Origin of the sequence: Bacillus sp. AK25 (assembly GCF_048270685.1) — a bacterium.
GTDB classification, from domain to species: Bacteria; Bacillota; Bacilli; order Bacillales; family Bacillaceae; genus Bacillus; species Bacillus altitudinis.
Window position 1 is genome coordinate 2,326,725 of record NZ_JBLUWC010000001.1, and the last position, 57,671, is coordinate 2,384,395.

Here is a 57,671-nt window from a genome sequence, read left to right on the forward strand (position 1 = left end):
TTCAGGATTACCGCCATTTGGACCTAATAAAGCAATGGCTTTTGCCGTATCCATTGGGCTGCCTCCGCCAATCGCAATAACCGCTGATGCTTGTACTTTTCTAAAGAGCTCTGCACCCGTTAGACATTCATGATCTCTTGGGTTTGGAGATACTTGATCAAAGACGACAACGGAATAACCAGCTTCTTGCAAATATGCTTCAATAGGCGTCACCAATCCTGCGCTTTTTACACCAGGGTCAGTCACAATCATAATTGTAGCACTAGGCAATACAATGTCCTCTACAATAGAGGCAATATCTTTAGATTTCCCCGCCCCCATGATCATTTTCGTATGACAATCATATTCAAAATTTATCATTGATTTTCTACCCCTTCATTTGTTGATTTAATCGCTTGTTTTTCTGCTCCCCACCATTCTATTCCTTTTAAACCAGGAATGGTAGAAGCGTAAAAAACAGGGTTCTTTCCTACCTTTCTTTGTCCCATGTAATCATTAAGAGCCGCAAAAGCAAATTTGCCTAAAATCGCAATGGCAACCAAGTTAACAATAGCCATAATCGCCATCGACAAGTCCGCTAATGTCCAAACGATTTGTAAGTTGGCGAGAGCACCAAACATAATCATCATTAAAACAGTGATTCGATACACGAATAGCGCGGTTACACTGTTATGAATAAAACCGATATTGGCTTCACCGTAATAGTAGCCACCTACAATGGAGCTAAATGCAAAAGTAAAGATCGCAAATGCTAAGAAAATACTAGCCCAAGAACCGAAATGCTGCGCCATTGCAGCTTGAGTAATTTCAATACCTGACAAATCACCTGCTGTTTCTACTGTTGATAGCATAATAATAAATGCTGTACAACTACAAACAACTAATGTATCAAAAAATACGCCTAATAATTGAACAAACCCTTGTTTTACTGGGTGTGAAACATGCGCAGCAGCAGCTGCATTTGGCGCACTTCCCATTCCTGCTTCATTGGAAAATAAACCGCGTTTGACACCGTTCATTATTGCAGCGCCGATTCCGCCTCCAACCATTTGCTCTAATCCAAACGCACTTTTCATAATACTTGCTAATGCTGCGGGTACATCAGCGATATTTGTGACAATCACATAAAGTGCTAAGATAATATAAAACGAGGACATGATTGGCACAATGATTTGGGTAAAGCGGGCAATTCTCTTTACACCACCAAAAATGATGAGAGCCGTAAGAATGGTTACGAATCCCCCCATACCAATTGGACTGATACCAAATGAATATCGAAAGGCATTTGTGATGGTGTTCGTTTGTACTGCATTAAAAATTAAGCCAAAACTAAGAATAACAGAAAAGGCAAAGATCCTACTTGGCCATTTCAGTCCAAATTGCTTTTGTATATAATAGCCTGGCCCACCTTTAAAACCATCACTTGTTCTCACTTTATATATTTGAGCGAGTGTGCTTTCGACAAATGCAGAAGCTCCCCCTAAAACTGCTGCAAACCACATCCAGAAAATAGCTCCAGGACCACCAACTGTGATGGCAATAGCAACACCTGCCATATTTCCAGTTCCAATCCTCGTCGCTGCTCCGATAAAGAAAGCTTGCATTGAAGAAATGTCTTGACTCCCTTTTATTTTTGGAGTTTTTTCAAATATAGAACGGAAGATCTCTTTTAGTAAAACAATTTGCATAAACTTCATTCTCATCGTAAAGTAGATTCCAATCCCTATTAACATAACGACTAAAATATATGTCCATAAAAAGTCATTTATTGAATTGACAATCGTTTCAAACAAAGCCATCCCCCCTATAAAATCTGAACATTCTAAATAATGAAAGCGCCTACTTTTATCATAGTAAAAATGTTATGATCTATCTATAGAAGTTTTCTGATTGCATCAATCGGCTCATCCGATTTAGGAGGGATTGACGTTGGAAATAAAGCAACTGATGATGTTCCAAACAGCATCAAAAGTATTAAACTTTACAAAAACAGCACAAATACTTGGCTATGCTCAATCTAGTATCACGACAAATATCGCTGCATTAGAAGAAGAGTTAGGAACCCCTCTTTTTGAAAGGCTTGGAAAAAGGGTCATTTTAACTGAAGCTGGCATGAAGTTTCAAGATTATACGGATAAGATTTTAGGTTTAACAGGAGAAGCATTAGAGGCTGTTGGCGGGATGAGTGAGCCAAGCGGCATTTTAAGAATATGTGCATCTGAAACACAATGTACCTATCGACTTCCTCATATTTTAACGGACTTTCAAACAACGTATCCTAAAGTAGAACTGATTTTCCGTCCCGGAATAGCTGAAAAGGATGTTTTAAATCTATTACTGGAAGGACAAATTGATGTCGCCCTATTATCGATGAATCCTGTCGTATCCTCACATTTAATTGTAAAAGAATTAAAAGATGAACCGATGGCCATTGTATGCTGTCCAACAAATCCATTGAGCAAAAAACAAAAAGTATATCCTATCGATTTAGACGAGCAAAGATTGTTGTTAACTGAAGACTGCGATTATCGTTATGCCTTTGAACACTCTTTGACACAGGCAGGAGCAAAACCGAGAAGTAAACTAGAACTAGCAGATGTAGAAGCCATAAAAAAATGTGTAATGGCTGGTTTAGGAATTGCTGTACTTCCCGAAATTTCTATAAAAAGAGAAATAACAGAAGGTCATATGATTAAAATCAATTGGATGGGACCCTGTCTCACAACGAAAATCCAACTATTCTGGCATAAAAATAAATGGATGTCTCCTGCTTTGAAGGCGTTTGTTGATTTAACAGAGGATTATATCCTTCTCAATGGGTAATGTGAAATATTTACTTGGGCAGCCTTCAATTTCTTTCACCATTAAATATTAACGAGTTATCCAATCATTTAAAGTAAATCACGTGTATACAAAAAGCCCTCTACATAGCTATAGAGGGCTTTTTAGAAGAACAAAGGATTAATAGGATCTGATACTCTTCAAACCAATGATCATAAAGACCACCGTAAAAGCAATTAAAACCGTCGCATCTAATAATAAGATAGAAAGATTAACATTGCCGCTCATAATCTCACCAAAACCAGACATCATCCATGTTTGCGGTATAGTCAAAGAAATCTTCTTCATAATGTCTGGAACGATATCTAGAGGCCAATAAATACCACCCAGCATGCACGATCCTACAATGACAATTGCACTAAAGATTTCAGCTTGTTTTTTTGTTTGAGATAAAGTAGCTATCATAAATCCTAAACTTACGACAAGGCCTATAACAAATGATCCGAACAATAAAATAAGAAACAGGTTGCCTAAGTAGACATTAAAGAAAATAGATAAGATGGTCAAAAGAACACCCAATTGTATCCATCCAAGAAGGAAATATGCTATTAAATAGCCCAGAAGTACATATATTTTATGGATGGGACTCGAAAGCAATCTTTGCCATGTATAATTTTTATACTCCAAATGTATAGATGACAAAGAGCTTGAAATCGCAAACATCATAAACATAATGGTAAAGCCAAGCGGTATTAAATTTGGTTGCTGGCTTGCTTGACCATTTTGATTTTTTTCGGTCAATGAAATCGTGCCAGATTCATTTAACTTGTTCAATGCATTGGTGAGAGAAACACTTTTCTGCTCTTTCACACCCTGATTGATTTGATAAATGATGGCAGCTGTCTCTTTTAAATAGGGAGATAAGACTGCATATTCTTCAGTTTTTTTATAAACTGTCACATCAAAAATCTCTTTATTTTCTTTTAAATGGGACTTTAATTGGTTTACGACTTTCACAGACGCAACTACCTTTTCTTCAGATACTAAATCTTTTGCGTCGCTTTCAGTTGCCTTTACCCAGAGAAATTTGGTGTTTTTTTCGAGAATTTGAAAAATTTCTTGATCTAGTTTACCTTGACTGGGCTCTAGAATAAAAGCAACTGTCGGTTTCTTTGTATCAGATGCGGTACTACCAAAGATAAAACTGAATACAATTGGCATCACAAATAAAAAAATGAGGGTCAATGGGGACTTTAATGTTTCTTTTAACTTTAACGTGATAATGGCTAATATTTTATGCATAACGATGCTTCCTTTCAAAAGACATTCTTAATAAAGCAATGATGAAGAAAGCCATTCCCATCCCACAGCTAAGTAATAATCCGTTTTGAATTTCACTAAAATCAGCACCTGCCATACTTTTCAAAAACATTTGAAGTGCAAGAGAATTAGGTAAAAAATAGTTGGTATCAATCACCCATTGTGGGAATAAGTATAAGGGCACCATACTCCCGCCTAAAGCAGCTAACACTTGAGTGCCTAAAATCCCCACACTATTAAACGTTTTTTCTCTTTTGATAAAAGAACCAATCAGCACCCCGAAACCCGCAGCATTTAATATAAAACTACATCCGATCATAACAACAGTAAAAGGCTCTCCCCAGTTCACCTTAAAGACAAAGCTAGTAAATAAAATAATGACCGCAAGTTGAATCATACTCATTAAAATAATGCCCAATAACTTTCCAATGATATAACTAGTATTGCTTAATTTTGATACTAGTAGTCTTTTATAAACTTCTTCTTCTTTTTCCTCTATCATACTGCCAACCAAGAAAACAACAGTCATTAATAAAAAAAGCACACCCATCCCGCCTGCGTAGTATTGGAAGGATGTAATCGGCTGGCTGTTGATATGAATATTCCTTTCGTTCACTAGTTCTTTTTTCAGTTGATCAGACACGACCTCCACTTCTTTACCTTGATTCAACGGCACCAGAATACGATTCATATGATAATTTTGAAAGAATTGCAAAACCACATTTTCTAGGACCATTTCCTGTAAGCTTGAATTAGGTCCTTTCAAAATATTCAATTGCACATGATCGTGATTTAATATGCTTTTTTCAAAATTCGGCTTGATGATTATACCCATTGTAATGTCTCTACTATTTAAATCTTTCTCTAATTGATTTTTCGAGGTGACCTTCACCTCAAATATGTCACTGATTTCACTCTTAGACAAAGTTGAAAGAAACATTTTACTTGTAGCGGACTTATCCTGATCTGTTATTCCTATTCGAAATGAATTGATCTTGACTTCACTATCTTTCTTCATGTTATCTCCAAATGCTGCACCTAAAATAGCAATTAATATGATAGGCATAAAAAAAAGTGTAAAAAAGCTTTTCTTATCCCTAAAAAACAATAATAGATCTTTCAGTACAACCCAAATACTCATATACTTACCTCTATTCGGTCTAGTCTCGTAATTTCTTACCTGTTAAATACAAGAATACATTTTCTAAATTTGGTTCTACAACTTCTGCTGAAATTAATTGAACATTTAATGCGGTTACACCTTGAATAAGTTGACTTAGTAAATGCTGAGGGTTGTCATCAAATAATTTGATTTGATTTTCCTGCACCATAAAGTCATTCAATGGGTGGTATTCATTTATATATTGGCACACTCGCTCCATATCCTTTTGTCCTTGTTCACATTTAATCGTAAAAATGATTTCTCTTTTTTCTCCAACAAGCTCAGCCAATTCACTTAAATCACCTACCTTAATGAAAGAACCTTGATCCATAATAGCTATTTTTTCACATAGATATTCGACTTCCTCCATGTAATGACTCGTATAAATAATCGTCATTCCTTCACTATTTAACGTTTTAACTGTTTCTAATATATGATTTCTGGATTGCGGGTCTATACCCACTGTAGGCTCATCCATTATTAATAGTTTTGGCCGATGCAAAATCGCACATCCGATATTCACTCTTCTTTTCATCCCTCCTGAGAATACTTTCACCTTATCATTCGCTCTATTACCCAGACCAATTAATTCAAGGATTTCTTGTACTCTGCTTTTTAATTCTTCTCCTTTAAGTCCATACATTTTCCCCCAAAACGTTAAATTTTCTTTTGCTGACATATCTAAATATAAAGCGATCTCTTGTGGAACAATACCAATCAATTGCTGTGCATGCTTTGTTTCTTTATGTAGATCAATGCCTCCAATCGTAACAGTCCCGCTCGTTGCATGTATAAGTCCTGTCATGATACCGATTAAGGTTGATTTCCCTGCACCATTAGGGCCCAAAAGCCCAAATGATTCACCAGGTTTCAAGTGGAAGCTAACCCCTTTTAATACTTGTTTACCCTCATAATTTTTGATGATGTTCTGTACTTTTAGCAATTGTAATCTCTCCTCTATTCTTCCTATCTATCATAATCCTGTCCAATCATTGCCAACTGTTTTATGGTATGTCTTTCAACTAAAGATCATTTTTTCCAATTTACTCATTTTACCACGTTATGAAATGTAGAAGAACAGTATAGGTCTTTTTATATTTATAAACAAAAAAACTTACAGGAAAAATCCTGTAAGTTTTTTTCGATGGATCATTATTTAGAAATCATGCCATGCGGGTCAATCACAAATTTCTTCGCCACACCCGAATCAAAATCGCTATACCCTTTAGGGGCTTGATCAAGAGAAATAACAGTTGCATTAACGGCTTTGGCGATTTGTGCTCTTCCGCTTAAAATAGATTTCATCAAGCTGCGGTGATATTGCATGACAGGGGTTTGGCCTGTCACAAAAGTATGGGCTTTGGCCCAGCCAAGTCCAATTCGCACTTTCAGAGATCCAACTTTTGCATCTTCATCCACAGCACCTGGATCTTCTGTGACGTAAAGTCCTGGAATTCCAAGTTTACCGCCAACTTTGGTAATATCCATAATTGTATTTAAAACGGTGGCTGGTGCTTCTCCTTGATCTCCATGACCTGAAGCTTCAAAACCGACACAATCGACCGCACAGTCGACTTCTGGCTCTCCAAGGATGTTTGTCATTTGTTCACCGATTCGATCATGTTTTCGTAAATTAATCGTTTCGCAGCCAAAGCTTCTCGCCTGCTCGAGCCTTTGTTCATTGAGATCGCCGACGATGACAGCAGAAGCGCCAAGGAGCTGAGCGGAATGCGCTGCTGCAAGACCTACTGGCCCTGCACCAGCAATATAGACGGTAGAGCCCGGCTTTACGCCAGCCGTATAAGCACCATGAAAACCTGTCGGGAATATATCAGAAAGCATCGTCAAATCAAGTATTTTTTCCATCGCCTGATCTTTGTCCGGAAATTTGAGTAGCTGGAAATCAGCATATGGCACCATGACGTACTCCGATTGGCCGCCAACCCATCCGCCCATATCTACATATCCATAAGCTGAGCCAGGTCGATCGGGGTTCACATTTAAACACACATGGGTTTTTTGTTCTTTACACATGACGCAGCGACCACAGGCAATATTAAATGGAACTGATACGAGATCACCCTTTTGGATAAACTCTACATCTCGTCCAACTTCAACGACTTCACCAGTAATTTCATGACCAAGGACAAGTCCTTCAGGCGCAGTTGTACGCCCTCTTACCATGTGCTGGTCGCTCCCGCAAATGTTTGTTGTCACCACTTTTAAAATGACGCCATGCTCACACTTACGTCCAACATTGGCTTTAGGTACACCAGGGCCATCCCTTAAAACCAAATCAGGGTATCCAATATCCTCAACTGCTACATTTCCTGCTCCTTTGTAAACGACACCTTTGTTTCCCGACATGTTTTCATTCCTCCCTTTTTGTTTAAAAATGAAGTCTCTCCAAAATTCTCTCTTTCTCGGGCTTTTTCCTTCTTTTAACCGCACATTGACTCAAAAAATAAGTGACAAATGTCTATCTAGGAGAGAAAAATGTATTTTCCAGTAAAATAAAAAAGAAAATATTGAAAAAAAAGCTAAACATTTGAAGAACATTGTCGATATAAGGAATAAGCCAGACAGGTATCCTTAATCGACAAACAAATTCCTTATATATACTATCATTCCTTACACACCTGGCTGGCCCCTACATATGAAATGAATGTAAAAGACTCTTCTTGTGAAGAGTCTTTTTTACTGACGAATGGTCCATTTCATCGCATGCAAAAAGGCTCCTCTGACGAAGAGCCTTTTTTAATTGCTTGTTCATTACCTGGGAAATATTTTCATCATCATTTTAAGGCTTTGATACAGATGTATGTATCATAATGGTAAACAGAGACGTCTCTAAAGTGATACGCTGAAAAAAGACAGCTGATGTCTTCTTCACTGTACGTTGAAAGAGACTGTGAGCGTTTTTGTTCCTTCATCAGTTCCTGCTTTTGAAAAGATAAGAATACTTCTCCATCCACTTGAAGAACACGATATACCTCTTTCATAACTTGTTCGATATCTGGCAAGTAATAGATGGTCTGCACTGTGAACAATTTATTGAATGATCTGTCTTCAAAAGGTAATTGCTCAGCTTTTCCAAGTGTGATAACGGCTTTTTCCTGCTCGACAAGCCTCTTATGTTTTCTTTTCGCGTATTTTACCATATGACGCGAAGCATCGATTCCATATACTTTTCCTCGATCAAGTTTTTCCGCTACTTTAGATAATGTCATACCTCTTCCAGTACCAATTTCTAAAATCCGGTCATTTTCTTGTATATTTAAGAGTTGAATCGTCCATTGATTGATATTATGATGATTTTTTTCCATATAGCGGGCAACCCATTTTGAGAACAAGCCTTTTGGTTCCCTCATTTGTTTTCCAATCCAGCTTTGAATCAATGTCAACACCTGCTTTGCACCAGTAAATAAAACTATTTACGAATTTTCTTACTTTTCATATCGGCTCTCGCCTAACAAAAGTTAAGACCTAGTCCTAATTTCTTTGTCTTTTATTAGACGGCACCTTTTCTGAAAATGTTTCGCACGTAATGAAAAATATTTAAACAAATAGGCATTTTCATTAATTGTGCTCAGATTGATTTCGTTTTCCGCATGAGCTGCATATTTTATGAATGTATCTTGATTAGATAAAGGTGGTGCTAGATTATGGGCTTTGGCGGTTATTCTGGAGGCTACTGCGGTGGCTACGGTGGCGGTTTTGCAGGCGGATTCGCATTGCTTGTTGTACTGTTCATTTTGTTAATCATCATCGGTGCAAGCTGGATTTGCTAATGTAAAAGGAGCAGGAAACGATAACGTTTCCTGCTCCTTTTCTTTAATACCAATAGGTTGGATAATTGTACATATAGCGTCTGAGCATTTCTTCTTGCTCTCTTTGCATTCTGTATGGATTGCCGTACCCGTGCTTTAAAGAATGCGGAATAGACGCATACCCGTGCCCCACTGACGGAAACCTCATATATGGTGACATCGACATTCATTGATCACCTCACAATCTCCTTTTACGGTTATCATATGTGCAGGTGATCAATGTGGAGCGTGTCTAAACCTGGTCCTTCTCCCTTGTATAACAATCAAGCATTGCAAGCATCATAAACATGTCAATCTCCTCCTTTTCATGTTTTTATTGTCCTTTTTAGTTCATGTACTTTAGTTGTTTCTGCTTCATTTCTTCATAAAACGTTTCGACTTGTTGTTCATAAAGAACGGTTTCAATGTCTTTGTATTTACGTTGGATCGTCAAAGTAATAAAAAATAAATGGATTGTCATATACGCTCACCTCCCTTCAGTTCGCAGCACGCGAAATAGCCCGCAGATCTTCTTTATCAGTTGACCTGCGGGCACACAAAAATGCAGATCAAAAGACAGTGTCTTCTAACCTGCGATGGATGATACGTGAAATCCTCGTTTACTTAAACAGTTTTGTAGCGTGAACCGTAAAAGGTAAAGGAAGGACACGAGCTCTTCCACAGGCTGATGACATGATGAAATTGGTTGTTGAATTGATCACAAGTAGATACGAATAACATATTCTTCAGCCTCCTTTACGTTTTTTATTACTTTGTAAGTATATCCAGCAAGCACCATTTTGTAAACCTGTTTTTAGTAAATTAGATGATTTTTGTGTGTTTGACTAAATTTCTACAGTAATTCTTGTCCGATTATCCAGTGTAATCAAAAAAGTCTCCTCATCATATGAGGAGACTTTTTGCTTAATCTTCATCTAGTTCTTGTAGCTTTTTTTGAAAAAAGATCGCACGTTTCACGCAAAGGAAAGCAGCCAATAGGAAAACACAATCAACTGCCAGCATCAGCATTTTTGGTGATGCTTCTATGTGCTGATTTGGTAAAATCGTACCAATATATAAAAAGGTGCTGACAGCAAGCAAAATAAAAGCGTATTGCTTGTAATCTGTCACTAAACCATCCCACTTTTTCTTCACTTGTTTCACCTTCCCGCTATCAATGTCTATTGATAGTTTACCATAGTGAGAGAAAGCGAGGGACATGTAAATCTATCCATTCGTTACTGCGTCGAGCCCTTGTTCAATATCATGTAATAAGTCATCAATATCCTCAATACCGACAGAAATACGGATTAAACCATCTGTGATGCCAAGCTCTTCTCTACGCTCTTTTGGAATAGATGCATGGGTCATGCGAGCAGGAACAGAGATTAAACTTTCAACCGCCCCTAGGCTTTCTGCGATTGTAAACAATTTTAATTGGCTTAAAAACACGTCGACATTTTCTTCTTTTCCAATATCAAAAGAAATCATACCGCCAAAGCCTGTTGCTTGAGTTTTTGCAAGCTCATGCCCTGGGTGAGCGCTTAAACCTGGGTAATAGACACGTGTAATCGCAGGATGCTGTTCTAAAAACTCAGCGATTTTCTGCGCGTTTTGTTGATGTGCTTCCATTCTTAGTCCGAGCGTTTTCATCCCTCGCATTAGAAGCCACGCATCTTGCGGTCCAAGAATACCGCCTGTAGAGTTTTGAACAAAGTGCAGTTCTTCACCAAGCTCTTCAGTAGCTGTCACGACAAGTCCGCCCACCACATCACTATGGCCGCCTAAATATTTTGTGGCACTGTGCAAGACAATGTCAGCCCCATATGAAATCGGCTTTTGAAAATATGGGGTAAAAAACGTATTATCGACAATCATCCAGATGCCAGCTTCTTTTGTGATCCGGCTTATGGCTTGTAGATCGGTCATTTTCAGCAATGGATTGGTTGGTGATTCAATATAGACGGCTTTTGTTTCTGGTAAAATTGCTTTTTTCACCGCTTCAGGATCACTTGTGTCTACAAATGTGGCTTTAATGCCAATCCGGTTGAGCACCTTTGTCATCACACGATAGGTTCCGCCGTACACGTCGTCAGTCAGTACGATATGATCTCCGCTGTTAAACAGCATCATCACAGCTGTAATTGCAGCCATCCCTGAACCGAATGCATAGCCGTTTGCCCCGCCTTCAAGATCACGAATGATTGTTTCCAGTGCTGTTCTTGTTGGATTCGCAGTTCTGGAATATTCATATCCAGTGTGCTCGCCTGCTTTAGGCTGCTTATAGGTGCTGACTTGGTAAATAGGAACAGACACGGCTCCTGTTTTTTCATCACCAGTGATTCCACTATGAATCATCATTGTTTTTGGCTTCATTTTATTTTCCTCCCTCATAAATACCTTTACTTAGATAACGCTCACTGCTATCAGGAAAAATAGTGACGATCACCGTCCCAGGTGATGCCTTTTTCGCTTCCTCTAAAGCGGCAAATAGAGCGGCTCCAGACGAGCTTCCGATCAGAACACCTTCCTTTTCAGCTGCTTCTTTCACCATTCGGAAAGCATCATCGTCACTGACGGTATAAATTTCGTCAAATAAAGTCGATTCCATATAATCTGGAATAAATTCAAGGCCAATTCCTTCCGTTCTATGCGGTCCCGGCTTTCCGCCATTTAAAATAGATCCTTCTGGTTCCACGATCACTGTTTTTATCGCTTCTTTTTGCTCTTTTAAATAGGCAGCACAGCCTTGAAACGTTCCGCCAGAGCCCGCTCCTGCTACAAACACGTCTATGTTCCCCTGGAGGTCAGACCATATTTCTGGCCCGAGCGTTTTATAGTAAGTCAATGGATTTACTTGGTTTTTAAATTGTAAGACGCAATAAGCATTGTCAAGGCTTGCCTCTAGTTCAAGGGCTCGATCAATCGCACCCTTCATCCCATCTTTTCTTGGTGTATGAATAATTTCTGCACCAAGCGCCTTCATGAGCTGTTGTTTCTCTTGACTAAAATGTTCTGGTACACAGAAGATCGGATGCAATTGATGTTTTCTTGCACTTAGCGCAAGCCCGATGCCTGTGTTTCCTGCAGTTGCTTCAATAATGGTTCCGCCTGGGCGCAGTTTGCCCGATGCCAGCGCTTCTTTAATCAGCATATCACCTAAGCGATCCTTAATACTTCCGCCTGGGTTCATCATTTCAAGTTTTGCATAAACATCAACACCTGGCGGCACACCCATCCCTGACAGTTTTAAAAGCGGTGTGTGGCCAATTAATTCCGTAATATCATGTATGACAGCCATATAAATCCCTTCCTTTGTATGGAAAAGAAGGGGGAAACCCCTTCTTTTATTGTGTTTGCTTTATCATACGCAGGACAAGGTCTGTTGAGTGAATCGCTGCTTGCTCTAGAAATTGATCAAAAGAGATATTGGATTCTTTCCCAGCAATATCTGACAACGCTCGAACGACCACAAATGGCGTTTCAAATAGATGGCAAACTTGCGCAACTGCTGCTGCCTCCATTTCCACTGCATACAGCTCTGGGAATTTCTCTCTCACAAACGCAACACGACCAGGATCATCCATAAATGAATCTCCTGTTGCAATCGTTCCTTTTGCCACTTGAATATGATCGATTTCTGAAGCAGATTCCTCTGCCAGCTTCACAAGCTGATCATCTGCGATGAAAGCAGCTGGTAATCCTGGCACTTGTCCATATTCGTAATTAAAGATCGTCACGTCCACATCATGATGTCTAACATCAGTAGAGATGACAATATCACCTACATTTAATGAGTGATGGAAACCGCCAGCTGATCCTGTATTGATTACATAATCTGGCTGAAAGCGGTCAAGCAGAAGTGTTGTGCTGACCGCTGCATTCACTTTTCCAATCCCTGATTTTAATAAAATCACTTCTTTATCTTCATAAACACCTGTTGTAAATTCACACCCAGCGATGTTTTCTTGTGTGGCATTCTTTAGTTGGTCTCTTAAAATCGTCACTTCTTCTTCCATTGCACCTATCACTGCGATTTTCAAATCAAAAACATCCTTTCATTCCCTTTTCTTCGCTTCTACGATCCACACAAAATCATTCATTTGATGAAAAGATGTGCTAAAACCTTCTTCTTCAAAGATTTGCTTTAACACACCTATGGATGGATAGTATTCCGTTTCTAAATCCTCTGCAAGCTGATCGAATCCAGCGGCTTTCGCTTTGTTCGTTGCAGCTTGATGTGCTGCTTGATTTTGAAACATTGTATCAGCAAAGACTATTTTACCACCTGAGGGAAGGATGTTGCCATAGGTGTGGATGGCTTGTTTTTTTTCTTCGTCCGTTAAATGATGGAAAGCATATGAACTGACGATCGTATCAGGCTCAAAAGGTGGAGCTGGAAACGATAAAAAATCTCCGTCATGAAATACATTTGGTATTCCTTTTTGAAGAGCCGCTTTCTTCATGGCCTCTGAAGGTTCAACGCCAAACACTTTCTTATCTGCTTGAAGCAGTGCCGCCGTTAGGTTTCCTGTGCCGCTTCCAAACTCAATGACATGTTGACCTGCACGGCGAGTAATCTCTTTTAGAATGGCCGGATACCGGCGAAATACTTCTTTATACTGCTCGTCATGACCACTTACAGTGTCATCATAAGATTCAGCCCAATGATCAAATAAAGAAAGAAACTCACGTCCCATTTTTCTTTCCCTCCACTTTATCTATTTATTCCTATCCGTATAGTATGTTTTATTCCGTCGAACAGTTCCTATCCTACCACATCTTCTGATTCTTTCCTACTAAAAAATACTGGGCGGGGTAGAAAAATATTTGCCCTTTTGAATGGGAGAGATTATGATGAATCTAGAGCATGGAGGGATGAATGAAATGGATTTTCAACTGGATTTTTTAAAGGACAAAATTGAATTTTTTGAAGCAGCGTCTTTAAAAGAACTTGAACAAAAGATCCAAAAACAAATTGAACATAATCAGGCGATCTTGCTGACTGTTCATTCTGTGAGTCATCAAACGACTGTCATTGATGATAAGATTTTGTATACAGCAGTTGTTCATTTTAAAGCGAATGTCTCATAAAAAAGATCAGCGTGTAGGCAGTCAGGTCTGTGCGCCCGGTGCTAGTCCTTCCTAGACTGCAAAGGTTTTCTATCACGCTGAAAAGAAGAAAAAGGCTAAAATGAAGTTCATTTTAGCCTTTTTGCATGCATCTTTTTTATTTTATTTTAATTTTTCAACCTTCACAGGTTTCCAGCCTTTTTCATCCACCCACGTAATTTCTACGCGGTAGCGTTCACCTGTTGATTTATCACGGATGGTTCCTTTTGCATCTTGAGGTCCTCCGTTATTTCCTAACCAAATAACAGTCATTTGGTCTTCTGAGATTCCTGTCGCATAGGACATAGCTTTGATCATTTCTTTCCAGTCTTTTGAGTTAGCATCATAGGTTGCTGTATGTGATCCCGATTGCTCTGTTCCTACAGGCTCCCAGTTATCGTTTTCATATGTTTTGTCTACGTCACTTGTTTTACCGCCATCTGTTTCTGTGGCATCTTTTAACGCATCTTTGTTTGGCTCTTCTTCATCATCTGTTTTCTTTGTATCGTCTTTTTTGTCAGATGAATCGTCTTTTTTTGCATCCGAATCATCGGATGTATCTTTCTTTTGATCTTTCACATCTTCTTCTGAGTTTTGTTTATTTTCACTCGATGCAGGTGCTGTTTTGGATGGTTCGTCTGCTACATTTGTATCTTTCGGTTTATTAAAAATTAACAAACTCGATGCGACAACCAAAATAAGCACCACAACGATACCAATTAATATGTTAAGCACCATATTCGCCTTTCTGCGCTTATCACGATGTTCAAATCGAGAATTTCTACTCAAAATCTCTGCACTCCTTTGCCTCTGTTCCCTAAGTCGTTACTATTCTAACATGACATGAAGGGATGTTCTATGTCTGTTTCTTTTCAATTTCATTGACCTTTTTTACAATATCATAAAACGCTTCATTTGTCTTAGCCCGGCCACTTGCCTCGTCAAGGTGAACAACAACCAGAGCGTATTTTGGTTTTTCTGCCGGAAAGTATCCGGCAAACCACTTGTGATAAAGTGGATTCCCCTGTTTATCTTTGCTGCCGGTTTGGGCAGTGCCTGATTTCCCTGCTATATGGAACGGCAGGTCTTGAAATCTTCTTCCTGTTCCTTTGTCAGAGGTCACCACCTGCCTTAAGTACTTTTGCAAGGTTTGAGCTGTATAGCGGTCAATACTGTCACCATCAGGTCGTTTGTTTTGAAAGGATAGCATCGTTGTTCCGTTTTGATACATCACTTTATCTGCAATCCTCACTTCTTTTCGTTCTCCGCCCCTTGCAATCGTTGCCATCATATTGGCAATTTGTAAGGGGGTTGTTTTGACATTTTTTTGACCAATTGCCGTTTGCGCAATGGCTTTTTTGACATGCTTGTCTCTTTTATCTCCCCACACACTGCCTGTTTCTTCACGATCAAACTGTTTGAATTGTTGCTTATGGTATACATCCCCTTCCCAGCCGGCTCGATCCACAAGCCCAAGCTTTGAAGCTGTCTTTTCAAGGCTTTGATCATCTGTTTGGATGAGCTGCTCAGCGAGTGTCGCAAATGTATAATTACAGCTTTGCGCAAAGCTTTCAGACAGATTCAGTACTTCCTGCTTTCCTTCTGGCTCTCCATATAAATTCTTTCGACAATCATACATCGTTTGTGGCTGGTTCAAGTTTTTTTCAATCGCTGCGGCAAGTACGACCGTTTTAAATACAGAACCGGGAGCCATTGCGGTCAGCATGTAATTTCTTGCCTCATGCCGGTTTTTGCTGGTCACATTTGGAACACTCGCCATCGCCAGCACACTGCTATTCTGAATGTCGAGCAGAACCGCTCCGCCTTTTTCAACACCTTGCGCTTTGAGAACATTCTCCATTTCCCTCTGCATGTCTTCGTCCATAGTTGTCTGCACTTGCAGCGGATAAAACGAATGAGCTTCTGCTGTATATTTGACGTCCATCCCAAACAAAGGGTTTCCCCTTCCGTCCACATGATATAACAATTTTGTGTCTTGCTCTGGTAATAGAAATTCGTCAAATGTACTTTCCAAACCAAATGTACCGATCTCAGTGCGAATCGAAAGCTCTTTTTTGTCCGGATAACGTTTTCTCAAGAGTTCTGGATTCTCACTTGTGAAGCCTAATGTGTGGAGGGCAAGTCTTTTTTTGTCCTTCTCTTTCATATATACGCCGTAAACACCTGAATATTTCATATCATTGATGTCTTTCAGCTTTTTTTTCGTGATATCATCTTTTAAAATGAGTGGTTTCTTCGTTTCTGTCAGCTGGCTCTTCAATTCATCTTCTTCCATCTCAAGTATAGAAGCGGTTTGTTTTAAGTGAGGGAGGTCATATTGCAGGAAAGGAAATATGATGACCGCAGGCTCTTCTTTTGTGAGAAGTGCCTCGCCGTTTCGATCTAAAAATTCGCCGCGTCCGTCTGAAATGACTACTTCTTCTGTCCGCTGCCTGACACTTTCTTGGATCAAATTAATATCAAGCTTTGAAAAAGATTCTGTGAAAAATAACTGAATTTCCGCTAGTCTAAATAGGAGACCGAGCAATAAGATAAAAATAATGACACCTGTCCATTGGATTCTTCTTGTTTTCAGCATAAAAACACCTCGTCCCTATTGTGGACGAGGTGTTTATCGTATAAACGTAATTATGAAATTTTTACAATTTGGACGAACATTTCTCCGCCAGGTGTTTGAACCGTGACTTTGTCGTCTACTTGTTTGCCTAAAAGGCTTTTTGCAATTGGTGAATCGTTTGAAATTTTGCCTTCAAACGGATCAGCTTCTGCACTTCCTACAATCGTATAAGACTCTTCTTCACCGTCCGGTAATTCAACGAATGTCACCGTTTTACCGAGTGAAACAATATTTGAGTTACCTTCATCTTCAATAATTTTGGCATTACGAATCATATTATCAAGCGTTGTAATACGACCTTCTACAAACGCTTGCTCTTCTTTAGCAGAATCATATTCCGAGTTTTCAGAGAGGTCTCCAAAACTTCTAGCGATTTTAATACGCTCTACAACCTCTTTACGTTTAACCGTTTTCAAATATTCAAGCTCTTCTTCTAATTTGCGCTTTCCTTCTTCTGTCATTGGAAATACTTTCTCTTGTGCCATGAATCATTCACTCCTTCTATTAATCCTCATCATACAAGCTTTCTGCATGTGAGTGACGACTGAAATATACAAGAATGAGGACATATTCCGGCCCTCATTCCTTCTGTCCCATATTCGTAAAAGTCCATCTTACATGGCGTCCCTTTTAGATGCAACTATTATGCCTTTTTATTAGGCAGGAACAGCAGCGGTCTCATGATGATGTATTATCTTCATCGCACAAACTGTGGAAAGGCACAGGAAGCTCCTGTACCTCGTTCGGCCATTTCGATCATATGTAGAAGAATAGCTTATCCATTCTCCATCTTCCAATACATAATATGGTCAGTGTACGATATGTCTATGCTATATTATTACAAAATTGCATTTTGATCAAGAATTGTTTGAAAATTTGTGATGATTTGTTTGTCGTTTTTTTAATATACTTTTACAAAGCAGGAATAACTGAAACTTTCAGCATCCCATCGTGATTTACCTGTCTTCATTTCGCAGCATTGTTTTCCTATCATATCAAATCTTTTATTCAGGGGGCTGCTTCTTACATTGCTCACCAATGATTTCGGACTAGCCATTACTAAAGTATTGACTACAAGAGCATGATGTTGAAAAGACCTTTACGTCGTAAAGGTCTCAGATTGTTGACAAAGGGCTAAAATGAACTTTATTTTAGCCCTTTGTCTTCTTTTTTCAGCGTGATAGAAAACCTTTGCAGTCTAGGAAGGACGAGTACTGGCGCGGAGCGAATTTGTCATTCGTGAGCACCAGCACGCAGGACTGACAAAGAATGCGAGGGTTTGTCTACACGCTGAGACCTTTACATCGTAAAGGTCTTTGTTCTTCTCCACCATTTACTCTCCGCGGTTTTGAAGAATCGTTTGAATTTTTGTCACCATGAGGTCAATGGCCACATGATTTTGACCGCCTTCTGGGATGATGATATCGGCGTATCGTTTTGACGGTTCAATGAATTGATTGTGCATCGGTCTGACGACAGATACATATTGTTCAATCACGGAATCAATCGATCTGCCTCTTTCTTTCGTATCACGTAAAATACGGCGAATGATCCGAAGATCTGCATCAGTATCCACATACAGTTTAATATCCATTAAGTTTCTTAGACGTTCGTTTTCAAGAGCAAAGATTCCTTCAACGATGATGACATCTTTGGGTTCAACATGTACCGTCTCTTCTGAACGTGTGTTTAGTTTAAAATCATAAATCGGTTTTTCAATGGACTCGTACTTTAGCAGCGCTTCTACATGCTCAATCATCAGGTCATTGTCAAATGCAAGCGGATGATCATAATTGGTCAGCAGGCGCTCTTCAAATGGCATATGACTTTGATTTTTATAATATAAATCTTGCTGAAGCATGAGGATTGAATGTCCTTTAAATTTTTCGTAAATGGAATTGGTGACGCTCGTTTTACCTGAACCCGAGCCGCCAGCGATTCCAATCACCACTGGTTTTTTCCCCATGTGCCGGTTATTTCCCCTTTCTCATCATGTTGCTAGGGTATACTTTTTGATCAAGCTTAAATTTCACAATTTGCAGTGGATGACGAGCGGCATCGAGTTCGTTCCCTTTTTCGTCCCAAATCGTCTCAATCTTGCATGTGAAATTTTCGATTTCTGGACCGAAAAATTCAACTTCGTCGCCAGCTTTAAAGAAATTACGCTGCTGTAATGTGACAATTTGTTCTTGTTCATCATAATGAAGTACAAGACCGACGAAATCAAAGGTCGTTTTCTTTCCGTGAATGCCAAACATTTGTTCATCCGTCCCTGGTACACCTTCAAAAAAGGCAGGAGCCGTGTCACGGTTGGCACATTTGTCTAATTCATCGAGCCATTCTTGTTGAATGACGAAATTGTCTGGGTCCGCACAGTAAGCATCAATGACTTTACGATAGACACTGACAACTGTTGCTACATAATGAATGGACTTCATTCGTCCTTCGATCTTTAAGCTATCAATTCCCATTTCGATCATTTGCGGTATGGATTCGATGAGTTTTAAATCTTTTGGACTCATCGCAAATGGTGCGTCTTCTTCACCGAATAAAGGCGCTTCCTCAGAGCCTTCTAGTTTATAAAGATCATAATCCCAGCGGCAAGATTGGCAGCAGCCCCCGCGGTTTGAATCTCTCGCTGTCATATGGTTACTGAGCACGCAGCGGCCAGAATAAGCAATACACATCGCCCCGTGAATGAACGTTTCGATTTCAATATCCACTTTTTCTTTCATTTCTTTAATCTCTAGAGCGCTTGTTTCACGGGCAAGGACCACACGCTCAAGCCCTTCTTCCTTCCAAAACTGCACAGCTTTCCAATTTGAAAGAGATTGCTGTGTGCTCAAGTGAACTTCAAGTTTTGGAGCTACTCGTTTGCATGTTTCGATGATGAGTGGATCAGCGACAATAATTCCCGCTACACCCGCTCCTTCAATCCCTTGAAGATATTCTTCCAGCCCGTCCATGTTTTCGTTGTGGGCGAAAATATTCGTTGTCACATAAATGCGAGCACCGTATTTGTTCGCAAATGCGACACCTTCTGCCATTTCTTCGATTGAAAAGTTATCTGCATTTGAACGAAGTCCAAATTCTTTTCCACCAATAAAAACAGCGTCTGCTCCATAATGCACAGCAATTTTTAGCTTTTCTAAGTTTCCTGCTGGCGCTAGCAGTTCTGGTTTTTTTGTAATGACACGTTTTCCATCGATCACTTCAGAAATTCCATCTTTTAAAAGTGCCATTTCCTCTGCCTCCTTTTATCTTAATAAACCGTTTCTTTAAAGAAGAATCCTGTATCGATTGAGCGGTTGACAGGCTGGATCTCTTCAATACGCTCCACCCATTCATCTTTCTGATCTTCATAGGCTTCCTTATCAGTCACTAGTAAATCAATGGCTTTTCGATAGAGGGATGTCACCTCTGTCATATAAGAAAGTGACTTTAAAATTCCGTCAATTTTAAATGAGTCAATGCCTGCATCGACAAATTCTTCTAATTCATCAATCATACATACATCATTTGGACTCATAATGTGTGTGCCATTTTCATCCTCAAAAATAGGATATTTGTTTTGACGCTCCTGGTCGTGAAGGAATAGACCTTCTTCCATATTTCTGCCTTCCACGTCCATTTGTTTGCCTTGATATTCAAAATAGTTGCCAACAAGTGTCCGTTTGGATTGGAACATACAGGTCATGCCGTGGACTTGAATTTCAATCTCCACTTCAGCGTTTTCTTTGATATCAATCACGCTATCCATATTAAGTTCTTTAGCAAGAACGGCACGTGTTGCGCCTTTTCTGCCCCAGTAGTTACAAGTGTAATAGTTTGTCCCAGTTGTTTCTGTACTCCAGTGCAGATTCAAGTTGACACCTGTTTCTTTTGCGGCCATGATCACTGCCGGATCTCCAAAAACGACACCATCCACGTTTAATCCATCGAGAAAGGTTAAATAATCTCCAAGCAGTGCCACACGGTCATTATGAAAAATCGCATTCATGGCGACATATACTTTTTTGTGATGTGCATGTGCGAGTCGAACCGTTTGTTTCACATCTTCTCTTGAAAACTCACCTGCAAGACGGATTCCATATGTTTGTTCACCTATTAAAAATGCGTCAGCACCCGCTTCAATGAGCGGCAGTACATCCGACACCTTGCTTGGCGTCACAAGCAATTCTGGTTTTTTCATGATTGGTCACCTCTTTTTGTACTAATAGCGATCCCATCTCCAACCGGAATGATACACGTTTGGTAGTCAGGATTTGACATCAGCCATTGATTGTATCGATCAATTTTTCCTATTAATTGTTTTTTTCGTTTATCTTCAATTTCTTCTTCATAATTTGTCGCAACTAAGCCTTTAAATAATACGTTGTCTGTAATAATCATTCCGTCATCGGACAGCATCGGTTCAAACAGCTCAAAAAAGCGTTGATACTGACCTTTTGCCGCATCAATGAAGATCACATCATAGGGCGCCATCGTCTGAACCGTTTTAGCTGATTCCATCGCATCGCCAAAAAACACGTGAATTCTATCTTTGAAATGTAATTCTTCAATATTCCGTGTCGCTTCCTCATAACGTTTTGCATTTCGCTCAATCGTATAGATTTCAGCATCTGGCAGAGCTTCTGCCATTCGAATCGCTGAATAGCCAATCGCTGTCCCAACCTCAAGAATCTTCTTTGGTTTTTTCAAAGAAAGCAGCTGCAATAACAGTTCAATGCTCACCTTTTCCATGATTGGCACATGATGCTCTTTGGCATACTCCTCTAATTGAGCGATGGCATCAGGACTCGTTTCAATTAAACCTTCAATATAATCATTTATTTGATCATCTTCGATTGTCATTATATGTCTAGCTCCTTCATGACCTGAAAAAGAAGAGTCCTGCCTGCTGCAGCTCTCTTTCTCGTCAATCTTTCGTTCATCTAAGTAAAAACAACCCGATATATTTTACCACAAACATGTGGTAATTGCGAACCTATAAAATAGATATAACAACGAAAAAAACTGCAGGCAATTTCACCATTGTCTACAGTCTTTTTCCTTTCACATGAGCGCTAGTTGCTGCCTGTGATGTATTTCGCTTTCGCTTTGTTGTGCTCATTTAACGTTTTCGTAAAGACGACTTCCCCATTTTTCTTTGCTAGGAAGTAAACAAAATCTGTTTTCTCTGGATGGAGTGCTGCTTTCCAAGAAGATTCTCCAGCATTGGCAATAGGTCCAGGCGGCAGCCCTTTGTTTGTATACGTATTATAAGGTGATTTCACTTTTAAATCTTTGTAATAAACACGGGACTTATGCTCGCCAAGCGCATAAAGAACGGTTGGATCTGTTTGTAGCGGCATGTCCTTTTTCAACCGGTTATAAAACACACTTGAGATTTTTGACCGGTCTGTTTTTTCAGTTGCTTCCATTTCTATCAGGGATGCCATCGTTAGGACATCATGGATGGACATCTTTCTCTTTTTCATGTCCTTTTCATACGTTTTTACATATTGATCTGTTTGTTTAATCATCGTGTCAATGATGGTTTCAAGTGATTCATCCTCACGATAAAAAGGATACGTCGCCGGGAATAAATATCCCTCTAACGGATGCTTGACCTGTTTCCCGTTCACTTGTGATGTCACCGTTTTCGGGTATTTTTTCATCAATTTTTTAATAAAGGCTGGATCATCCAGCTTCGCTTCAACTTCTTTCGCTGAAAAATTCGTCTGGTTTGCGATAATAGACGCAATATCAGACAACTGTTTCCCTTCAGGTATCACAAGCTGAAATGCGTAGTCTGTCCCGCCAGATGTCAGCTTTTGAATTAGCTGATCCGCATCCATTGTTTGTTTGAGATGAAAATAGCCCGCTTTAAAGCCTGACGCTTTTTTGTACTTTGCATAGTAAGTGAAAATCGTGTCATTTGAAATCAGCTCATTTTCTTTTAAAATGCTCGCAATTCCACTGACAGATGTCCCATTTGGAATATGAATATTAATGGTTTGTTTGCTTTTTTGATCGACCGGCCCGAGTGCTGATTTTACATATAAAAAACCTGATAATGCTGCAATGATGATCACAGCAAGTACAGATAACAGGACGATCCCCATTTTTCGTTTAAAAAATGGTCGTTTCTTTTGTTCTGAAAACATGCATGGCCCTCCTCACATCTAGCTTTTATAGTACATGATTCGACGGAGTTCGGCAATTACTTGCTCATGCATGTCATGACAGAACTTGCCATAGTGTGGCTAAACCGACACCGCCTCCACTTCCAATTGCAGCCATGACATAGCTTCCATTCGGTAAGGCACGGGCTTCGTAAAACAATCTCACCATCATAGCAGCCCCCGAGGCGCTATATGGATGCCCAAGGCAAAGCGCACCGCCTCTTTTATTGATACGGTCATAAGGAATACCTAGTGTCCGGGCAATGAGTACTACTTTGAGCGCAAACGCTTCATTGATTTCAAAAAGTGCAACATCTTCTATCTTCACCTGTTCCTTATGTAAAAGTTTCTTGATTGCATCAATTGGTGAAGCAGCAGGATAATGCGGGTCCATAGCGGTCACGGCACTCCCGATATACCGCAGCATAGGGCTGAAGCCTTTTGCCTCCGCTTCCGCTCTTTCCATCACAACGACGGCAGCTGCACCATCTGCTTCTTTACAGCTATTGGTCACAGTCACAGTACCTTTTCCTGGTAAAAAGACAGGTTTTGCCCGCTTTATCAAGCTTGCAATCGGTCTTATTTTAGCTGCCGCTTCATCTGTACTCATCCCGCTAATCGGAACAATTTCTTCTGAATACGTTCCTTGCTTGAATGCGGTTATACTTCGTTCCCAGCTTAAAAGTGCATAGTCATCTTGCTCTTGTCTCGCAACTGAAAATCTCGACGCCGTCAGCTCTGCCGCTTCCCCCATATGAGGGTCCCCTATCCACTCTGGAGAAAAGCGGGCCCTTTCTTTCATTGGTGACCGAGAAATGCTTTCCATTCCACCAGCGATATACATTGATCCCTCCCCCGACTGAATCATGATGCACGCCGTTCTAATGGCTTCAAGACCGGAAGCACACTGCCTATCAATGGTCATACCCGGAATATGTAATGAAAGCCCTGCTTCTAACGAAGACAGACGGGCAATGTTGCCACCACCCCCGACGACATTGCCTAAAATGATGTCATCTGGCTTGGTCACGTTTGAAAAATGCTGGATCAAGGGCGCAGCTAGATGCTCTGGCCGGTAATCCTTCAACATTCCATTTTTCTCACCGAAGGGCGTCCGCTTCGCTTGTACGATCACGGCTTGCATGATCATTGTTCCTCCGCCCACTTTTTCATACTGGCACGAGCGATTTTCCCTCCTGATGTTTCGATCATTTTGTCCGTGACGAGCCATTTTTTTGGTACTTTGTATGCCGCTAATGTTGCTTTTACAGCTTGCCGAATGGTTTTTGTCTGCTGTACATTCTCAATAATGGCAACAGGGATTTCGCCCCAATATGGATCAGGAAGTCCAATCACGATTGACCGATTCACCTCTGGCTGTTCATTCAGCACACGCTCAATCTCCTCTGGAAAAATATTCAGTCCCCCATAGACAATCATGCCATTCTCGCGGCCGCTCATATACAAGTAACCATCCGCGTCGAGCCATCCCATGTCATATACGGTCAGCCACTCTTCGGGCGGCTTTTCATCTTGTAAATAGCCTGAAAAAGACATTGGGCTTTTCACATAAATTCTCCCGATTTCATTTGGCTTGCAAACGGTTTGATCGGCCCTCCTGACTTCAACCTGAATAGAAGGAAAAGGCTTTCCGACAGAAGTAGGCTTTTGCAAAAAATCATCTGAAGATAAATAGGAGACAAAACTCAATTCTGATGTTCCATAAAAATCAAAAAATGTGATGTGGGGATTGCGGTTGACGAGCTGTTTTTTTGAAGAGTTTCCCCAATCTGCACCAGACGACAGGACAAGAAGCGGATTCTTTCCGAAAGCATCCATTTGCAGTAACGCTTCTGTCATAGTCGGAACCGTATAAATAGCCGTGATGTCTCCTCTTTCTAAGGTTTTCTTTGCTTTCTCTGGCACAAATTTTTCTAACAATGTCACGGTGCCCCCGAAATAAAGTGTGCTGATCGCACCGTATAAAAAATGAGAGGATAAAAGTGTGCCCAAAATCAGTACATGATCTTGATGTGTGATCCCAAAGACGGAAGCTGTCATTTGAAAGCTCTCGATCCATGACTGCTGGCGTCTTATAAAGGCTTTGGGCGATCCCGTTGATCCTGAAGTAAATCCCATATAAAAAGCAGGATCTTCCTCCGGTTCACCTTTGTTCGATTGAACATTTATGCTGAGGCTGATTCTTTCTTTCCATTCAGATAAAGAGAGCACTGGCATATCCAGCTTGTACTTTTCAATCCTTTTGATATATCGATCTTCCACAATGACAAGGTCCGCGTAGCTTAATAAGAGCTTTTCTGCGCATTCCTTGTCACTCCACCGCGGATCAAGAGGCACCGCTGTCCATCCTGCAGAAGCTGCGCCAGCAAATAGTTGGAGAAACGGAACACCATTTGATACTAAAAAAGCGACTCTTTTTTGCTGATGAGGCGTTTCTTTTAACCATTGTGCAGATGACTGCACACGCTCATGCCAATCTTCATAAGTGATCTTCTCTTTTTCATCTATGATCGCCATCTGACCTGGCTTCACTTTTGCATGAGCTGCATAGCTTTCCGTCATTCTCATCAAACTGCTCGCCTCCCTCTATGTAAGTCCCTTTTTCGATATGACATCGCTTGAATGATTTTCACCGTGAAGACGGCACATATCCCTGCTTTGATCAGATCACCCGGTAAATAAATGACGCTGAACAGAGCTGCTTGCGTGATCTTTATATGCATCATCATAGCTTGAAAGGGAATTCCGCTTATATATAATATCCCGATACTGCATACCGCATAGATCAAAAATAGTCGTAAGGCCGTCACTTTCTTCAGCCGGTTCAGCCACAGGCTGATCATAAAGGCAGCCACTGGATAAGCAAGTAAAAAACCACCGCTTGGCCCAAAAAAGACCCCTATTCCGCCTCTCCCTCCAGATAAAAGAGGTGCGCCTGCTGCCACTATTAGAAGAAACAGAAGTAAACTAATCAGCGCTTGCTTTGGTTTTAACAGCCCTCCAGCAAGCAAAAGACCTGCGGTTTGTAAGGTGATTGGTACAGGTGTAAACGCAAGAAAAATAGGCGGAATCAATCCTAACATCCCAATAACTGCTGTCATGAATGCCATTTGCATCATATCGTGAATTTTCAATTTTCATACCCCTCACTCGATTCATTGTTAAAAATAGAGTAAAAGGTACAGTTCATTATGTCAACTTAAAATAATTTAAAGTTGACATAATGAATGTAAAAAAGAATTAACTTAATATAAAACTTTAATTCCTCTAGGCTTGAAATTGAATGTCGGCATTAACATCATGTCTTTAAATTAAACTTAAATTAACTGTAGATCTATTTATTTCCTGATTAACTAAATGCTATTATTTTCTTGATAAGGATATATTTCATTAATACCTATATCTTAGTGAAAGTACATACTGGAGGAAACACATTTTGCGTAAAATCTTTTATATTTTAATGATACTAATTGGTTCAGTAACTCTTTTATATCTAGGCGGATGTAGTCAAAAAAAGACCGTTTCAGAAGATCATAAAATAGAGTTTAAAATTGAGGACAAAGAATTTGGTCATACAACTATGCTCAACTATCTTGTGACAAACTCTGTTTCAGCCATTGGAGATCGTTTATTTTTAAGTGTAGATGACCATAGTCCTTCAAAGATGGCAAATAAAGTAGTTGAATTTAATAGAAAGACACAGAAAAGCAACATACTATTTACAACCACTTTCGAGCGTTCTTCCATTCAAGGTTTAAAAGCTAATAAAGACTGGGTCGTTTGGATTGACAGTGATGAATTAGGCGGACAGATGAATTATTACGTCATGAATTTGAGCACACAAGAGATAGAGTCGATCAAAAAGAATAACACTTCGGAGACATTAAGTGACACTCTTGAATTAACAGGTCATCGTGCAGTGTGGATATCTCATGATGAAGAAAAGGATGCTACTCATATTTATATGAAAGATCTCAAAAAAAAGCAGACAAAAAAGCTCTTTAAACTAGACTCAATGAATAACGCCCATCTCTCTGTTCACAATGATAAGCTTCTCTTTTTTAATAAAGACAATGGAAAGCAGCAAGCATACATTTACAATCTGACTACTGAGTCGCTTAAAAAAATCCCATTAAATCAAAGTTTAATCAATAATAGTCAACTCATTAACGACCATCAATTTGTTTACGAGAAGGCTTTTACTGACTCGGAAGGAACAATCAATAAAAGCCAATTAATCTTTTATGACATAAACACAAAACAATCTAAACTAATTAAGAACACTGACTCGGGTATCGGATCGATCGTGATTGATGATCATAATCGATTTTTCGTCGAAACAGATGAACATAAAAAGAGTGGTTACACGATACTTAAAAAGAAGAACGATTCCATCAAAAAAATTGGTTCCCTAAAGAAAGAAAATCATTTTCATTTAACATTTGATCATGGTCTTTATTTACTTAACTTTCAAAATGCACAACGAAATAATCAAAAGTTAACCATCACTTCAAAGCTTCCATAAATAAAAAGGCCTGTGATCATGCAGATAACTCTCATCTGCTTCACAGGCCTTTTATTCGTTCTATTCTTCTTCGTCTTCTTGATCTAAGAACGTATTTAACGTTTCTTCAATCATGTCCCACTCTTCATCCGTTTCAATTGGCTCTAATTCGCCATCTTCACCGTCTTCGTTTGGCGTGAAGCTTGATGCATGAATTTCAATTTCTTCGTTATCTTGTTCAGAAATTGGGTAGTAAAGAACATATGATTTGTTAAAATGGTCGCTTTCAAAAGTAAATAGTACTTCGCAAAGCTGCTCATTTCCATTATCATCAACGATTGTAATTTGCTTTTCTCCGTGTTCCATTTGATTCACCTCATTTTAATTTAAGCTGTCTAAGTACCCTTGAAGGATCATAACAGCCGCCATTTTATCAATGACTTTTTTACGCTTTTGTCTGCTCACATCTGCAGAGATGAGCATTTTTTCTGCTGCCATCGTTGACAGACGCTCGTCCCAAAGCACAACAGGAACATTGTACGTGTTTTCTAACACTTTCGCAAATGATTGGCTGGCCTCGCCTCTTGGACCGACCGTACCGTTCATATTTTTTGGAAAACCAAGGACAATTTTATCCGTTCCATATTGCGAGACGATCTCAGACAGGCGGCTGAGACCAAAATCTCCGCCTGCTTCATCAATTTTAATGGTTTCAATCCCTTGAGCTGTCCATCCCATTTCATCACTGATTGCCACACCAAGGGTTTTCGTGCCTAAATCTAAGCCTAAAATTCTCATGTTTTACGCCTCTTTATGTGTCTCTAAGTACGATTTAACCAATTCCTCAATTAATTCGTCTCGTTCTAGTTTACGAATTAGGTTGCGTGCATCCTGATGTCTTGGAATATAAGCAGGGTCGCCTGACAGCAAGTATCCGACAATTTGATTGATCGGGTTGTATCCTTTTTCTTGGAGTGCGTCATAAACTGTTATGAGCACTTCATTCACATTGGTTTCAGCTGAATCATCAGAGAAGTTAAACTTCATTGTCTTATCAAATGAACTCACTGCTTCTTGCACCTCTCTTCCAACATTCTACTAGCAAGCTTTTTTCTAACCGCTCATCTAATACCATTATTCTACACTACATTGACTGATTATAAAACGGATTTGACAGATTCTTCGACAGTTGCCAGTGCTTCTTCAAGCTTTTCTGGCTGTTTCCCGCCTGCTTGAGCCATATCTGGGCGTCCGCCTCCGCCTCCGCCGCAAATTTCAGCTGCCTGCTTCACAAGTTTTCCTGCATGAAGACCTTTTTCAATGACGTCTTTCGTCACACCGGCTGAAATGTTGACTTTTCCATTTTGAACGGCACCAAGTACGATGACAGCTGAACCTAATTTCGCTTTTAAGTCATCAACCATCGTTCTTAAATGGTTCATGTCTTTGGCGTTTACTTTTTCAGTTAACACGTTCACTCCGCCAACTTCGATGACTTTTTCTAAAATAGAGCCAGCTTCTGCTTGACTTAATTTCGCAAGAAGTGATTCGTTTTCTCTTTGAACTTCTTTTAAATCAGCCTGCAAGGAAGCGATGCGTTTTGGTACATCTTTTGTATTTGATTTCAGTTCATTAGCTGCCTTTTCTAAAATCGCAAGCTGATCATTTAATTCTTCATAAGCACCTTTACCTGTTACAGCCTCAATACGGCGTGTTCCAGCACCAATACCCGATTCAGATGCAATTTTAAACAATCCGATCTCTGCAGTGTTTTGAACGTGACAGCCTCCGCATAACTCGATGCTGTAATCACCCACTTGTACCACACGGACAATATCGCCATACTTCTCGCCAAACAGCGCCATTGCGCCCATTTCTTTTGCTTCAGCAATTGGTTTCAGGTCAATGGCAACCGAAATGCCTTCCCAAATCTTTTCGTTGACGATTTTTTCAATTTGTGACAATTCTTCTTTTGTTACTTGTCCAAAGTGAGAAAAGTCAAAGCGAAGTCTGTTTTCATTCACAAGTGAACCCGCTTGGTTAACGTGGCTGCCCAATACATCTTTTAGCGCTTGGTGCAAAAGATGTGTCGCTGTGTGATTTTTCACAATGCCTTTTCGAAGCGCTGATTCGACTTCTGCAGTGACTTCAATGCCTTTTTGAACCGTACCACTTACGACGACTCCTTCGTGGACATGCTGGCCGTTTGGCGCCTTTTTCACATCTTTGATATCAATGATCGCTTCGGCACTTTTTAACGTTCCTTTATCCGCCACTTGTCCGCCGCTTTCCGCATAGAAAGGTGTTTCATCTAATAAAATTTGCACCGTTTCCCCTTCGTGAGCTTCTGTGACAATTTCACCGTTTTGAAGCAATTCGATAATACGAGCATCTGCAGTTAAATTTTCGTAGCCAATAAACGTACTTTCTGCTTTAATATCGCCTAAAGCCCCGCCTTGAACCTGCATACTACCTACATCTTGTCTGGCATTTCTTGCACGTTCACGCTGCTTCTCCATTTCTAGCTGGAAGCCTTCTCGATCGACTGTCATGTTCTCATCTTCTGCATATTCTTCTGTAAGTTCGACCGGGAATCCATATGTGTCATAAAGCTTAAATACATCTTTACCGGAAATTTGTGAGCTGCCATTGTCTCGTTCTTTTTTGATCACTTCTGATAAAATGGCTAACCCTTCATTCAGTGTCTCATGGAAACGCTCTTCTTCATTTTTGATCACTTTTGCAATAAATTCTTCTTTTGCTTGAACATCTGGATAGAAATCCTTCATGATCTCCGCAACAACTGGAACTAGATCATACATAAATGGACGGTGGATATGGATCGTTTTTGCATAACGCACAGCACGGCGCAGCAAACGTCTTAACACATAACCTCGGCCTTCATTAGAAGGAAGCGCTCCGTCACTGACGGCAAAGGCAACAGTACGAATATGGTCAGCAATGACTTTAAATGCTGTGTCTTTTTCTTTTGACTCCCCATAGCTTTCTCCAGAAATCGTTTCTACTGCACGAATAATCGGCATGAACAGGTCTGTATCAAAGTTCGTCGGTACGTTTTGAATAACAGAGACCATACGCTCAAGACCCATTCCTGTATCAATGTTTTTCTTCGGAAGCGGTGTGTATGTACCATCTGGATTATGGTTAAATTCAGAAAAAACAAGATTCCATACTTCTAGATAACGTTCATTTTCTCCGCCTGGATATAATTCAGGGTCGTTCATGTCGTTGCCATATGCTTCGCCGCGATCATAGAAAATTTCTGTATTCGGACCACTTGGCCCCTCGCCAATATCCCAGAAGTTGCCCTCTAGACGAATAATTCGTTCCTCAGGGACACCCATTTTATCTCTCCAAAGAACATACGCTTCTTCATCCTCTGGATGTACCGTGACAGATAACAGATTCGGATCAAAGCCAATCCACTCGTCACTTGTGAGGAATTCCCAAGCCCATTCGATTGCCTCTTCTTTGAAATAGTCTCCAATAGAGAAGTTGCCCAGCATTTCAAAAAACGTATGATGGCGTGCTGTTTTCCCTACATTTTCAATGTCATTTGTACGAATTGATTTTTGTGCGTTGCAAATACGCGGATTCTCAGGCACGACGCGGCCATCGAAGTATTTCTTTAATGTTGCCACCCCGCTGTTAATCCATAAAAGTGTTGGATCGTCATGCGGTACGAGGGACGCACTCGGTTCGACAGCATGTCCTTTTTCTTTAAAAAAATCTAAAAACATTTGACGTACTTGAGCTGAAGTTAAAGTTTTCATCATAAATCCTCCCTTTTTTATTCTCAATCTTCACACAAACGAAAAAACATCCCGCCCTATGCAAGCAAAAAACTACTTACACAGGGACGAGATGCTCTCGCGGTACCACCCTGATTATAGACATATGCGTCTATCACCTTCACATCCGATAACGCCGGAAGAGAGCGGCAGTGTTTATCTGCACTCGGGACTAGCTTCTGTTAAAGGTCTGATAAGGCTTTTCTCAGCAAACAAAGCCTCTCTCTGCAACAGCTTTTTAACGTACTCGGGTCCGTCATTGAATTCAATATGTATGAATCGAAATTATTATAGACAACTCGGCTCGTCTTGTCAATGAACGCTTCGTCTCATGTGAATATATTGCACAATAATGACCCTCATAATGGCTGCGGACGGCACGGCTAAAATCATCCCAATCAAGCCAAACAGCTCACCTCCAGCGAGTAACACCAGCATGATTACGACAGGATGCATATGCAGGCTTCTCCCGACAATGATCGGACTCAGTACATTGCTTTCTAAAAATTGAAGCACGGCTACTGTAATTAGCACAATGATCACTGACTTCACTGAGATGGTAAAAGCGATGAAGACAGCTGGAATCGCTCCAATAATCGGGCCAAAATACGGAATAACATTCGTTGCGCCGATTAACATACCTAGTACAAGCGGATATGGAATATGGAACAGCCAAAGAACAATGGCAGCAGCTCCCCCAATTAAAGAACAGACAAGCAATTGCCCTCTAATATAATCCCCAAGTGAGTCATCCACTGCTTTCACAAAGGCATGTCCCCTTTTTCGGAAGCTTGGCGGGGTTAAATACCATGCTGCCCGCTTCATCGTGTTCATATCTTTCACCATATAAAAAACAAGAAACGGAATAAGTGCAGCAACTAAGGCGTAATCAAGCAGTACTTTACAGCTTAGAATCATCCGCTCTGCCCCATTTGCGGCATACGTCTCAGATTGGACAATAAAACGATCCAGCCGTTCATGTAGTCCATCAGGCCAGTGGCTTGTATGACGATGAACATGTGATAAAGCACCATTATACGTTTCGGCAAGCATGGGAATTTGCTCCGACAATTCATTTAACTGAGCGATTAAAACCGGTGCCCCTTTATACACAGCCAAACCAATGCCGCCAAAAAACAGCACATATATCAATAAGAGACTGACCGTCCTTGGCAAACCCCGCTTATGTAGTCTTTCAACAATTGGATAAAGAAGATAAGAAATAAAAATAGCGATAAGAAGCGGGATCAAAACCGCTTTAAGCAATAAAAAAATAGGCATCCATAACTCGTCGAGCTGAACCAAAATGAGTAAAGACGCAAGGACAAGCAGTACACCTGCAGCATATATTAGAAACTCGATCGGACGTTTCTTCACCTTTTTCACCTCTCTTCTTATTGTTTGACCAACTTCTGCAATTATCCATGTAAATAAAATTTGTCCTAACTTTGTTAAAAATGAATACACATGAAACATACGGCTCCATCCAAAGTCACTGTTTACTGTAAAATCTCGTTAGAAAACATTCCATTATTTTCTTATTTTTGCCTCATTTATGCTAGAATCCGCTTTAGCTCAATCATTAGAAGAGGAGGTTCTTCATGATCACATTCGAAGAAGTCAACAAGCATTACGGCCAGTTCCATGTACTTAAGGACATTAACCTACATATTCAAAAAGGTGAGGTTGTTGTGATCATCGGTCCTTCAGGGTCTGGAAAAAGCACGATGCTCAGATGTATCAATCGTCTTGAAAGCATTGATGAAGGAAAAGTCCTTGTCAATCAAGTGTCTGTTCAGCATCCGAAAACCAACATCAATCTCATCAGGCAAAATATCGGGATGGTGTTTCAGCACTTCCATCTTTATCCGCATAAGACGGTGCTTGAAAACATTATGCTTGCGCCGATGAAGGTTAAAAAAGTGAGCAAAGAAGAAGCAAAGGAAACAGCTGAATTTTATTTAAATAAAGTTGGCATTCCTGAAAAAGCAGACACCTACCCTTCTAGACTCTCAGGAGGACAGCAGCAGCGTGTGGCAATCGCAAGGGGACTTGCAATGAAACCTGAGGTCATGCTTTTCGATGAACCAACATCAGCTCTTGATCCAGAGATGATCGGTGAGGTGCTAGATGTGATGAAACAGCTGGCAAGGGAAGGAATGACAATGGTCGTTGTCACACACGAGATGGGGTTTGCCCGTGAAGTCGCAGACCGTATTGTGTTTATTGATGAAGGAAGAATTCTTGAAGAATCTACACCAGCTGCCTTTTATGAAAAACCGCGCGAGAAACGCGCTCAGCTCTTTTTAAGCCGTATTTTAAATCACTAGGGGGAATGAATTTGATGAAAAAAATGAAACGCTTTGGCCTATTACTGTTGATGACTTGCTGTATGATCGCTCTCGCTGCCTGCGGCTCTGCCGAGAAAGGCTCAACCGATGCAAAACAAGGCAGCTCATTAGAAGCCATTAAGAAAGACAAAAAAATCGTTTTCGGTGTGAAAAATGATACTCGTTTATTTGGTCTAAAAAATCCTAGCAGTGGGGATATCGAAGGGTTTGATATTGATATCGCAAAAGCGATCACTAAAGAAATGCTCGGTGATGAAGGAAAAGCAGAATTTAAAGAAGTGACATCTAAAACAAGGATTCCTTTACTGCAAAAAGGCGATATTCATGCCATTGTTGCCACAATGACGATCACAGAAGAGCGTAAAAAAGAGGTCAATTTCTCAGACGTATACTTTGAAGCAGGACAATCACTGCTTGTGAAAAAAGGCAGCGACATTCAATCGATTGATGATCTTAAAAAAGGTACGAAGGTGCTTGCAGTGAAAGGGTCCACTTCTTCTCATAACATTCGCGAAAAAGCACCAGAAGCATCCGTTTTGGAGTTTGAAAATTATCAAGAAGCCTTTACAGCCTTAAAATCAAATCAAGGGCAAGTTCTGACAACTGATAATGCGATTTTATTTGGCATGGCAGACGAAGATTCAAATTATGAAGTCGTTGGCGGAACATTTACCGATGAACCATATGGCATTGCTGTGAAAAAAGGCGATGAAGAATTAACAGAAGCCATTAATAAAGCGTTAAAGGCATTAAAAGACAATGGAGAGTATGACAAGATTCATAAAAAATGGATCAAAGAATAATCAATTGACTCGATCAACCTCAACACCCTCAGGAGAGCCGCTTGCCGGCTCCTCTGTTGATTAGGAAGGAAGTGAACTGATTGCTGCGGTTTTCCATTTTAACTGAGAACTTCCATCTTTATTTAGAAGGGTTTAAATATACGATTGGTGCAAGTGTCATTGCGTTGATTGGAAGCTTTTTCATCGGTACACTCATTGCCATCATGAGAATTGCGCCACTAAGGCCGCTCAACTGGTTAGGGACGGCTTATGTGGAATTTATTCGGAATATTCCGTTATTATTGATCACCTTTGTGTTCTTTTTTGGTTTACCGGTACTTGGCATTGTGGCAGATGGCTTTACAGCAGGAACCATTGCCCTCTCCATTTATACGTCTGCTTTTATCGCTGAAGCCATTCGTGCAGGTATACAAGCTGTACCGCTTGGACAAATGGAAGCAGCTAGAGCTTCTGGTCTGTCATATGGCGGAACGATGCGATATATTATTCTGCCGCAGGCCATCAAAATTGTCATTCCACCACTTGGGAATCAGTTTATCAACCTTGTGAAAAACTCGTCTATTTTAGGTGTCATTGCAGGGTTTGATCTGATGTACCAAGGAGACCTTATCGCTTCGAGAACGTTTGTGACATTTGATGTATACATCTTTGTTGCCATGTTCTATCTTATATTGACCATTCCGCTTAGTCTAGGCGTTGGTTATTTAGAAAAAAGATTAGCCCGAAGCCACTAGAAAGGAGGAAACACAATGGATTTTATAGGTGCCTACCAGCCCGATCATCTCGCCTTTTTACTTGAAGGATTTGCTGTCACCTTAAAAGTGGCTTTTATCTCCATCATTTTAAGCTTTATCATCGGATTAGTCGTTGGCACATTGAGGTTCGCACAAATCCCTATTTTATCAAAGGTGCTTGCGGCCATTGTTGAAACTGTTCGGAACCTACCGCTTTTGCTGATCATCTTTTTTACGTATTTCGCCCTGCCTGAAATCGGCATTAAGCTGAGCATCACCGCCTCTGCCATTGCGGCTTTAACCGTGTTTGAATCCGCCATGCTGTCAGAAATCATTCGCAGTGGGTTAAAATCAATTGATAAGGGACAAATCGAAGCGGCCAGATCCTCTGGTTTAACCTATATTCAAACATTAAAAATGATTATCATGCCACAGGCGTTACGCCGAATGGTACCGCCGATTGTCAGTCAATTTATTTCTCTTTTAAAAGATACATCGCTTGCCGTTGTGATTGCCCTTCCAGAGTTATTGCATCACGCGCAGATTTTAAATGGTCAAAGCCAATCTTATTTACTTCCTATTTTCCTCTTGGCGGCCATGATGTATTTTGTTGTCAACTTCAGCTTGTCTATACTTGCACGGAGATTAGAGTACAGGCAAGCATAAAAAAAGGACATCCGCTCATGGTGGATGTCCCTTTTTGTTTAAAGCATTCGCATAACTCGTTTTCTCATCTTTTTCATATCCCGCTTAGATGGCATATCATATCGACTTGCAAAGTGATATGCGAGTGCACCTGCACCAAGCGTTAATAGTGAAGAAGTCATTTTGCCCATTCGAAATTCCCCCTTAACACTTATAGTTGAATTGAACGTTCATCGTCACTAAACAGGTCGTCTAAACTGCTTAGTGTACCGTCTTCCTCCACTTGGTGAGTAGATATTTTGCCTTTTGACAGTGTCAATTCAATAAAACAGCCCCAGCAATAATATTGATTGACCCCAATTTTTCCGATGTCTTTACATTTGCAATTTGGGCAAATGAGCATATTCAGCACCTCTTTACGTTCGGTTTAGAACAAGTGCTTCCTTTTGAACATCCATCAAGGTTCCGGCAGCATGCAGCTGCTTTCGAATCCCTGATAGCTCTGTAAAGAAGCCGTCCGAAAGTTCATATGCTACGATTGTGCCCGAATTCATGCAAAAGTATACATCTTCCAAAACACCTAATGTTTCACCATCTGGCGTGCGGATCATTTTCTTTTTTAATTTCGAAAAGAAGAAGGATGGGGCGGAGGCATCTTTTTCGACTCCCTTCTGGTAGCTCACATATAGACCTTTGTCTGTCAGTTTGTCACCAGCTGAGAATGGAATGAAAGCACAGTCTTTCTTTTTCCCATCTAATACATATCCTCCGCAGCTGCCGCCGGCTAAAAAGCAAATATCTTTGATCGATCCAAGTGAATGAGACAGCTCGTCTGTATAGATCGTCAGTCCTTCAAGCTCTCGACATGTTCTCAAAATGTGATCAACCACCTTTTCGGAACAGTCTTATCGTGTGCGTTTCCTCTATGACTCATACGAAGAAATGGCTTCCATGAAGGAAGCCATCAGCGTGTAGACAAACCCTCGCATTCTTTGTCAGTCCTGCGTGCTGGTGCACACGAATGTCAAATTCGTTCCGCGCCAGTACTCGTCCTTCCTAGACTGCAAAGGTTTTCTTTCACGCTGAAAAAAACAAAGGGCTAAAATCAAGTTCATTTTAGCCCTTTGTTTAACAATATGATGGCTTCCATGGAAGCCATTTACTCTTGCATAAAATCAAACGGGGTGATTCCCTCCATGCCGATATTGGCATCGTGTACGCTGAAAGGAAGTTCTTTTTGGAGGGCTGCTAGCTCAGCGTCCATGATTTCTCCCGTTTCAGTAAGACGCATGGTTAAAGACGTTTGTCTGAGGGAGTCTTCATTATTTTTCACGCCCCACTCTAATGCTGATTCCTCGCCGCACAAAATTAAAAACTTTTTACTTCGTGTAATGGCCGTGTAGAGCAAATTTCTTCGAAGCATTCGATAATAACTTCTCACGACTGGCAGCACCACGATTGGGAATTCACTGCCCTGGGATTTATGAATCGAGCAACAATAAGCGTGTGTAAATTGATGAAAATCTTTTTTCGTAAACGTGATTTCATTTCCATCAAAGGAGATGACCGCCATATCTTCTTTTTCCGTGTTTTCTTTCGCATAAAAGATCGAGACAATTTCGCCAATATCTCCATTAAAAATGTTATTCTCGGGCTGATTGACAAGCTGAAGTACCTTATCACCTGTCCGGTAGACGACATCACCAAAAGGAATTTCTCTTCCTTTTGGCTTTTTAGGATTCAAAATTTGCTGAAGCATTTTATTCAGTTCATTAATGCCTGCTTTTCCTTTATACATCGGGGCAAGTACTTGAATGTCCTTTGCTGAATAACCCTTTTGAGCAGCATTGCTGACCACTTTCTCGATGACTTCTTTCATTTGGTCACTAGAGCATTGAATAAAGGATCGATCCTTCGAGCGTGCAGTAATATCCTTTGGCAAAACACCATTTTTCATATCATGCGCAAGCTCAACAATTGTTGAACCATCTGCCTGCCGGTAAATATCAGTTAGTGTAACTGCCGGTATAGCTTGTGACGCAAGCAGGTCTCTTAACACTTGACCAGGTCCGACAGATGGAAGTTGATGTTCGTCTCCAACCATAATGACTTGAATATGATCTGGGATCGCCTTAAACAAATGGTTCGCCAGCCAAATATCCAGCATACTCGATTCATCAATGATGACAAGCTTTCCTTCAATCGGCTGGTCTTCATCATGTGAGAAGCCTTCTGATCCATTCCAGCCTAGCAGCCGGTGAATGGTCACAGCAGGCAGTCCAGTGGATTCTGTCATTCGTTTCGCAGCACGTCCTGTTGGTGCGGCAAGCACGAACGGAAATGCTTCATCCTTTTTATAATCACCCGGGTCAAGAGATACGCCGTGAAGATCGCTGTAAAGCTCGACAATCCCTTTAATGACCGTCGTTTTCCCTGTACCCGGTCCGCCTGTTAAAAGCAGCATTGGAGACATGAGTGCCTTTTGAATGGCTTCTTTTTGGGTTGGTGCATACTGGACACCAAGCCGTTCCTCCAGTTCACCGAGTGCGAGCAGAAATTCTGATTCAGGAAATTGATCTGCATATTCCGTTTGAGCGACAATTTTTTGAATGCGTTTTGCAACACTTTGTTCCGCATAAAAGAGCGACGGATGATAACAGCGATCATCTTCAATGATCATGTCTTTCCCTTCACCAAGGGCAATGATCTGATTGGCAACGTCCATTTCAGTCACTTTGTAGTCATTGCCGGTTTGATTCAGCAATTTACGGGTTTCGATGATCAGATCTTTCGTTTGTATGTACGTATGACCGTCTTGCAGGCTTGCTGTCTCAACGGTATACAAAAGGGCTGCACGAATGCGTTCTGGATCATTTCCAGATATCCCTGTTCTAGCGCCAAGTTCATCTGCTTTAATAAATCCAATCCCCTCGACGTCTTTGACGAGCTGATAAGGATTTTCTTCAATTTTCTGCAACGTTTCACTCTCGTACGCTTGGTAAATCTTCATACTAAGCTGAGGACCAAAGCCATATTGATTCAGGCTGATCATGATTTGCTCAAGCCCTTGATGCTCCTGAAGTGCGGCAGCCAGCTTATCTGCCTTCTTTTTTGACAGGCGAGGGACGTCATACAAAACAGACGGATCACGCATAATTTGATGAAGCGTCTGATTGCCAAGCTTGCCGACGATTTCTTCCGCCGTCTTTTTTCCAATCCCTTCAAACAAGTCACTAGAGAGATAATGAATGATGCCTTGCTTTGTTGTAGGGACTTCCTTTTGAAAATGAGTGGCTTGAAACTGCTCGCCAAACTTCGGATGACTTGTGACCTTGCCATAGAAGGTGTAGGTTTCCTCCTCATGAAGCGCTGGGAAGTAGCCTGTGACAGATGCTGTTTTTTCCTCTAAATTCTCTGATGTTTCAATGACTTTTACTTTTAACACCGAGTATAAATTACTTTCGTTATGGAAAATAACGGCTTGAACCGTCCCTTTTAAAAACGGTTCGTCTTCAAGCTTCATTTGATCTGGATGTTCCTGCACAGGTCTTCCCTCCTTCCGGTTATTCTGCCTCTTGAATCAGCTTTTGCGCATGCAATGCAAGCATATGATCAGGCTGCACCTCAATGGCTTTTCCTAGCATTTCAAGCGCTTCGTCCTTTTTCTCTAAATACGCATACGCAACGCCTGCATTATAAAAGGCGTCTGCATGCTGCGGATCTCGCGTAATCACTTCAGTAAAGACTGCGACAGCTTCTTCCAGCAGATGTTCATTCGCTAAGCACATGCCAAATTGAAATCTTGCTTCGTTATCTTCTTCGTTTAGCTCAACTGCACGCTGAAGATAAGGCATCGCAAGCTTTGGCTGTTCTAATTTCATCAGTGTCTGCCCTAACATATAAAACAAATCACTGTTTTCCATTCCAGCTTGTAGTGCTTGCTCAAAATAGTCTTTCGCTTTCATAAAGTCTTCTTTCATCGTATAGACATTTCCTGCTCCGTAATAGGCTGCAGCTGCTGTATGATCAAGTTCAATGGCTTTTTGAAAGAAGTTCAATGCACGTTCAAATTCATGAACACTTGAAAGTAAATTCGCAAAGTTAATATATGGAACCGGGTCCTTTGGGCTTTCTTCAATGGCTTTCGTAAAAGCTTCAGCTGCCTGTTCGATGTTCCCCTGATTTAAAGCTTCAATACCGATTTCGTTATGATTCATTCGCTCTCTTCATCCTTTCATTAAAAAACCTCAACAGCGACGTTGAGGTTTTTAACACATGTTACACATACGATAGCTTTTGGCCATCTTTAAAGACATCGTCAATGGTCCCGCCGCCAAGACATTCTTCGCCATCATAAAAAACAACAGCTTGTCCTGGAGTGACAGCACGAACGGGTTCATCAAAGATCACCATTGCTTCCTGCTCACCTGTCATTTTGACTTTTACATGATGGTCTTCTTGACGGTATCGGAATTTCGCTGTGCATGTGAGTTCACCGTTTTCACCGACAATATGAGGACGAGTCCAGCTGATGTTAACAGCTGAAATACTTTCAGAGTATAAAAGCGGATTGTGGAAGCCTTGTTCAACAAATAAGATATTTTTCTCTAAGTCCTTCCCAACAACAAACCACGGATCACCGCTTCCGCCAATGCCAAGTCCTTGGCGTTGACCGATCGTGTAATACATGAGTCCATCATGTTCACCTTTTACTTCTCCGTCCATTGTCTGCATCACACCGGGCTGTGCAGGCAAATATTGGCTAAGGAACGTTTTAAAGTTTCTTTCCCCTATAAAGCAGATGCCCGTAGAATCTTTTTTCGTTGCTGTTGCGAGCTCTGCTTCTTTCGCTAATTCACGCACTCTTTTTTTCTCTAAATCGCCGATTGGGAACAACACTTTATCAAGTTGTTCTTGAGTCAGCTGATTCAAGAAATAAGTTTGGTCTTTGTTTGTATCAAGACCTCTTAGCATTTTCACTTCATCGCCGGTTCTGTCGACACGGGCATAGTGGCCTGTTGCCAAATAATCCGCTCCAAGCGACAATGCATGCTCAAGAAATGCTTTGAACTTAATTTCTTTATTACACATGACATCTGGATTCGGCGTTCTACCTGCTTTATATTCATCAAGAAAATATTGAAACACTTTGTCCCAATACTGTTTCTCGAAATTTACTGCATAATATGGGATTCCAATCTGGTTACAAACACGAATGACATCCTCATAGTCCTCCGTTGCTGTACATACACCATTTTCATCTGTGTCATCCCAGTTTTTCATAAATATGCCGATCACATCATAGCCTTGCTCCTTTAACATGAGCGCAGCAACTGATGAATCGACGCCTCCGGACATGCCGACCACAACTCTTGTGTCTTCAGGTCTTTTTGTCATCTTCATCAACTCCAATTTCAATGAAACAACGTGCGCGTTTCGTTCTTCAGGTGCCTGCTGTTTCATTTTTCACACACGAACAAAAGGGGAGCATTTATTTGGCTAGGCGTTTGACGACAGCCGCTATCTTATGCGCCGCCTGCTTCACATGTTCCTCTTCATTTCCAAGACCGAAGCTAATTCTGACTGAGGATGTCAGTTCTTTTGCTTCTTCACCATACATGGCGCTTAATACGTGCGAAGGAAGGACAGATCCAGCCGTACATGCTGACCCGCTTGAAACAGCAATCCCTTCCATATCTAAGTTCACAAGTAACGATTCAATAGAAACGCCCGGGAAGTGGACATTTAAAATATGCGGCAATGTCTCTTTCGGATGTCCATTGATAGAGAAATTGAGTGATTCCTCTTCGAATACTTGCAGCATCGCTTCTTTGAGCTTACCATAATGCACTGCTTTTTCTCTTCTATTTTGCTTTGTTAATTGAACTGCTTCTGCAAGTCCAATGATTCCCGCCACATTTTCAGTGCCAGCACGGCGTTTTCTCTCTTGTTCTCCTCCGAATAGCTGCGGAGAAAGTTTTACACGCTCATTGACGTATAAAAAGCCTGTTCCCATCGGGCCATTTAGTTTATGACCGGACGCAGATAAGAGGTCGATATGAAGTTCTGTGACATCAATTGATATTGTCCCAAATGCCTGTACAGCGTCTGTATGAAAATGAGCAGCGTGATCATGCAAAAGTTGACCAATTTCTTTGATTGGCTGGATCACACCCGTTTCATTATTGCCGTACATGATGGTCACAAGAATTGTATCGTCTCTTAATGCTTGTTTTAATTGATCAAGATGAATCATTCCAGTGTGATCCACATCTAAATACGTCACATCAAAACCAAGCTGCTCTAAGCGTTCGCATGTATGCAGCACTGCATGATGCTCAGTTTTTGTTGTGATGATATGTTTTCCTTCATGCTGCCTTGCCATTGCCACACCTGTAATGGCCAAGTTGTCTGCCTCTGTTCCACCGCTTGTGAGGATGATCTCCTGTTGCTTACAGTGTAATTCTCCTGCAATGACTTCCCTTGCTTCATCGAGCCACTTTCTTGCCTCGCGCCCATATGAATGAATACTAGAGGGATTGCCAAATATCTCTGTAAAGTATGGCATCATCTTGTCCACAATTCGCTGATCCATCGGCGTTGTGGCTGCATGATCTAAATAGATACGTTCCATTTCCGGTACACCTCTGATCTAAATATAGAACATATACGCCTCTTGATCCTCATCATCTTTATAGCTTGCTAAGTCTTCAAGAGTTGTATTGTCTAGTACGTCTTTTACTGCATCACGAATACGAATCCAAAGTGCACGCTTTGCTGGCTCTTCGTTTTCGATCACTTCAACAGGACTAATAGGTCCTTCTAATACACGAATAATATCACCGGCTGTAATCTCGTTTGGCTCATGGGCAAGCACATAGCCGCCATACGCTCCTCGGATACTTTTCACAAGACGTGCATTGCGAAGTGGTGATACAAGCTGCTCTAAATAATGCTCAGACAAATCATTGTTTTGAGCGATTGATTTTAATGATGTAGGGCCTTCGCCATGTTTTTTGGCTAATTCGATCATGATCGTCAGACCATATCTGCCTTTAGTAGAAATTTTCAAGTTAAACACCTCTGCGTTTTCTATTTCTATGTCATCAATTATTTTTCTGATTTCATATACGCTTATATAGACCAAAAGCAATTATATCATACTTTTAGCCAACTTTCATTTGCGGGTTCTGAGCTCAAAACGAGGACGCATCCCTTTTCTATTTGAAGAAATTTCGGTACTCTATACAAACAAGACATTGCTTTAGGAGAGATAATCATGAAACCTTTAGCGTATCGGATGCGCCCAAGTCATATTGGAGACATTATTGGGCAGGAGCATCTCGTTGGAGAAGGTCAAATTATTAGACGAATGGTCGAGGCAAAACATTTGTCCTCGATGATTTTATACGGACCGCCGGGAATCGGCAAAACATCGATTGCAACTGCAATCGCTGGCAGTACAAGCATTGCCTTCCGTACATTGAATGCGGTGATTCATAACAAAAAAGATATGGAAGCTGTCGCCGCTGAAGCGAAAATGAGTGGTCAGGTCATCTTGATTTTAGACGAAGTTCACAGACTCGATAAAGGGAAGCAGGATTTCCTTCTTCCGTATTTAGAAAATGGCATGATCATTTTAATTGGCGCGACAACAGCTAATCCGTATCATGCGATTAACCCAGCCATCCGCAGCCGGACACAAATATTTGAGCTGAAGCCGCTGGAAACAGAGCAAATTAAAACTGCATTATCTCGGGCTTTACAGGATGAACATCGCGGGCTTGGCGGTTATTCGGTCAAAGTTGATGAGGAGGCAATGAATCATTTTGCAAATGGATGCGGAGGAGATGTGCGTTCCGCTTTAAATGCGCTTGAACTAGCCGTCTTATCGACAAAAGCGGATGATTCTGGACAGATCACGATCACTCTAGCTGCAGCAGAAGAATGTTTACAAAAAAAGAGCTTCTCGCATGATAAAAACGGTGATGCCCATTATGATGTCCTCTCGGCTTTTCAAAAATCCATTAGAGGGTCTGACGCAGATGCTGCGCTTCATTACCTTGCAAGACTCATTGAAGCGGGAGACCTTGAAAGCATTTCGAGACGATTACTTGTGATGGCTTATGAAGATATTGGCCTAGCCAGTCCGCAGGCAGGTCCACGTGTGTTAAGCGCTGTTCAAACAGCTGAGAGAGTTGGTTTTCCAGAAGCACGAATTCCACTCGCTAATGCCGTGATTGAACTGTGTCTTTCTCCAAAGTCAAACTCCGCTTACCAAGCGATTGATGCGGCACTGCATGATATTCGCACGGGGAAAATTGGTGAAGTTCCTGTTCATTTAAAAGATGCCCACTATAAAGGAGCAGCAGCACTTGGAAGGGGCGCCGATTACTTATATCCGCACGATTATGAAAATGGCTGGGTGAAGCAGCAATATTTACCTGACCCGCTGAAAAACAAGCAATATTATTTACCGAAGCAAACCGGGAAATTTGAAGGTGCATTGAAACAGGTCTATGAGAATTTAAAACGCCAGAAATAAAAAAAGCCCCCTGCATATTAGCAGGCGGGCTGTTTATTTATCTTTCACACGTGTAATCGGAATATCTTTTAACAGTTTCATAATGACATGACCACCCATGATCAGTCCAGCCACAGATGGAACAAACGCATTGGATGATGGCGGCATTTGTGCCTTACGAATTTTCGCTTCATCATTTCCAACTTCTTTTCTCACATCTTCACGAATGACAATCGGACTTTCATCAGAGAAAATAACTTCAATTCCCTTACGAATGCCTTCCTTCCGCAGGCGTGTTCTGACGACTTTCGCAATTGGGTCTGTATGTGTTTTCGAGATGTCATCAATTTTAAAACGTGTCGGATCTGTTTTATTTGCAGCACCCATACTCGAAATAATGTTCACATCGCGTTTCAGGCACTCTTTCATTAAATGAATTTTATAATGAATTGTATCTGATGCATCAATGACATAATCAAGTGGATACTCAAAGAATTGTTCATATGTTTCTTCTGTATAGAACATTTTGAGCGCAACAACTTCACATTCTGGGTTGATGTCAGCAATTCTTGACTGCATTAAGTCAACTTTAGGCTGACCAACCGTTGATAGCAAAGCTGGCAGCTGCCTATTTACATTTGTAATATCAATATCATCTTTATCAACAAGAACAATACGGCCAACACCTGAACGAGCAAGGGCTTCTACTGCAAAAGAACCTACGCCGCCTACTCCAAGCACTGCAACTGTACTGCTTTTTAATATATTTAAGCCTTCCTTGCCAATGGCAAGCTCGTTTCTTGAAAACTGATGTAACAAGTGCCTCACTCCACCTTTATTTAAAATGAATCGAAAGAATCATATCATATTCAGCGTTCTCCGTCATCCTTCTCAAATAGAAAAAAACACAAAAAAGTCCCGATCACGCCGCCAGCTTTTCCTTCGTTTTGAACCCCGCACCATGCAGGTGGGTGCTTTCTTCCTCACTTTATAAGTCCTCAGAAGAGGCATTTATGCAGAAAGGAAAGGCAAGCTCCCGTAGAAAAAAATGTTCGGTCAAAACTAGGTAACCACCGTACGTATCAGGACTTTATTTATTAGTTGATGAAAGCATATCATAGGCATGTCCCTTTTTCAAGCGTTTACATGCCTATAAACATGCGCCTATTTTACTGTTTTACTTTTGTTTTAATAGCCAAACTCAGTTCATCTAGCTGCGCTGTGCTTACAGTGCCAGGAGCATCTGTGAGAACACAGCTTGCACTTGCCGTTTTCGGGAACGCAATGGTATCTCTTAGGTTAGATCGGCCGGCAAGCAGCATCACTAAGCGGTCAAGTCCAAGCGCAATTCCGCCGTGCGGAGGCACACCATGCTCAAATGCATCAAGAAGGAAGCCGAACTGATCGTACGCTTCTTCTTTAGAAAAGCCAAGTAAACCAAACATTTTCTCTTGAATGTCCTTTTCAAAAATACGAATAGAACCTCCGCCAAGCTCATAGCCGTTCAGCACAAGATCATACGCTTGAGCTTTCATATCTTCTGGACTTGTTTCAATTAATTCAAGATCATCCCGAACTGGCATTGTGAAAGGATGGTGGGCAGCATAGAAGCGGCCTTCTTCTTCATCTTTTTCAAGCAGCGGCCAGTCGACAACCCATAAGAAATTGAAGACAGACTCATCGATGAGTTTAAGCTCTTTGCCAAGTTTTAAACGAAGTGCGCCAAGCGCATCATGGACAACAGACGTCTTATCTGCAACAAAGAGTAAAAGGTCGCCTTCTTCCACTTGAAGCTGTTCTTTTAATTCTGCTTGTTTTGACTCATCAAAGAATTTAGCGATTGGTCCTTTTAACTCTGTCCCTTCAGCTTTTAGCCAAGCAAGACCTTTTGCACCATAGTTCGCTGCAAATGCACCAAGTGCATCGATGTCTTTTCTTGAGTAGTTTGCTGCAGCCCCTTTGACATTAATGGCTTTGACAGCTCCGCCATTGTTTACAGCACCGCTGAAGACTTTGAAATCTGAGTCTTTTACCGTGTCTGAAATGTTGACAAGCTTCATGTCAAATCGGGTATCTGGCTTGTCAGAACCATAGGAATTCATCGCTTCATCGTACGTCATACGAGGTAATGGCAATGTCAGGTCAACGCCTTTGACATCTTTCATCACCTTTGCCATCATCTCTTCAGCAAGCGTCATGATGTCTTCTTGGCTCATAAAGGACATTTCAATATCGACTTGTGTAAATTCCGGCTGACGGTCAGCACGCAAGTCTTCATCTCTAAAGCAGCGAGCGATTTGATAGTAGCGGTCCATCCCAGACACCATAAGCAATTGTTTAAATAATTGCGGAGACTGCGGCAGCGCATAGAATTCTCCTTCGTGTACACGGCTTGGCACAAGATAGTCACGTGCACCTTCTGGCGTACTTTTTGTTAAAATTGGCGTTTCAATGTCTAGAAATCCGTGATCATCTAAGAAATGGCGGAATGCTTTTGTGACTTCATGTCGCATTTTCATCGTTTCAAACATCGCAGGGCGGCGAAGATCTAGGTAGCGGTATTTTAAGCGCACATCTTCTGATACCTCATCTGCTTGATCAGAAATCACAAATGGAGGCGTCTTGGCTTCATTTAAAACAGTGACTGTGTCGACTTGAATTTCAATTTTGCCTGTTTTTAAATTTGGGTTGATCGTGGCTTCTTCTCTTGCGACCACTGTCCCTTTAATATCAAGGACATATTCATTCCGAATCGATTCTGCTGTCTCAAGCGCCTCTTTTGATTGGTCTGGATGAAAGACAACTTGCACAATGCCTGTACGATCACGCAGGTCAATAAAGATTAATCCGCCAAGGTCACGACGTTTTTGTACCCATCCTTTTAATACAACGGTTTGACCGATTTGGTCTTCTGTTACTTCTCCACAATAAAAAGTTCTACCAAACACAAACATTCCACTCCTTCTTTACGCTTTCTGGTGGGCTTTCATCATTTGAATCAGCTCATCAAGCTTCACTTCAATTTGTTCACCCGTTGTCGTATCTTTTACGTTTACAATTTGCTGCGCCAGCTCATCTTCACCAAGAACTGCAATAAACTTGGCTTTCGAGCGGTCTGCGGCTTTAAATTGTGCTTTTAGCTTTTTCCCTGTATAGTCCATTTCACTTGAAATGCCTTCTTTTCTTAAGCGATTCAATAAGCCAACAGCATAATCTTTTGCTTGATCTCCTAATGCCGCAATGTATAAATCAATGCCGTCTTGAACAGGAAGCTCAATCTTCTCTGCATCAATCGCTGATAGGAAACGTTCAATACTCATCGCAAAGCCGATACCTGGTGATTCAGGACCGCCAATTCCTTCAACAAGTCCATCATAACGGCCGCCGCCGGCTAATGTTGTGATCGCGCCAAAGCCTTCTGCATTACTCATAATCTCAAAGGCAGTGTGATTGTAATAATCAAGACCGCGCACTAAGTTCGGATCGACGACATATTCAATGCCTAGATCGGTTAAGTATTGTTTTACTTTTTCAAAATAAGTCCGTGATTCTTCATTTAAGTAATCTTGAATGGATGGTGCCGTTGCCATCAGTTCGTGGTCGCGGTCCTTTTTACAATCAAGAATACGCAATGGATTTTGATGCAAACGAATTTGGCAGTCATGACAGAATTCATCAATTCTTGGTTCAAAGTGCTCGACAAGTGCTTGACGGTAATCTGCACGGCTTTCTTTGTCACCAAGGCTGTTAATGACGAGTTTTAAGTTGGAAAGACCCGCTTTCTCATACACACTCATCGCTAATGAAATGACCTCTGCATCAATGGCAGGATCTTTTGAACCGATCGCTTCAATTCCGAATTGATAAAATTGACGATATCTTCCCGTTTGCGGACGCTCATAGCGGAACATCGGTCCAATGTAGTACAGCTTTGTAGGCTGTGCAGGCTGTGCAAACAGTTTATTTTCAACATAAGAACGGACAGTTGAAGCTGTTCCTTCTGGGCGAAGTGTGATGCTACGTCCTTTTTTGTCTTCAAATGTGTACATCTCTTTTTGAACGATATCTGTTGACTCGCCTACTCCTCGTGCAAACAGTTCCGTATGCTCAAAAATCGGTGTGCGGATCTCTTTGTATTGAAAGGCTGCACATGTATCTCTCGCAATTTGTTCAACATACTGCCAGCGTTCTGATTCTCCCGGTAAAATATCCTGTGTGCCTCTTGGAATATTAAAACTCATTTTTCGTCCTCCTACGACCATCATTCATTTTTTATGTGGACATATAAAAAACCCCCGCCTCTACTATGTGTATAGTAGGGACGAGAGTTATACCCGTGGTGCCACCCTAGTTGGAACATGATCTAGCCATGTTCCCGCTCAAATCCTTAACGCAGATTCACGTTCTCCGCCTAATGACTCATTTTTTGAGTGTTCAGCAGGAAACCTACAGAGTGTTCTTTCGTGATAAATGCCATGCGGATTCGCTTTCAGCCTAAGGCGATTCCTCTCTGCTCACGCAATTTACCCTACTATTCTCTATCATCAGTTCCACATTTTAAATTTTCAAGTGTGTTGATTTATATTATAATAAGGTCGGTGCTGCCACTCTGTCAACCCTTGCCGTGTCTCTTTTTCTTTTCCAGCTCTTCTTTTGACGTGCATCCGTATTCAGATGCTGTTTCTTCAAGGAAGCCTGGTTGATCCATTTCGTCGTGCTGCCAGCGATCGATATCACGATGTCCATTATATTGCACTCGTCCTAATTTTCTGCTTAATCTCATGTTTGTACATCCTTTTATCACATTTTTATCTAGTATAAACAGATTGATTCATTTTTATTAGGGAATCTGCAAGGAATTCATCCATTACATAACGAATTAACATTCATCGGTTTTACAAGGGAGGGGAAAACACCGTTTTGAATCTGAAAACACACCATCACATGATGTTGCTACTCACCTGTGTTGTCCTCATTGCCAGCACTTGGCCAATGACACATGCGACGGCTCAAACAGATCAAGCTGTCGTTGCAACAGATGAAATCAATGTGCGAACCGGACCTGGTTTAAGCTACGGGATCGCAGCAGTTGTGAAACGAGGAGAAAGCTACCCGATTCTCACTGAACAAGGAGAATGGGTACAGATCGGGCTATCGAACGGACAAAAAGGCTGGGTCGTCTCATGGCTGATTACCAAGTCATCTGATGCACAAAAGCCTGCTAAGCAAAAGACGCAAGGTCAAAGTACGCAAGGAAGCAGTTCGATTACGTCAACAGCCTCCGACCTTCGCATTCGGACAGGCCCAGGGACTTCCTATCAAGTCATTGGCACTTTTCCGCAGGGCGCTTCCGCTAAAAAGCTGGACACAAGCGGCGAATGGACAAAAATATCGTACAAACAAGCGGAAGGCTGGGTCCACTCTGATTATATTTCTGGCGGACAAAACGCTTCTTCATCCAGTTCAGCTGAGCCCGCTCGTTCTAAACAGTCCGGCACAGTTGGCGTATCAAGCTTGAATGTTCGAAAATCGGCGGCACCAAATGCACAAGTGGCCGCTTCACTTTCCCGTAACACTCAAGTCACCATTTTACGGGAGCAAAATGGCTGGTATGAAATCGAAGCAAAAGGCGTTAAAGGCTGGGTTGCAAGTTATTATATTGTCTCAAGCCAAGGAGCAAGTTCAGCACCTGAAAAGAATTCTTCCTCTTCGTCATCTCATCAGAAAGCGTACATCGTTTATGATGGAACGAATATTAGAAAAAGCGCTTCTACCTCTGCTGGTATTGCAGAAAGAGCATCAAAAGGAGCTGCTTATCAAATTGTTCGTACGCAAGGTGACTGGTACGAGGTGACATTATCAAACGGCGGAACAGGCTACGTGGCGAGCTGGGTCGTTCAAACAAAGAAAAATAGCAGCGAAGCACCAAGACCTCAGCAGGATTCATCGTCTGGCACTGGATCTTTAAAAGGCAAAACAATTGTGCTTGATCCTGGTCATGGCGGAAAAGACAGCGGCACGATCGGCGCAGACGGTGCATTTGAAAAGAATATCACGATCAAAACCGCTCATTTGCTGGCGGGTAAGTTAAGAGCTTCTGGAGCAAATGTCTATTTAACAAGAAGTGATGATACATTCATCAGCCTTCAATCGAGGGTTGCCACTTCACATTACCGAAATGCAGATGCATTTATTAGTCTTCATTATGATAGCTTTATGGACCCAAGTATCAGAGGGAGCACCGCATATTATTATCAGGCATCCAAAGATCAACGTCTGGCGACAAGCGTTCATACTGAAGTCGCAAAACGATCACAGATCCCTGATAAAGGAGTCAAATTTGGAGATTATTTTGTTTTAAGAGAAAACAAACGCCCTTCCCTTTTATATGAACTCGGCTATTTAAGCAATCCTCAAGAAGAAGCGATCATTTATAGCGCCTCTTACCAAGAACGAGTGACAGAAGGAATGACAGAAGGATTAAAACAATATTTCCGATAGAAAAAAGAGGCCGCTGCGCCTCTTTTTTGATACCAAAAGAAAAAGACTCTAAACAAACTCTCAGCAAGAGTTTATCTACAGTCTAATGTCTTTCTATTCTTTGCTGTCCATCAACATGGTGACAGGCCCCGAATTGGTCAATGAGACGTCCATCATCGCCCCAAAACGTCCAGTTTCAACATGGATGCCTTTTTCTCTAAGCGTTTCATTGAAGCATTCGTAAAGTGAATTCGCTACATCCGGTTTGGCAGCTTTCATAAAGTTCGGCCGTCTGCCTTTTCTCGTATCACCATAAAGGGTAAATTGAGACACAGACAGTACACTTCCTTTTACATCTAACAAAGAATGATTCATTTTCCCGTTTTCATCTTCAAAAATACGCAAGTGTGCGAGCTTTTCAGCTAAGTAATGCACATCTTCTTCTGTGTCTTCATGTGTAACCCCAACGAGCACCATATAGCCTTCATTGATGGCACCTGTGATCTCTTCTTCTACTTTCACAGATGCACTCGTCACACGCTGAACAACAAGCCTCATAGACGATATACTTCCTTTCTAATTCATAAATCGGCGAACAGAGTAAATGTCTTTGATTTGTTTAATGCGTTCTACCACTTTGTGCAAATGGTTAATATTTTGGATAAAGATCGCCATATGGATCGTCGCCACTTTGTTACGATCAGACTTACCAGAAACCGACGAGATGTTCGTTTTGGTTTCGTTGACTGCTTGAAGCACCTCATTAAGTAAGCCGCGTCTGTCATATCCTAATATTTCAATTTCCACATTGTATTCTTTACGGTTTCGAGCAGGCTGTTCATGCTCCCACTCAACCGGGATTAACCGTTCCTGCGCTTCTCCTGTCTTCACGTTCGGACAGTCATCACGGTGAACAGATACGCCACGGCCTTTTGTAATAAAGCCAACAATGCTATCACCAGGAACAGGATTACAACACTTAGATAAACGGACAAGCAAGTTATCAATGCCTTTCACTCGCACGCCAGCTTCCCGTTTTTTCCCGTGATATGGTTTTGACTCTACAGACACTTCTTGAACGGTTTTCTCTTGTTCTTCCTGATCTCTTTGTTTTCTTTCTTTTTCCGTTAAACGATTCGCCACTTGGAGTGCCGTAATTCCGTTATAACCGACAGCTGCATACATGTCCTCTTCATTTGAGAAATTAAATTTATCGGCCACTTTTTGCAGATTTTCAGCGGTCAAGATGTCTTTAACATCGAACTCAAGGTTTTTGATTTCTTTCTCCACAAGTTCTCGGCCTTTTTCAACATTTTCTTCACGGCGCTGTTTCTTGAAAAACTGTCTGATCTTGTGCTTCGCTTGGGAGGTTTGGGCAAGTTTGACCCAATCCTGACTTGGTCCATAGCTATGCTTAGATGTCAGAATTTCAATAATGTCACCTGTTTTTAGCTTATGATCAAGTGTGACCATTTTACCGTTGACCTTGGCTCCGATTGTTTTATTCCCAATTTCCGAATGAATCCGGTATGAGAAATCAATTGGTACGGAACCAGACGGCAGCTCGATGACGTCACCTTTTGGTGTAAATACAAACACCATATCAGAGAAGAGATCGATTTTTAACGATTCCATAAATTCTTCCGCATCTGTGGATTCATTTTGGAATTCAAGGATTTCTCTAAACCAAGACAGCTTCTTCTGGAAAACGGCTTCTTCCGTCGATTCTGCTGACTCTTTGCCTTCTTTATACGCCCAGTGTGCCGCAATTCCGTATTCCGCAATTTCGTGCATTTCCACTGTACGAATCTGAACTTCAAGCGGGTCCCCTTTTGGACCAATCACCGTTGTATGAAGAGACTGATACATGTTCGGCTTTGGCATCGCAATATAATCCTTAAATCTGCCTGGCATCGGCTTCCAGCATGTATGAATAATACCAAGTACCGCATAGCAGTCTTTAATGCTGTCAACCAAAATACGTACAGCCAGCAAATCATATATTTCATTAAATTGCTTATTTTGCATGACCATTTTTCGATAAATACTATAAATATGTTTCGGTCTGCCGGAGAATTCAGCCTTAATGTTCACCTCAGACACGCGGTCTTTTACTTCATTGACAACCTCGTCCAAGTATTCCTCTCGTTCCGCTCGTTTACGCTTCATGAGATTCACAATCCGGTAGTATTGCTGCGGATTTAAATAGCGGAGGGCTGTATCTTCAAGCTCCCACTTAATCTTTGAAATCCCTAATCTGTGCGCAAGCGGTGCAAAGATCTCAAGGGTTTCATTTGAAATTCTTCGCTGCTTTTCCTGCGGAAGGTGTTTGAGTGTTCTCATATTGTGAAGACGGTCTGCCAGCTTAATTAAGATGACGCGAATATCCTGCGCCATTGCAACAAACATTTTACGATGGTTTTCAGCCTGTTGTTCTTCTTGTGATTTATATTTAATCTTTCCGAGCTTTGTCACACCATCAACAAGCATGGCTACTTCTTCGTTAAAATGCTCTTTTAAATCTTCTAATGTCACATCCGTGTCTTCGACAACATCATGCAAGAAGCCGCCAGCAATGGTCGAAGGGTCCATTTCAAGATCAACAAGAATTCCCGCCACTTGAATAGGATGGATAATATAGGGCTCACCGGATTTCCGGTATTGCTCCTTGTGAGCATTTTCAGCATATTCGTATGCACGCTCTATAAATTGAATATGTTCAGCGGACAGGTATTCTCTTGCCTTATCAATGACCTGCTGCGCCGTTAAAACTTGTTCGTTCGCCATGGAATCACCTTTTTAAATGAAAACTGTATTGTAGTTTATTATCAAGAAAAATTCGATAGATGTAAAGAGAAGAAGTCCGCTAAAAGATTTTTGATAGGAAAAAAGCACCCTTCTTACTGAGTGCTTTTTGCGTAAAACTCCATTAGTATTGCATTAACGTCAAGATGTCGTAACCGTCAAGCTTCTTTCTGCCATCAAGATACGTCAGCTCAATTAAAAATGCAATCCCTGCCACAACGCCGCCTAATTCCTCAACCAGCTTGATGGATGCTTCAATCGTTCCACCTGTCGCAAGCAAATCATCTGTGATCAGTACACGCTGACCAGGACGAATTGCATCTTTATGAATCGTTAATACATCTTTACCGTATTCCAAACCGTAATCGACTTTGATGACTTCACGAGGAAGCTTTCCTTCTTTACGAACTGGGGCAAAACCTACACCAAGTGCGTATGCTACAGGGCAGCCAATAATGAATCCACGCGCTTCAGGTCCAACAATGAGATCAATATCTCTTTCCTTCGCGTATTCAACGATTTGATCCGTTGCATAACGGTACACTTCGCCTTTATCCATTAACGTTGTAATATCTTTAAATTGTACACCTTCCTTTGGGTAGTCAGGTACAACTGTCACATATTGTTTTAAATCCATCTTTTCCTTTTCCTCCTCGTACGTCAAAGCACAGGTGAGACTTCGCTCATCATGCTATTCAGCCATTCCTTCAGCTCTTTGGCTGAGGAATATGTTAGTGTTTGATCGAGTTCCATCAATCGTTGTTTTGCTGTATAAGACGATGATGCGGTTAAATCTTTTTTAGGGGCATCACGCACTATTGACAGCACACCATTCTCTATTTTAACAAAACCGAGTTCAAAAAACACCTTTGTCATAAAAATGATTGTATCTTTTGTCCAACCTCTATGTTTGGCAAGCTCCATGCCTTGTTCTTTAATAGGAAAACTTCCCCGTTTGAACAAGAACCCATAAAACCATTTGAATTGATCACGGCTCGGGAATGAGGACATAAAGTGATCTTCTTTCCGCTGAAACACCGTATAAATTCTTGCTGGTTGTTGATTTTCTAAAAGCAGCTTGAGCAAGTGTTCATCTGCAGGAACATCGGCAAAGATCACATACTTTTCCTGCACATCAAACGTGGATACATTTTCTGCATCAATAAGGTGAATCGGAATATCCACCAGCTCCGATTGCTTTTTTGTTTCTTCGTCAAAACAGAAGACCATCGTTTTTGCTGGATCAAGTGTTAATACTTTCTTTTCCCAATCTTTTTTCCCGCGTAAATCAAACAACTGCCATTCATCGACTCTAGCGTCTTTTAGCATGAGCTGAGGTTTCTTTCGGTTATTCCATTCATTAATCGAGACCTCACCAACGACAGAAATTAGACTCCCTGGGACAAGTTCTTCTTTTAGCTTGCCTTGGTGAAAACCGACACAGTCGAGCAGCTTGTCTTCGTCTTTTAGTGACATTTTAATGTGATTTTGATTGGCCCCGATCGTTCGGATGTCTTCAAGCTGGGCGTCTTCAATCATAATGAACGGCTTAGGATTCTGCATGCCAAACGGGGACAGCAGCCCCACTTCTTCAATGGCTTGCACCGTCATTTCGTCCACTTTACATACTGCATCGACCCGTTGAATTGGAATAAAATCTTCTTCAGTCAACGTTTCATTTGCATATTGATTCAATCTTTCCCTAAGTAAAGGAACATCATCCGCTTGAAGTGTCATTCCCGCTGCCATCGGGTGTCCACCGAAATGCGGCAGGATGTCACGGCACTTGCTCAAATGGAAAAATAAATCAAAGCCAGGAATACTTCGGGCTGACCCTTTCGCCATCTGCGTTTCTTCATCTATTCCAAGCACAATCGCCGGACGAGAAAATGTATCCGTCAATTTTGAGGCAACAATGCCGACAACGCCTGGATTCCAGCCAGCTTTTGCTACGACGATAGCAGACTGGTCAGCGCCTGTCTCTTCGACCATTTGAATGGCTTCTTCCGTGATCGTACTCACAATTTTCTGCCGTTCTTTGTTCAATTCTTGTACAAAACGAGCGAGTTCTTCTGCTTCATCCATATCCTCAGTCATGAGAAGATGAACAGCCGGATCTGCCTGCTCAATTCGTCCAACAGCATTCAGCCTTGGCGCAATTTGAAAGCCGACCGTTTCCTCATTTGCTTCTTCAAGAGTGGCGCCTGCTTCTTTTAATAACGCTTTTAACCCAGGCCGTCTAGATTGACGAAGCTGCATTAGGCCTTTTTTTGCAAGCCATCTATTTTCATCATGCAACGGGACAAGATCCGCAATTGTACCGATTGCAGCAAGATCTAATAATTCTACTGGGAGTTTACCAAGGAGTGCATGTGCCACTTTAAACGCAACACCTACACCCGCCAGTTCTTTAAACGGATACTTACACCCAGGCTGCTTAGGATGTACAATCGCAAGTGCCTCAGGCAATTCCTCGCTTGGTTCATGGTGATCTGTGATGATCAGGTCTAATCCTATTTTTTTTGCAATACGTGCTTCATTTACAGCAGCGATCCCTGTATCCACGGTGATAACAAGCGATGCTCCTTGCTCTTTGATATATCGGAAAGCCTGTTCGTTTGGCCCATATCCTTCTTTAAATCGATCTGGAATGTAAAAGTCTACCTTCGCAGATCGTTCTTTAAGTGTATGTAAAAGTACAGACGTACTTGTCACACCATCTGCATCATAATCTCCGAAGATCACAATCGATTCCTGCTCTTCGATCGCTTTGTTGATGCGCTCTACTGCTTCTTTCATTCCTTTTAATAAGAATGGATCATGAAATTCGGCTTTTTGATCAAATAAAAAAGACCTCGCTTCTTCTACTTCTTCGAGCCCTCTTTGTACAAGAAGTGATGCAGTCAGCGCTGAAATATTCAGATTTTCAGAGAGTGATTTCACTTTTTCTTCGCTAGGATGTTCATATTCCCAACGCATTTTGGATAATAACATAAATTCACCCCTCAACCACACTATTATACTAGAGTGGACTGAGGGGTTTCAATTTTTATTTTATGAAATTGTACTGGAAGATTATTTTTCCTTCCGGTCAAAAGACGCTGGCTGTTCTTTTAAAGGTGTGACATTCGTTTTCTTTTGAACGTCTTTGTCTACCTTTTTTGGAGAAGCAGTAGGGGCAGTCACAGTGGCTGCACGTTCAGCTTTTAATGCTTTTAATTCACGTTTCAGTTTCACAATTTGGAAAATCCCCGCAAAAGCCACAATGAGTCCGCCCATCAGAACAGAACCGATAATGACAAGGATAAGCGGCCATTCAGCCGTTCCAAATAAGTAGTCTACCTGTACAGGCCGCACGTTAATAACAGCAAATACTGAGACAATTAATACGAAAATAAATGCGAGTATGATGGTCCATTGTTGTTTATTCATCTACAAATCCCCCAAGCTTTTTCTTTTATTCTTCCCTCTTTCTTGTCCTTTTTAAACACCGAAAGAACATGGCGGAAGGTTTTCTATCAGCATGGGCGCTTAGCTGCTGAGTTTTTCTTTAATGAGGCTCTTTAATTCTTTTCTTTCTCCAGAGATGACAAGGGTGTCTCCTTCTTCAATCACCGTATCTGGTCCTGGATTTAAAATTTTCTCATGTGATTTTCTCACAATGGCGATGACTGTTACTTGATAGTTTTGGCGAACACTCAGGTCACCGATCGTCTGGTTAACAGCCGGTGCGTTCTTTTCAATCTTAAACCATTCAATGATGAGTTCATCAATGGCCACCTCCACTGTCTCAAGCGCTTTTGGTTTATAGACCATGCCGCCTAAAATAGCCGAGATTTGTCTTGCTTCTTCATCGCTAAGCAAGATACCAGAAATACATTCTTCGTGATCATCTTCTTGAAAATGATACATCTCTCTTCTGCCGTCATCATGTGTGATAATGGCAAGTTTCTCATTATTTCTTGTGATCATTTCGGCTTTGTGACCGATACCTGGCAGTTCA

58 protein-coding genes, 1 other RNA gene and 2 other annotated features (2 of these 61 cut by a window edge) are annotated in these 57,671 nt (G+C 41.1%); of the genes, 10 read left to right on the forward strand and 49 right to left on the reverse strand.

Features of this window, described 5'->3' with window-relative positions; genetic code table 11:
* Positions 1-360 carry the beginning of an iron-containing alcohol dehydrogenase gene (locus ACNO7B_RS12120; RefSeq protein ID WP_255233997.1) on the reverse strand. It extends 840 nt beyond the left edge of the window, so the window shows 360 of its 1,200 coding nt (coding positions 1-360); the start codon lies at positions 358-360; its stop codon lies beyond the left edge, outside the window.
* Positions 357-1,799: an alanine/glycine:cation symporter family protein gene (locus ACNO7B_RS12125; protein WP_338335389.1), complete on the reverse strand. Its 1,443-nt coding sequence runs from the start codon at positions 1,797-1,799 to the stop codon at positions 357-359. Before ACNO7B_RS12125 ends, ACNO7B_RS12120 begins: the two co-directional genes overlap by 4 nt.
* Before the next feature lie 130 nt (positions 1,800-1,929).
* Here ACNO7B_RS12125 and ACNO7B_RS12130 point away from each other — a divergent pair, with 130 nt between their 5' ends.
* Entirely contained in the window at positions 1,930-2,823 is an 894-nt protein-coding gene (locus ACNO7B_RS12130; protein WP_410685080.1) for a LysR family transcriptional regulator, read from the forward strand.
* 138 nt (positions 2,824-2,961) lie between these two features.
* Here ACNO7B_RS12130 and ACNO7B_RS12135 read toward each other — a convergent pair whose 3' ends face one another.
* From ACNO7B_RS12135 to ACNO7B_RS12155, 5 genes are all read right to left on the reverse strand, one after another.
* Entirely contained in the window at positions 2,962-4,083 is a 1,122-nt protein-coding gene (locus ACNO7B_RS12135; protein WP_410552099.1) for an ABC transporter permease, read from the reverse strand.
* Positions 4,076-5,242: an ABC transporter permease gene (locus tag ACNO7B_RS12140; RefSeq protein ID WP_410685077.1), complete on the reverse strand. Its 1,167-nt coding sequence runs from the start codon at positions 5,240-5,242 to the stop codon at positions 4,076-4,078. The genes ACNO7B_RS12135 and ACNO7B_RS12140 overlap by 8 nt, the downstream gene beginning before the upstream one ends.
* A gap of 19 nt (positions 5,243-5,261) precedes the next feature.
* Complete coding sequence (locus ACNO7B_RS12145; protein WP_410685076.1) at positions 5,262-6,206, reverse strand: ABC transporter ATP-binding protein; 945 nt, start codon at positions 6,204-6,206, stop codon at positions 5,262-5,264.
* Positions 6,207-6,415: 209 nt separating this feature from the next.
* Positions 6,416-7,630, reverse strand: a complete 1,215-nt coding sequence (gene fdhA, locus ACNO7B_RS12150) for a formaldehyde dehydrogenase, glutathione-independent (RefSeq protein ID WP_017358089.1) — start codon at positions 7,628-7,630, stop codon at positions 6,416-6,418.
* A gap of 428 nt (positions 7,631-8,058) precedes the next feature.
* Positions 8,059-8,661, reverse strand: a complete 603-nt coding sequence (locus ACNO7B_RS12155) for a class I SAM-dependent methyltransferase (RefSeq protein WP_017367683.1) — start codon at positions 8,659-8,661, stop codon at positions 8,059-8,061.
* 267 nt (positions 8,662-8,928) lie between these two features.
* Here ACNO7B_RS12155 and ACNO7B_RS12160 point away from each other — a divergent pair, with 267 nt between their 5' ends.
* A complete protein-coding gene (locus ACNO7B_RS12160; RefSeq protein ID WP_008342643.1) occupies positions 8,929-9,054 on the forward strand; it encodes a YjcZ family sporulation protein in 126 nt (41 codons plus the stop codon).
* A 43-nt stretch (positions 9,055-9,097) separates the two neighbouring features.
* Here ACNO7B_RS12160 and ACNO7B_RS12165 read toward each other — a convergent pair whose 3' ends face one another.
* The 7 genes from ACNO7B_RS12165 to ACNO7B_RS12195 all read right to left on the reverse strand — a co-directional run bounded on the left by ACNO7B_RS12165 (position 9,098) and on the right by ACNO7B_RS12195 (position 13,772).
* Complete coding sequence (locus ACNO7B_RS12165) at positions 9,098-9,259, reverse strand: hypothetical protein (protein ID WP_154666048.1); 162 nt, start codon at positions 9,257-9,259, stop codon at positions 9,098-9,100.
* A 159-nt stretch (positions 9,260-9,418) separates the two neighbouring features.
* Positions 9,419-9,553, reverse strand: coding sequence for a YrzI family small protein (locus ACNO7B_RS12170; protein ID WP_008342648.1), 135 nt, complete (start codon positions 9,551-9,553; stop codon positions 9,419-9,421).
* A 443-nt stretch (positions 9,554-9,996) separates the two neighbouring features.
* On the reverse strand, positions 9,997-10,227 hold the full coding sequence (locus ACNO7B_RS12175; protein WP_017358091.1) for a YrhC family protein: 231 nt from the start codon (positions 10,225-10,227) through the stop codon (positions 9,997-9,999).
* 72 nt (positions 10,228-10,299) lie between these two features.
* Entirely contained in the window at positions 10,300-11,448 is a 1,149-nt protein-coding gene (locus tag ACNO7B_RS12180) for a bifunctional cystathionine gamma-lyase/homocysteine desulfhydrase (RefSeq protein ID WP_417901555.1), read from the reverse strand.
* Position 11,449: 1 nt separating this feature from the next.
* Positions 11,450-12,373: a PLP-dependent cysteine synthase family protein gene (locus ACNO7B_RS12185; protein ID WP_099496634.1), complete on the reverse strand. Its 924-nt coding sequence runs from the start codon at positions 12,371-12,373 to the stop codon at positions 11,450-11,452.
* A 46-nt stretch (positions 12,374-12,419) separates the two neighbouring features.
* Positions 12,420-13,115, reverse strand: a complete 696-nt coding sequence (gene mtnN, locus ACNO7B_RS12190; protein WP_019743016.1) for a 5'-methylthioadenosine/S-adenosylhomocysteine nucleosidase — start codon at positions 13,113-13,115, stop codon at positions 12,420-12,422.
* A 15-nt stretch (positions 13,116-13,130) separates the two neighbouring features.
* Entirely contained in the window at positions 13,131-13,772 is a 642-nt protein-coding gene (locus tag ACNO7B_RS12195) for a class I SAM-dependent DNA methyltransferase (RefSeq protein WP_041506826.1), read from the reverse strand.
* A 187-nt stretch (positions 13,773-13,959) separates the two neighbouring features.
* Between ACNO7B_RS12195 and ACNO7B_RS12200 the strand changes: the two genes are divergently transcribed.
* A complete protein-coding gene (locus ACNO7B_RS12200) occupies positions 13,960-14,166 on the forward strand; it encodes a YrzA family protein (RefSeq protein WP_171465643.1) in 207 nt (68 codons plus the stop codon).
* 141 nt (positions 14,167-14,307) lie between these two features.
* On the opposite strand, the gene ACNO7B_RS12205 is transcribed toward ACNO7B_RS12200, so the two are convergent.
* The 11 genes from ACNO7B_RS12205 to ACNO7B_RS12255 all read right to left on the reverse strand — a co-directional run bounded on the left by ACNO7B_RS12205 (position 14,308) and on the right by ACNO7B_RS12255 (position 26,144).
* The gene (locus tag ACNO7B_RS12205; RefSeq protein WP_417901556.1) at positions 14,308-14,973 is read right to left on the reverse strand and encodes a YrrS family protein; all 666 of its coding nucleotides are present in this window, start codon (positions 14,971-14,973) and stop codon (positions 14,308-14,310) included.
* 67 nt (positions 14,974-15,040) lie between these two features.
* Positions 15,041-16,783 carry a peptidoglycan D,D-transpeptidase FtsI family protein gene (locus tag ACNO7B_RS12210; protein ID WP_035390946.1) on the reverse strand — a complete coding sequence of 581 codons (1,743 nt, stop codon included), beginning with the start codon at positions 16,781-16,783 and terminating at the stop codon, positions 15,041-15,043.
* Positions 16,784-16,833: 50 nt separating this feature from the next.
* Positions 16,834-17,307 carry a transcription elongation factor GreA gene (gene greA / locus ACNO7B_RS12215; RefSeq protein ID WP_007501433.1) on the reverse strand — a complete coding sequence of 158 codons (474 nt, stop codon included), beginning with the start codon at positions 17,305-17,307 and terminating at the stop codon, positions 16,834-16,836.
* An 848-nt stretch (positions 17,308-18,155) separates the two neighbouring features.
* Complete coding sequence (udk, locus tag ACNO7B_RS12220; RefSeq protein ID WP_007501435.1) at positions 18,156-18,788, reverse strand: uridine kinase; 633 nt, start codon at positions 18,786-18,788, stop codon at positions 18,156-18,158.
* A 7-nt stretch (positions 18,789-18,795) separates the two neighbouring features.
* Positions 18,796-20,064: a peptidase U32 family protein gene (locus tag ACNO7B_RS12225; RefSeq protein ID WP_017358097.1), complete on the reverse strand. Its 1,269-nt coding sequence runs from the start codon at positions 20,062-20,064 to the stop codon at positions 18,796-18,798.
* 20 nt (positions 20,065-20,084) lie between these two features.
* Positions 20,085-21,014 (reverse strand): peptidase U32 family protein, encoded by a 930-nt coding sequence (locus ACNO7B_RS12230; RefSeq protein ID WP_039167102.1) that lies wholly within the window; start codon positions 21,012-21,014, stop codon positions 20,085-20,087.
* Positions 21,011-21,676 carry an O-methyltransferase gene (locus ACNO7B_RS12235; protein ID WP_417901557.1) on the reverse strand — a complete coding sequence of 222 codons (666 nt, stop codon included), beginning with the start codon at positions 21,674-21,676 and terminating at the stop codon, positions 21,011-21,013. Before ACNO7B_RS12235 ends, ACNO7B_RS12230 begins: the two co-directional genes overlap by 4 nt.
* Before the next feature lie 212 nt (positions 21,677-21,888).
* Positions 21,889-22,971 (reverse strand): endolytic transglycosylase MltG, encoded by a 1,083-nt coding sequence (gene mltG, locus ACNO7B_RS12240; RefSeq protein WP_268413079.1) that lies wholly within the window; start codon positions 22,969-22,971, stop codon positions 21,889-21,891.
* Between the two features lie 73 nt (positions 22,972-23,044).
* Positions 23,045-24,133 carry an acetyl-CoA C-acyltransferase gene (locus tag ACNO7B_RS12245; RefSeq protein WP_417901858.1) on the reverse strand — a complete coding sequence of 363 codons (1,089 nt, stop codon included), beginning with the start codon at positions 24,131-24,133 and terminating at the stop codon, positions 23,045-23,047.
* Positions 24,134-24,135: 2 nt separating this feature from the next.
* Positions 24,136-25,578, reverse strand: coding sequence for an acyl-CoA synthetase (locus tag ACNO7B_RS12250; protein ID WP_417901558.1), 1,443 nt, complete (start codon positions 25,576-25,578; stop codon positions 24,136-24,138).
* The gene (locus ACNO7B_RS12255; RefSeq protein WP_417901559.1) at positions 25,578-26,144 is read right to left on the reverse strand and encodes a biotin transporter BioY; all 567 of its coding nucleotides are present in this window, start codon (positions 26,142-26,144) and stop codon (positions 25,578-25,580) included. Before ACNO7B_RS12255 ends, ACNO7B_RS12250 begins: the two co-directional genes overlap by 1 nt.
* A 302-nt stretch (positions 26,145-26,446) precedes the next feature.
* Here ACNO7B_RS12255 and ACNO7B_RS12260 point away from each other — a divergent pair, with 302 nt between their 5' ends.
* Entirely contained in the window at positions 26,447-27,535 is a 1,089-nt protein-coding gene (locus tag ACNO7B_RS12260) for a hypothetical protein (protein ID WP_410685074.1), read from the forward strand.
* Between the two features lie 60 nt (positions 27,536-27,595).
* Here ACNO7B_RS12260 and ACNO7B_RS12265 read toward each other — a convergent pair whose 3' ends face one another.
* The 5 genes from ACNO7B_RS12265 to ACNO7B_RS12285 all read right to left on the reverse strand — a co-directional run bounded on the left by ACNO7B_RS12265 (position 27,596) and on the right by ACNO7B_RS12285 (position 32,703).
* Positions 27,596-27,880 carry a DUF1292 domain-containing protein gene (locus ACNO7B_RS12265; RefSeq protein ID WP_017358102.1) on the reverse strand — a complete coding sequence of 95 codons (285 nt, stop codon included), beginning with the start codon at positions 27,878-27,880 and terminating at the stop codon, positions 27,596-27,598.
* A gap of 15 nt (positions 27,881-27,895) precedes the next feature.
* The gene (ruvX, locus tag ACNO7B_RS12270; protein ID WP_003216519.1) at positions 27,896-28,312 is read right to left on the reverse strand and encodes a Holliday junction resolvase RuvX; all 417 of its coding nucleotides are present in this window, start codon (positions 28,310-28,312) and stop codon (positions 27,896-27,898) included.
* Positions 28,313-28,315: 3 nt separating this feature from the next.
* Positions 28,316-28,582, reverse strand: coding sequence for an IreB family regulatory phosphoprotein (locus tag ACNO7B_RS12275; RefSeq protein WP_024718370.1), 267 nt, complete (start codon positions 28,580-28,582; stop codon positions 28,316-28,318).
* An 89-nt stretch (positions 28,583-28,671) separates the two neighbouring features.
* On the reverse strand, positions 28,672-31,308 hold the full coding sequence (gene alaS, locus ACNO7B_RS12280) for an alanine--tRNA ligase (protein WP_079920073.1): 2,637 nt from the start codon (positions 31,306-31,308) through the stop codon (positions 28,672-28,674).
* 79 nt (positions 31,309-31,387) lie between these two features.
* Positions 31,388-31,595: a binding site (T-box leader), on the reverse strand.
* 43 nt (positions 31,596-31,638) lie between these two features.
* Complete coding sequence (locus ACNO7B_RS12285) at positions 31,639-32,703, reverse strand: AI-2E family transporter (protein WP_017358104.1); 1,065 nt, start codon at positions 32,701-32,703, stop codon at positions 31,639-31,641.
* A 224-nt stretch (positions 32,704-32,927) separates the two neighbouring features.
* Here ACNO7B_RS12285 and ACNO7B_RS12290 point away from each other — a divergent pair, with 224 nt between their 5' ends.
* The 4 genes from ACNO7B_RS12290 to ACNO7B_RS12305 all read left to right on the forward strand — a co-directional run bounded on the left by ACNO7B_RS12290 (position 32,928) and on the right by ACNO7B_RS12305 (position 35,880).
* Positions 32,928-33,656 carry an amino acid ABC transporter ATP-binding protein gene (locus tag ACNO7B_RS12290; protein ID WP_007501456.1) on the forward strand — a complete coding sequence of 243 codons (729 nt, stop codon included), beginning with the start codon at positions 32,928-32,930 and terminating at the stop codon, positions 33,654-33,656.
* A gap of 14 nt (positions 33,657-33,670) precedes the next feature.
* Complete coding sequence (locus tag ACNO7B_RS12295) at positions 33,671-34,480, forward strand: transporter substrate-binding domain-containing protein (protein WP_410685073.1); 810 nt, start codon at positions 33,671-33,673, stop codon at positions 34,478-34,480.
* Positions 34,481-34,560: 80 nt separating this feature from the next.
* Complete coding sequence (locus ACNO7B_RS12300) at positions 34,561-35,214, forward strand: amino acid ABC transporter permease (protein WP_417901560.1); 654 nt, start codon at positions 34,561-34,563, stop codon at positions 35,212-35,214.
* Positions 35,215-35,229: 15 nt separating this feature from the next.
* Entirely contained in the window at positions 35,230-35,880 is a 651-nt protein-coding gene (locus ACNO7B_RS12305; RefSeq protein ID WP_113747140.1) for an amino acid ABC transporter permease, read from the forward strand.
* Between the two features lie 38 nt (positions 35,881-35,918).
* On the opposite strand, the gene ACNO7B_RS12310 is transcribed toward ACNO7B_RS12305, so the two are convergent.
* From ACNO7B_RS12310 to cymR, 8 genes are all read right to left on the reverse strand, one after another.
* Entirely contained in the window at positions 35,919-36,050 is a 132-nt protein-coding gene (locus ACNO7B_RS12310) for a YrzQ family protein (protein ID WP_008342695.1), read from the reverse strand.
* A 20-nt stretch (positions 36,051-36,070) separates the two neighbouring features.
* The gene (locus ACNO7B_RS12315) at positions 36,071-36,262 is read right to left on the reverse strand and encodes a hypothetical protein (protein ID WP_003216308.1); all 192 of its coding nucleotides are present in this window, start codon (positions 36,260-36,262) and stop codon (positions 36,071-36,073) included.
* Between the two features lie 13 nt (positions 36,263-36,275).
* Positions 36,276-36,734 carry a PRC-barrel domain-containing protein gene (locus tag ACNO7B_RS12320; protein WP_410685072.1) on the reverse strand — a complete coding sequence of 153 codons (459 nt, stop codon included), beginning with the start codon at positions 36,732-36,734 and terminating at the stop codon, positions 36,276-36,278.
* Between the two features lie 284 nt (positions 36,735-37,018).
* Positions 37,019-39,403, reverse strand: coding sequence for an ATP-dependent RecD-like DNA helicase (locus ACNO7B_RS12325; RefSeq protein WP_417901561.1), 2,385 nt, complete (start codon positions 39,401-39,403; stop codon positions 37,019-37,021).
* A 19-nt stretch (positions 39,404-39,422) separates the two neighbouring features.
* Positions 39,423-40,076, reverse strand: coding sequence for a tetratricopeptide repeat protein (locus tag ACNO7B_RS12330; RefSeq protein WP_057079262.1), 654 nt, complete (start codon positions 40,074-40,076; stop codon positions 39,423-39,425).
* A 61-nt stretch (positions 40,077-40,137) separates the two neighbouring features.
* On the reverse strand, positions 40,138-41,256 hold the full coding sequence (gene mnmA / locus ACNO7B_RS12335) for a tRNA 2-thiouridine(34) synthase MnmA (protein ID WP_008342709.1): 1,119 nt from the start codon (positions 41,254-41,256) through the stop codon (positions 40,138-40,140).
* A gap of 94 nt (positions 41,257-41,350) precedes the next feature.
* Positions 41,351-42,493, reverse strand: a complete 1,143-nt coding sequence (locus ACNO7B_RS12340) for a cysteine desulfurase family protein (protein ID WP_417901562.1) — start codon at positions 42,491-42,493, stop codon at positions 41,351-41,353.
* An 18-nt stretch (positions 42,494-42,511) separates the two neighbouring features.
* Positions 42,512-42,931 (reverse strand): cysteine metabolism transcriptional regulator CymR, encoded by a 420-nt coding sequence (gene cymR, locus ACNO7B_RS12345; RefSeq protein ID WP_008342713.1) that lies wholly within the window; start codon positions 42,929-42,931, stop codon positions 42,512-42,514.
* 207 nt (positions 42,932-43,138) lie between these two features.
* Between cymR and ACNO7B_RS12350 the strand changes: the two genes are divergently transcribed.
* Positions 43,139-44,404 (forward strand): replication-associated recombination protein A, encoded by a 1,266-nt coding sequence (locus ACNO7B_RS12350; protein ID WP_417901563.1) that lies wholly within the window; start codon positions 43,139-43,141, stop codon positions 44,402-44,404.
* Positions 44,405-44,437: 33 nt separating this feature from the next.
* Here ACNO7B_RS12350 and ACNO7B_RS12355 read toward each other — a convergent pair whose 3' ends face one another.
* The 5 genes from ACNO7B_RS12355 to ACNO7B_RS12375 form a co-directional block, all read right to left on the reverse strand.
* On the reverse strand, positions 44,438-45,202 hold the full coding sequence (locus ACNO7B_RS12355; RefSeq protein ID WP_417901564.1) for a ThiF family adenylyltransferase: 765 nt from the start codon (positions 45,200-45,202) through the stop codon (positions 44,438-44,440).
* A gap of 92 nt (positions 45,203-45,294) precedes the next feature.
* Positions 45,295-45,475: non-coding RNA, 6S RNA (gene ssrS, locus ACNO7B_RS12360), on the reverse strand.
* Between the two features lie 77 nt (positions 45,476-45,552).
* Positions 45,553-47,331: an aspartate--tRNA ligase gene (aspS, locus tag ACNO7B_RS12365; protein ID WP_035391010.1), complete on the reverse strand. Its 1,779-nt coding sequence runs from the start codon at positions 47,329-47,331 to the stop codon at positions 45,553-45,555.
* An 18-nt stretch (positions 47,332-47,349) separates the two neighbouring features.
* Complete coding sequence (hisS, locus tag ACNO7B_RS12370; protein WP_017358112.1) at positions 47,350-48,624, reverse strand: histidine--tRNA ligase; 1,275 nt, start codon at positions 48,622-48,624, stop codon at positions 47,350-47,352.
* Positions 48,625-48,697: 73 nt separating this feature from the next.
* Positions 48,698-48,937: a binding site (T-box leader), on the reverse strand.
* A gap of 58 nt (positions 48,938-48,995) precedes the next feature.
* Positions 48,996-49,166, reverse strand: a complete 171-nt coding sequence (locus tag ACNO7B_RS12375; RefSeq protein ID WP_003216250.1) for a YrzK family protein — start codon at positions 49,164-49,166, stop codon at positions 48,996-48,998.
* A 137-nt stretch (positions 49,167-49,303) separates the two neighbouring features.
* Between ACNO7B_RS12375 and ACNO7B_RS12380 the strand changes: the two genes are divergently transcribed.
* On the forward strand, positions 49,304-50,884 hold the full coding sequence (locus ACNO7B_RS12380) for an SH3 domain-containing protein (protein WP_417901565.1): 1,581 nt from the start codon (positions 49,304-49,306) through the stop codon (positions 50,882-50,884).
* A gap of 93 nt (positions 50,885-50,977) precedes the next feature.
* Here ACNO7B_RS12380 and dtd read toward each other — a convergent pair whose 3' ends face one another.
* From dtd to ACNO7B_RS12410, 6 genes are all read right to left on the reverse strand, one after another.
* Positions 50,978-51,421 (reverse strand): D-aminoacyl-tRNA deacylase, encoded by a 444-nt coding sequence (gene dtd, locus ACNO7B_RS12385; RefSeq protein ID WP_008342725.1) that lies wholly within the window; start codon positions 51,419-51,421, stop codon positions 50,978-50,980.
* An 18-nt stretch (positions 51,422-51,439) separates the two neighbouring features.
* On the reverse strand, positions 51,440-53,650 hold the full coding sequence (locus ACNO7B_RS12390) for a RelA/SpoT family protein (protein ID WP_008342726.1): 2,211 nt from the start codon (positions 53,648-53,650) through the stop codon (positions 51,440-51,442).
* Between the two features lie 142 nt (positions 53,651-53,792).
* Positions 53,793-54,305: an adenine phosphoribosyltransferase gene (locus tag ACNO7B_RS12395; RefSeq protein ID WP_008342729.1), complete on the reverse strand. Its 513-nt coding sequence runs from the start codon at positions 54,303-54,305 to the stop codon at positions 53,793-53,795.
* 23 nt (positions 54,306-54,328) lie between these two features.
* Positions 54,329-56,662: a single-stranded-DNA-specific exonuclease RecJ gene (recJ, locus tag ACNO7B_RS12400; protein ID WP_268449462.1), complete on the reverse strand. Its 2,334-nt coding sequence runs from the start codon at positions 56,660-56,662 to the stop codon at positions 54,329-54,331.
* Between the two features lie 81 nt (positions 56,663-56,743).
* Positions 56,744-57,100: a LapA family protein gene (locus ACNO7B_RS12405; RefSeq protein ID WP_025207709.1), complete on the reverse strand. Its 357-nt coding sequence runs from the start codon at positions 57,098-57,100 to the stop codon at positions 56,744-56,746.
* 99 nt (positions 57,101-57,199) lie between these two features.
* Positions 57,200-57,671, reverse strand: the 3' portion of a protein-coding gene (locus ACNO7B_RS12410; RefSeq protein WP_008342734.1) for a cation:proton antiporter regulatory subunit. The gene runs 17 nt beyond the window's last position; the window shows 472 of its 489 coding nt (coding positions 18-489); the start codon falls outside the window, past its right edge — the gene reads right to left on this strand; the stop codon is at positions 57,200-57,202.

Coding starts and splice junctions, on each gene's coding strand:
- dtd (WP_008342725.1), bottom strand. CDS start 51,421: ATGAGGCTTGTTGTTCAGCGTGTGACGAGTGCATCTGTGAAAGTAGAA.
- recJ (WP_268449462.1), bottom strand. CDS start 56,662: ATGTTATTATCCAAAATGCGTTGGGAATATGAACATCCTAGCGAAGAA.
- ACNO7B_RS12235 (WP_417901557.1), bottom strand. CDS start 21,676: ATGACAATCGAAGATGATCAAATAAATGATTATATTGAAGGTTTAATT.
- ACNO7B_RS12340 (WP_417901562.1), bottom strand. CDS start 42,493: ATGGAACGTATCTATTTAGATCATGCAGCCACAACGCCGATGGATCAG.
- hisS (WP_017358112.1), bottom strand. CDS start 48,624: ATGAGTTTTAATATTCCAAGAGGCACACAGGATATTTTACCGGGAGAA.
- ACNO7B_RS12165 (WP_154666048.1), bottom strand. CDS start 9,259: ATGTCGATGTCACCATATATGAGGTTTCCGTCAGTGGGGCACGGGTAT.
- ACNO7B_RS12245 (WP_417901858.1), bottom strand. CDS start 24,133: ATGCAAGCCGTGATCGTACAAGCGAAGCGGACGCCCTTCGGTGAGAAA.
- mnmA (WP_008342709.1), bottom strand. CDS start 41,256: ATGACAAAAAGACCTGAAGACACAAGAGTTGTGGTCGGCATGTCCGGA.
- ACNO7B_RS12390 (WP_008342726.1), bottom strand. CDS start 53,650: ATGGCGAACGAACAAGTTTTAACGGCGCAGCAGGTCATTGATAAGGCA.
- ACNO7B_RS12125 (WP_338335389.1), bottom strand. CDS start 1,799: ATGGCTTTGTTTGAAACGATTGTCAATTCAATAAATGACTTTTTATGG.
- ACNO7B_RS12290 (WP_007501456.1), top strand. CDS start 32,928: ATGATCACATTCGAAGAAGTCAACAAGCATTACGGCCAGTTCCATGTA.
- ruvX (WP_003216519.1), bottom strand. CDS start 28,312: ATGAGAATTTTAGGCTTAGATTTAGGCACGAAAACCCTTGGTGTGGCA.
- alaS (WP_079920073.1), bottom strand. CDS start 31,308: ATGAAAACTTTAACTTCAGCTCAAGTACGTCAAATGTTTTTAGATTTT.
- ACNO7B_RS12230 (WP_039167102.1), bottom strand. CDS start 21,014: ATGAAAAAACCAGAATTGCTTGTGACGCCAAGCAAGGTGTCGGATGTA.
- ACNO7B_RS12160 (WP_008342643.1), top strand. CDS start 8,929: ATGGGCTTTGGCGGTTATTCTGGAGGCTACTGCGGTGGCTACGGTGGC.
- ACNO7B_RS12395 (WP_008342729.1), bottom strand. CDS start 54,305: ATGGATTTAAAACAATATGTGACAGTTGTACCTGACTACCCAAAGGAA.
- ACNO7B_RS12330 (WP_057079262.1), bottom strand. CDS start 40,076: ATGAATCATAACGAAATCGGTATTGAAGCTTTAAATCAGGGGAACATC.
- ACNO7B_RS12350 (WP_417901563.1), top strand. CDS start 43,139: ATGAAACCTTTAGCGTATCGGATGCGCCCAAGTCATATTGGAGACATT.
- ACNO7B_RS12170 (WP_008342648.1), bottom strand. CDS start 9,553: ATGACAATCCATTTATTTTTTATTACTTTGACGATCCAACGTAAATAC.
- ACNO7B_RS12295 (WP_410685073.1), top strand. CDS start 33,671: ATGAAAAAAATGAAACGCTTTGGCCTATTACTGTTGATGACTTGCTGT.
- fdhA (WP_017358089.1), bottom strand. CDS start 7,630: ATGTCGGGAAACAAAGGTGTCGTTTACAAAGGAGCAGGAAATGTAGCA.
- ACNO7B_RS12200 (WP_171465643.1), top strand. CDS start 13,960: ATGGATTTTCAACTGGATTTTTTAAAGGACAAAATTGAATTTTTTGAA.
- ACNO7B_RS12405 (WP_025207709.1), bottom strand. CDS start 57,100: ATGAATAAACAACAATGGACCATCATACTCGCATTTATTTTCGTATTA.
- ACNO7B_RS12185 (WP_099496634.1), bottom strand. CDS start 12,373: ATGGCTGTCATACATGATATTACGGAATTAATTGGCCACACACCGCTT.
- greA (WP_007501433.1), bottom strand. CDS start 17,307: ATGGCACAAGAGAAAGTATTTCCAATGACAGAAGAAGGAAAGCGCAAA.
- ACNO7B_RS12265 (WP_017358102.1), bottom strand. CDS start 27,880: ATGGAACACGGAGAAAAGCAAATTACAATCGTTGATGATAATGGAAAT.
- ACNO7B_RS12305 (WP_113747140.1), top strand. CDS start 35,230: ATGGATTTTATAGGTGCCTACCAGCCCGATCATCTCGCCTTTTTACTT.
- ACNO7B_RS12250 (WP_417901558.1), bottom strand. CDS start 25,578: ATGAGAATGACGGAAAGCTATGCAGCTCATGCAAAAGTGAAGCCAGGT.
- udk (WP_007501435.1), bottom strand. CDS start 18,788: ATGGGGAAAAAACCAGTGGTGATTGGAATCGCTGGCGGCTCGGGTTCA.
- ACNO7B_RS12180 (WP_417901555.1), bottom strand. CDS start 11,448: ATGAAGCCAAAAACAATGATGATTCATAGTGGAATCACTGGTGATGAA.
- ACNO7B_RS12140 (WP_410685077.1), bottom strand. CDS start 5,242: ATGAGTATTTGGGTTGTACTGAAAGATCTATTATTGTTTTTTAGGGAT.
- ACNO7B_RS12310 (WP_008342695.1), bottom strand. CDS start 36,050: ATGGGCAAAATGACTTCTTCACTATTAACGCTTGGTGCAGGTGCACTC.
- ACNO7B_RS12315 (WP_003216308.1), bottom strand. CDS start 36,262: ATGCTCATTTGCCCAAATTGCAAATGTAAAGACATCGGAAAAATTGGG.
- ACNO7B_RS12195 (WP_041506826.1), bottom strand. CDS start 13,772: ATGGGACGTGAGTTTCTTTCTTTATTTGATCATTGGGCTGAATCTTAT.
- ACNO7B_RS12210 (WP_035390946.1), bottom strand. CDS start 16,783: ATGCTGAAAACAAGAAGAATCCAATGGACAGGTGTCATTATTTTTATC.
- ACNO7B_RS12375 (WP_003216250.1), bottom strand. CDS start 49,166: ATGAGATTAAGCAGAAAATTAGGACGAGTGCAATATAATGGACATCGT.
- ACNO7B_RS12135 (WP_410552099.1), bottom strand. CDS start 4,083: ATGCATAAAATATTAGCCATTATCACGTTAAAGTTAAAAGAAACATTA.
- ACNO7B_RS12225 (WP_017358097.1), bottom strand. CDS start 20,064: ATGGCACTTTTAAAAGATGGAATTTCTGAAGTGATCGATGGAAAACGT.
- mltG (WP_268413079.1), bottom strand. CDS start 22,971: ATGTTTTCAGAACAAAAGAAACGACCATTTTTTAAACGAAAAATGGGG.